The organism is Chitinophaga sp. CB10 (assembly GCA_001870995.2).
In the GTDB taxonomy this organism is placed as follows: Bacteria; Bacteroidota; Bacteroidia; order Chitinophagales; family Chitinophagaceae; genus Chitinophaga.
The window spans coordinates 115,343-173,013 of sequence record MLAV02000014.1; the positions used below are offsets into that span (position 1 = coordinate 115,343).

Annotated in this window: 37 protein-coding genes (2 of these 37 running past the window's edge); 22 read left to right on the top strand and 15 right to left on the bottom strand. The window is 53.4% G+C overall.

Features of this window, described 5'->3' with window-relative positions; translation table 11 throughout:
- The 4 genes in view from BOC67_RS18880 to BOC67_RS18895 are tightly spaced (at most 43 nt apart) and all read right to left on the bottom strand, a layout consistent with a single transcriptional unit that may run on beyond the window.
- A protein-coding gene (locus tag BOC67_RS18880) for an arylsulfatase (RefSeq protein ID WP_291912411.1) crosses the window boundary here: on the bottom strand, nt 1-264 show its beginning. 1,368 nt of this gene lie to the left of the window's left edge; only the first 264 of its 1,632 coding nucleotides appear in the window; its start codon is at nt 262-264; its stop codon lies beyond the left edge, outside the window.
- A gap of 16 nt (nt 265-280) precedes the next feature.
- Nucleotides 281-1,936 (bottom strand): arylsulfatase, encoded by a 1,656-nt coding sequence (locus BOC67_RS18885; protein WP_291912412.1) that lies wholly within the window; start codon nt 1,934-1,936, stop codon nt 281-283.
- 19 nt (nt 1,937-1,955) lie between these two features.
- Nucleotides 1,956-3,413, bottom strand: coding sequence for a RagB/SusD family nutrient uptake outer membrane protein (locus BOC67_RS18890; protein WP_291912413.1), 1,458 nt, complete (start codon nt 3,411-3,413; stop codon nt 1,956-1,958).
- A 43-nt stretch (nt 3,414-3,456) separates the two neighbouring features.
- Nucleotides 3,457-6,510: a TonB-dependent receptor gene (locus tag BOC67_RS18895; RefSeq protein WP_291912414.1), complete on the bottom strand. Its 3,054-nt coding sequence runs from the start codon at nt 6,508-6,510 to the stop codon at nt 3,457-3,459.
- A gap of 637 nt (nt 6,511-7,147) precedes the next feature.
- On the opposite strand from BOC67_RS18895, the gene BOC67_RS18900 reads away from it, so the two are divergent.
- From BOC67_RS18900 to BOC67_RS18920, 5 genes are all read left to right on the top strand, one after another.
- The gene (locus BOC67_RS18900) at nt 7,148-18,034 is read left to right on the top strand and encodes a gliding motility-associated C-terminal domain-containing protein (RefSeq protein ID WP_291912415.1); all 10,887 of its coding nucleotides are present in this window, start codon (nt 7,148-7,150) and stop codon (nt 18,032-18,034) included.
- Nucleotides 18,035-18,065: 31 nt separating this feature from the next.
- Nucleotides 18,066-19,085, top strand: coding sequence for a type IX secretion system membrane protein PorP/SprF (locus tag BOC67_RS18905; protein WP_291912416.1), 1,020 nt, complete (start codon nt 18,066-18,068; stop codon nt 19,083-19,085).
- Between the two features lie 24 nt (nt 19,086-19,109).
- On the top strand, nt 19,110-21,083 hold the full coding sequence (locus tag BOC67_RS18910; RefSeq protein WP_291912417.1) for an OmpA family protein: 1,974 nt from the start codon (nt 19,110-19,112) through the stop codon (nt 21,081-21,083).
- 192 nt (nt 21,084-21,275) lie between these two features.
- Nucleotides 21,276-22,601, top strand: a complete 1,326-nt coding sequence (locus BOC67_RS18915) for a sulfatase (protein WP_291912418.1) — start codon at nt 21,276-21,278, stop codon at nt 22,599-22,601.
- A 156-nt stretch (nt 22,602-22,757) separates the two neighbouring features.
- The gene (locus tag BOC67_RS18920; protein WP_291912419.1) at nt 22,758-23,903 is read left to right on the top strand and encodes a TlpA disulfide reductase family protein; all 1,146 of its coding nucleotides are present in this window, start codon (nt 22,758-22,760) and stop codon (nt 23,901-23,903) included.
- 49 nt (nt 23,904-23,952) lie between these two features.
- Here the strand turns inward: BOC67_RS18920 and BOC67_RS18925 are convergent, their stop codons facing one another.
- Nucleotides 23,953-24,657 (bottom strand): 2OG-Fe(II) oxygenase, encoded by a 705-nt coding sequence (locus BOC67_RS18925; protein WP_291912421.1) that lies wholly within the window; start codon nt 24,655-24,657, stop codon nt 23,953-23,955.
- Between the two features lie 204 nt (nt 24,658-24,861).
- Between BOC67_RS18925 and BOC67_RS18930 the strand changes: the two genes are divergently transcribed.
- The 12 genes from BOC67_RS18930 (at nt 24,862) to BOC67_RS18985 (ending at nt 42,151) form a co-directional block, all read left to right on the top strand.
- On the top strand, nt 24,862-25,770 hold the full coding sequence (locus tag BOC67_RS18930; RefSeq protein WP_291912422.1) for a helix-turn-helix domain-containing protein: 909 nt from the start codon (nt 24,862-24,864) through the stop codon (nt 25,768-25,770).
- A gap of 70 nt (nt 25,771-25,840) precedes the next feature.
- Nucleotides 25,841-28,132 (top strand): histidine kinase dimerization/phosphoacceptor domain -containing protein, encoded by a 2,292-nt coding sequence (locus BOC67_RS18935; protein ID WP_291912424.1) that lies wholly within the window; start codon nt 25,841-25,843, stop codon nt 28,130-28,132.
- A complete protein-coding gene (locus BOC67_RS18940) occupies nt 28,129-29,496 on the top strand; it encodes a sigma-54 dependent transcriptional regulator (protein WP_291912426.1) in 1,368 nt (455 codons plus the stop codon). The genes BOC67_RS18935 and BOC67_RS18940 overlap by 4 nt, the downstream gene beginning before the upstream one ends.
- A gap of 88 nt (nt 29,497-29,584) precedes the next feature.
- On the top strand, nt 29,585-30,364 hold the full coding sequence (locus BOC67_RS18945; RefSeq protein WP_291912427.1) for an alpha/beta hydrolase: 780 nt from the start codon (nt 29,585-29,587) through the stop codon (nt 30,362-30,364).
- 88 nt (nt 30,365-30,452) lie between these two features.
- Nucleotides 30,453-30,833, top strand: coding sequence for a hypothetical protein (locus tag BOC67_RS18950; RefSeq protein WP_291912428.1), 381 nt, complete (start codon nt 30,453-30,455; stop codon nt 30,831-30,833).
- Between the two features lie 69 nt (nt 30,834-30,902).
- Nucleotides 30,903-35,264, top strand: a complete 4,362-nt coding sequence (locus tag BOC67_RS18955) for a CusA/CzcA family heavy metal efflux RND transporter (protein ID WP_291912430.1) — start codon at nt 30,903-30,905, stop codon at nt 35,262-35,264.
- Nucleotides 35,265-35,274: 10 nt separating this feature from the next.
- On the top strand, nt 35,275-36,414 hold the full coding sequence (locus BOC67_RS18960; RefSeq protein WP_291912432.1) for an efflux RND transporter periplasmic adaptor subunit: 1,140 nt from the start codon (nt 35,275-35,277) through the stop codon (nt 36,412-36,414).
- A gap of 292 nt (nt 36,415-36,706) precedes the next feature.
- Nucleotides 36,707-37,687 carry a glycosyltransferase gene (locus BOC67_RS18965; protein ID WP_291912433.1) on the top strand — a complete coding sequence of 327 codons (981 nt, stop codon included), beginning with the start codon at nt 36,707-36,709 and terminating at the stop codon, nt 37,685-37,687.
- A 33-nt stretch (nt 37,688-37,720) separates the two neighbouring features.
- Nucleotides 37,721-38,992 carry a glycosyltransferase family 1 protein gene (locus tag BOC67_RS18970; protein ID WP_291912435.1) on the top strand — a complete coding sequence of 424 codons (1,272 nt, stop codon included), beginning with the start codon at nt 37,721-37,723 and terminating at the stop codon, nt 38,990-38,992.
- Nucleotides 38,989-39,546: an HAD family hydrolase gene (locus tag BOC67_RS18975; RefSeq protein WP_291912436.1), complete on the top strand. Its 558-nt coding sequence runs from the start codon at nt 38,989-38,991 to the stop codon at nt 39,544-39,546. Before BOC67_RS18970 ends, BOC67_RS18975 begins: the two co-directional genes overlap by 4 nt.
- 11 nt (nt 39,547-39,557) lie before the next feature.
- Nucleotides 39,558-41,039: a D-glycero-beta-D-manno-heptose 1-phosphate adenylyltransferase gene (rfaE2, locus tag BOC67_RS18980; protein WP_291912437.1), complete on the top strand. Its 1,482-nt coding sequence runs from the start codon at nt 39,558-39,560 to the stop codon at nt 41,037-41,039.
- A gap of 5 nt (nt 41,040-41,044) precedes the next feature.
- Nucleotides 41,045-42,151 carry a glycosyltransferase family 9 protein gene (locus tag BOC67_RS18985; protein WP_291912438.1) on the top strand — a complete coding sequence of 369 codons (1,107 nt, stop codon included), beginning with the start codon at nt 41,045-41,047 and terminating at the stop codon, nt 42,149-42,151.
- On the opposite strand, the gene BOC67_RS18990 is transcribed toward BOC67_RS18985, so the two are convergent.
- The 4 genes from BOC67_RS18990 to BOC67_RS19005 are packed head-to-tail and all read right to left on the bottom strand — an operon-like array spanning nt 42,113 to nt 46,233.
- Nucleotides 42,113-43,117, bottom strand: coding sequence for a glycosyltransferase family 9 protein (locus tag BOC67_RS18990; protein ID WP_291912439.1), 1,005 nt, complete (start codon nt 43,115-43,117; stop codon nt 42,113-42,115). The genes BOC67_RS18985 and BOC67_RS18990 overlap by 39 nt on opposite strands.
- A gap of 6 nt (nt 43,118-43,123) precedes the next feature.
- Entirely contained in the window at nt 43,124-44,107 is a 984-nt protein-coding gene (locus tag BOC67_RS18995) for a glycosyltransferase (protein ID WP_291912440.1), read from the bottom strand.
- A gap of 10 nt (nt 44,108-44,117) precedes the next feature.
- On the bottom strand, nt 44,118-45,824 hold the full coding sequence (locus BOC67_RS19000; protein ID WP_291912441.1) for a carbamoyltransferase C-terminal domain-containing protein: 1,707 nt from the start codon (nt 45,822-45,824) through the stop codon (nt 44,118-44,120).
- Between the two features lie 43 nt (nt 45,825-45,867).
- Nucleotides 45,868-46,233: a hypothetical protein gene (locus BOC67_RS19005; protein WP_291912443.1), complete on the bottom strand. Its 366-nt coding sequence runs from the start codon at nt 46,231-46,233 to the stop codon at nt 45,868-45,870.
- A gap of 109 nt (nt 46,234-46,342) precedes the next feature.
- Between BOC67_RS19005 and BOC67_RS19010 the strand changes: the two genes are divergently transcribed.
- Nucleotides 46,343-47,260: an SDR family oxidoreductase gene (locus BOC67_RS19010; RefSeq protein WP_291912445.1), complete on the top strand. Its 918-nt coding sequence runs from the start codon at nt 46,343-46,345 to the stop codon at nt 47,258-47,260.
- A gap of 130 nt (nt 47,261-47,390) precedes the next feature.
- Here BOC67_RS19010 and BOC67_RS19015 read toward each other — a convergent pair whose 3' ends face one another.
- From BOC67_RS19015 to BOC67_RS19025, 3 genes are all read right to left on the bottom strand, one after another.
- Nucleotides 47,391-47,681 carry a hypothetical protein gene (locus BOC67_RS19015; protein ID WP_291912446.1) on the bottom strand — a complete coding sequence of 97 codons (291 nt, stop codon included), beginning with the start codon at nt 47,679-47,681 and terminating at the stop codon, nt 47,391-47,393.
- A 47-nt stretch (nt 47,682-47,728) separates the two neighbouring features.
- Nucleotides 47,729-47,938 carry a helix-turn-helix transcriptional regulator gene (locus BOC67_RS19020; RefSeq protein WP_291912448.1) on the bottom strand — a complete coding sequence of 70 codons (210 nt, stop codon included), beginning with the start codon at nt 47,936-47,938 and terminating at the stop codon, nt 47,729-47,731.
- Nucleotides 47,939-48,112: 174 nt separating this feature from the next.
- Nucleotides 48,113-48,718, bottom strand: a complete 606-nt coding sequence (locus BOC67_RS19025) for a DUF2975 domain-containing protein (protein WP_291912450.1) — start codon at nt 48,716-48,718, stop codon at nt 48,113-48,115.
- 243 nt (nt 48,719-48,961) lie between these two features.
- Here BOC67_RS19025 and BOC67_RS19030 point away from each other — a divergent pair, with 243 nt between their 5' ends.
- From BOC67_RS19030 to BOC67_RS19040, 3 genes are all read left to right on the top strand, one after another.
- Entirely contained in the window at nt 48,962-49,621 is a 660-nt protein-coding gene (locus tag BOC67_RS19030; protein ID WP_291912451.1) for a ferritin-like domain-containing protein, read from the top strand.
- Nucleotides 49,622-49,886: 265 nt separating this feature from the next.
- Nucleotides 49,887-51,401: a glycoside hydrolase gene (locus BOC67_RS19035; RefSeq protein WP_291912452.1), complete on the top strand. Its 1,515-nt coding sequence runs from the start codon at nt 49,887-49,889 to the stop codon at nt 51,399-51,401.
- A 360-nt stretch (nt 51,402-51,761) separates the two neighbouring features.
- Nucleotides 51,762-52,919: a zinc-dependent alcohol dehydrogenase gene (locus tag BOC67_RS19040; protein ID WP_291912453.1), complete on the top strand. Its 1,158-nt coding sequence runs from the start codon at nt 51,762-51,764 to the stop codon at nt 52,917-52,919.
- A gap of 34 nt (nt 52,920-52,953) precedes the next feature.
- Here the strand turns inward: BOC67_RS19040 and BOC67_RS19045 are convergent, their stop codons facing one another.
- The 3 genes from BOC67_RS19045 to BOC67_RS19055 form a co-directional block, all read right to left on the bottom strand.
- Nucleotides 52,954-54,414: an MFS transporter gene (locus BOC67_RS19045; protein WP_291912454.1), complete on the bottom strand. Its 1,461-nt coding sequence runs from the start codon at nt 54,412-54,414 to the stop codon at nt 52,954-52,956.
- An 84-nt stretch (nt 54,415-54,498) separates the two neighbouring features.
- Complete coding sequence (locus BOC67_RS19050) at nt 54,499-54,957, bottom strand: nuclear transport factor 2 family protein (RefSeq protein WP_291912455.1); 459 nt, start codon at nt 54,955-54,957, stop codon at nt 54,499-54,501.
- A gap of 125 nt (nt 54,958-55,082) precedes the next feature.
- A complete protein-coding gene (locus tag BOC67_RS19055; protein WP_291912456.1) occupies nt 55,083-57,200 on the bottom strand; it encodes a glycoside hydrolase family 97 protein in 2,118 nt (705 codons plus the stop codon).
- A 398-nt stretch (nt 57,201-57,598) separates the two neighbouring features.
- On the opposite strand from BOC67_RS19055, the gene BOC67_RS19060 reads away from it, so the two are divergent.
- A protein-coding gene (locus BOC67_RS19060; RefSeq protein WP_291912458.1) for a chondroitinase-B domain-containing protein crosses the window boundary here: on the top strand, nt 57,599-57,671 show its 5' portion. It continues 2,393 nt past the right edge of the window; the window shows 73 of its 2,466 coding nt (coding positions 1-73); its start codon is at nt 57,599-57,601; its stop codon lies beyond the right edge, outside the window.

Here is a 57,671-nt window from a genome sequence, read left to right on the forward strand (position 1 = left end):
TGCCTTGTGCTGGTATTGCCCGCTGAGCAGGGATGCCCGCGTAGGCGCGCAGATGGAGTTGTTGTAAAATTCCTTCAGCCGCAAACCCTCGCTGGCAAGGCGGTCCAGGTTGGGCGTATGGATTTCGGAGCCGTAGCAGCCGAGGTCGGAATACCCCATGTCATCCACCATAATCAAAATGATATTCGGCTTTTTTTGTTGGGCGGCCAGGTAGGCGGGAGTAGCCAGCATCCCTGCCATGGCCAGTATGATCCATTGTTTCATGTCGTTGTGTTGATGGTTATCTGTTTTCTCTTCGTCTGTTTTGCGGCGCAGCAGTGGTATTGGCGCCGGTAGGCGCGGCAAATCCCTGGTTGCCCTGCGGTTTGATTTTTTCGTAGTCTACCACATCGTTGGCTTTAGCCCATTTTGCATAATCGGCCGCCAGTTCCTTCACTACTTCCGGATGCGCGCCTGCCAGGTCCCGGGTTTCGGCGCGGTCCGCCGCAATGTCGAACAGCTCCCATTCCCTGGAAGGATAGGAGGATACAATCTTCCACTTACCCTTGCGTACGGCCCGGTTGCCGGCACGTTCCCAGCAAAGCGGCTGCGGGCGGCTGATCGCGGTTCCTTCCCTGAAAAGTCCGGCCAGGCTTACGCCCTGCAGCGGGTTGGTTTTTACCTGCTGATAGGTAGCCGGGTACTGCGCGCCGGCAAACTCATAAAAAGTAGGCGCCAGGTCAATCAGGTGAGCCGTACCGGTTGCAATACTGCCGGCCTTGATCGTACCCGGGAACCAGGCAATGAGGGGCGAGCTGATGCCGCCTTCATAAGCGCTGGCTTTATACGAACGGAATGGCGTGTTGGAAACATGCGCCCAGCTTTGCTCCTGGTAGTCGTAGGAGCCGGCGGTGCCGATGGGGCCGGAGCTGCGCGGTCGTTTGCGGCCGGTGGGGATAAAGCCGCCCTGGGCGCCGTTATCGGAAATAAATACGATCAGCGTATTATCGTCTTTTTGCAGGGCCTTCAACGTTTGCAGTATCTTCCCAACGCCCTGGTCCATCCGGTCGATCATGGCCGCATATACCTCCATTTTCCTTTGCCATAATTGTTGCTCATCCCAGGTAAGGCTCTCCCATGCCGGCACTTCAGGGTCCGGCGCGATGGTGCTGTTAGCGGGGATCAGCCCCAGCTCCTTTTGCCTCGCAAAGCGCTCGCTCCGTAAGGAATCCCAACCGATGCTGTATCGCCCCCTGTAACGGGCGATGTCCTCCGGTTGCGCCTGCAGCGGCCAGTGGGGCGCGTTGTAGGCCACGTACAGGAAAAAGGGTTTGTTCGTTTTACTTTGCTCTTCGAGGAACTGTACGGCATGGCCGGCAATTTCATCTGTGAGGTACTTGCCCGGCGCCAGGTTGATGCGCTGATTGTTTTCTACCAGCGGCACAGGCGGCGCCTTGTCCGTATAGCCGTGGATGTCATAGTAGTTGCTCGCGCCCCCGATAAAACCGAAGAAGCGGTCAAACCCGCGTTGATTGGGCCAGGCAATACTATCATCGCCCACATGCCATTTGCCGGACATCAGCGTGCTGTAACCCGCCTGTTTCAATACTTCCGCCAGCGTCAGGGATTCCCGGTTCAGGTAGCCCTGGTAGGCCGGCAGGCCGAGGTTGACGTTGAAGTAACCTACGCCTGCCTTATGGTTACTCTGCCCTGTGAGCAGGGAGGCGCGGGTGGGCGCGCAGATGGAGTTGTTGTAGAATTCTCTCAGCCGCAGCCCTTCAGCCGCCAGGCGGTCGAGGTTGGGCGTATGGATTTCAGAACCATATGCCCCGATGTCCGAGTAACCCATATCATCCACCATGATGAGGATGATGTTGGGCTGCTTTTGTTTTTGTTTTTGCGCAAAACTGACAACACTGCATCCGAGTAGTGCCAGCGACAGGATTTTTATTTTCATATCAGGCGAATTGGCAAGGTTAGTAATTGATCCAAAGCGAGTCCTGTTTCAGGTTCGGGTTGAGGTTCAGCTCCCGCTGCGGCGTCGGGAAATGTATATGCCGCGGAGCTGCCAGCGTTTTACCGGCGGCCTTTAATACTTTCACGTAATAGTCCGGCCCCCGCCGCACCAGGTCAAACCAGCGCTGGTACTCATACACAAACTCCTTTCTTCTCTCCTGGAAAATGGAATCGCGGAAGGCGTCCGCGCTGAGGCCCGGCGCCACATCCTGCAGTTTGGGAATGCCGGCGCGGGTGCGTACCTGGTCGATATACGTATAGGCTTCCGCGTTAGGGCCATGATTGATTTCATTCAGCGCTTCCGCATAAATGAGTAATACATCCGCATAACGCAGTATCGGCAGGTTAACGGAGGATTGCCCCTGGTTGCCTACCACCGCCGGATCATAGTATTTGTTGAAATGCGGTTCAAACGTATAGGTTTTGCCATCCAGCGGGCTCGTCATCTGCGTTACAAACGTCACCGCTTTGCGGGCGTCCGTATTGCTAAAGGATTCGTATAGCCCTCCCTGTTTGTGCAGCGCGTCGGCGTAATCCCCGTTGATGCCCGGCACTTCGTTGGCGGCGGAGCGGCTGGCAAGGCTGTTGCCCTGGTAGCCGGCGTTGCCCTGGAACTGCGCGGAAAAGATGTGCTCTTTGCCGTTTTTCTTATTCACTGCAAATACATCCGCAAAGTTGTCAAACAACGCATACCAGTTTTTATCGATCACTTCTTTACTTTTAGCGGCAGCCTGTGGCCAGTTTTTTTGCGTGAGATACACCTTCGCAAGCAAGCTTTTCGCAGCGCCGCTGTTGGCGCGGCCTACCCCTGTCGCAGCCGGAGCGGGGAGGCGCTCCGCGTCCTGCAGGTCTTTGATGATCTGCGCATATACTTCCGCTTCGGAAGATTTTGCTACGTATAACGCCGCAGGGTCCAGCGATGCCGGCGTATGCAACACCAGCGGCACGCCGCCAAACCAGCGTACGAGGTTGAAGTAATGCAACGCCCGCAGGAACTTCGCTTCATTGATCAGCCGGGTCCGCGCATCTTCGGTAATGTTCTCCTTTGCAATCGCCGTGATTTTATCGATGGCCAGGTTGGAGGTATTGATCCCATCATAACTCTGCTTCCAGAGTTGTTCCATACGATCGTTGGAGGCGTCATGCGTAAGCCCTGAAATAGCGCGTACGTGGGCGTTCCGGGCACGCGGCCCGGCTTCGTAATCGTCCGTTGCCATTTCTACGCCAATCTGGAAAAGGCTGTTGTACAGGGATTGCCCGGTTTCGTATAGTTTGCGGTAAGCGGCTACCACTGCGGCATCCGCCTGCGCTTCGTTCTTGTAAAAGTTGTCGGATGAAATGATTGCTTTCGGATGTTCATCCAGGCTGGAGCAGGCCGTGAGCGCGAGCGCCAGCAGGGGGATATATGTTAGTTTCATGATGTCGGAATTGATGAATAATAAAAGTCTGCCAGCAGGTTTTCTACAGCGTCACCCGTATGCCCGCGCTCAGCGTGCGGGATACAGGATATATCCCCGCATCCGTACCCGGCGATACATTGCTGCCGCTGGTGATCTCGGGATCAAAGCCGGAATAGCTCGTCCAGGTGAGCAGGTTTTGCGCCGTCACATAGAGGTTCACGGCCGATATCTTGCCCGTCCATGCCTTGGGCAGGGTATATCCTAACGTTACGTTGCGCACCCGCAGGAAAGAACCGTCTTCGATGAACCGGTCGGAGAAGACGGGCGCAGGGTCCAGCTTAGCGCGGGGAATCGTTTGGCTGGGATGCGTGGGCGTCCACCGGTCCAGTGCGGATGCGGCCGCGTTTTGCTGGCCGGTAAAGAGTTCCAGGTTCTGGCGGTTCGTGTTCAATACCTGGTTACCATAGGAGCCTTGCAGGAATATGGAGAGGTGAAAGCCCCGCCAGGTAAAATTATTCGTCAGGCCGAATATAAAATCCGGTTGCGCATTGCCGATAATCGTACGGTCGTTGGCGGTAGTAAAGACGCCGTCCCCGCTGATGTCTTTGTACAGCCTGTCGCCCGGCTTAGGCGCTGCGTTGCCGGTAAATTTCCCCTTCTCTTTTTCTTCGCCCGTTTGCAGGATGCCGTCGGTCACGGTGCCATAAAAACTACCCAGCGGCTCGCCTACTTTGATGATGTAATTTCCGCTGATATAGGAGGCCGCGCCGTTGCCGATGGTAATCACTTTATTGCGGTTGAAGGAAATATTAAAGTCCGTATTCCAGCCCAATTCGCCCACCAGGTTTTTACTGTTCACGGTTACTTCAAACCCTTTATTGGCCACGGTTCCAAAGTTTTGCAGTCCGCTCGCAAAGCCTGACGTCCAGGGGATCTCCACATTCAGGAGCAGGTTGGAAGTCCGTTTGTAATAAGCGTCCAGTGAGAGGTTCAGGCGACTATCGAACAGGCCGATGTCTATACCGCCGTTGTATTGGTACGTGGTTTCCCAGCCCAGTTGATCGTTCGGAATGCGGGAAGGCGCAAACCCGGTTACGATGGTATTGCCAAATAAATATCCAAGGGAATATAGGGTGGAGAGAGATTGATATTCGCCGATTTCGAGGTTGCCCGTAGAACCAAAGCTCGCGCGTAATTTAAATTCCGGGATCTCACGTGCCAGGGATTTGAAAAATGGTTCATTACTAATCCTCCAAGATATGGCCGCGGAAGGGAAGCGGCCCCATTTGTTGCCTTTTCCAAACCTGGAAGAACCATCCGCGCGGATGCTGGCCGTAATGTAATAACGGTTGTTGAAGTTATAGTTAACGCGGGCCAGGTAGGAGTGCAGTACCCATGCGGAAGCGTCGGAGCCGGGCCTGTCGATAGTGGCGCCGCTTTGCAGGCTGTTGTAGCTGAGGTCATCGGTTACGAACTGCCGCGCGCCCGCCGTTACCAGCTCCATGTTAAATTCCTGCTGGGTAAAACCTGCCAGTACATCCACGTTGTGTTTGCCGAAGGAGCGGTTGTAATTCACTGTATTTTCATTCAGCCAGGAATAGGCGTTATAGGAGCCTCTCGCGGCAATGCCTTTTGTTTGTGAGCCTTCGTAGATATAGGAAGGGATGTAACTTTTTTCCACCGTGTTATTCACATCTGCGCCAAGCAATACTTTAATACGCAAACCTTCTGTGAGGTTGTACTCAGCAAAGCCCGTTGCCAGCAGGCGGTTGGCGGTGGACTTATTCTGCGTTTCGTTCAGCGTGGCAATGGGATTGGCGAAAATATTTTCGAACGGATTACGCAGTGTGTAACTGCCATCCGGTTCGTATATGGTGGCAGTAGGCGGCATGATGAGCAGGGAGTTGATAATACCGGCTGGCGCCACGTTCGCATCGGATTTGCTGGCAGTGAAGCTGGCGCTTACTTTCAGCCTGTCTAACGGATTCGCATCTACGTTGGCGCGGAGGGAAATACGGTCAAAGTCCGTATGACGGATAATCCCGTCCTGCTTAAAATAGTTGCCGCTCAGCAGGTACCTTGTTTTGGCATTGCCGCCGCTGATGCTCAGCTGATGGTTTTGCGAGCCCGCCGTGCGGAAGGCGGCATCCTGCCAGTCGGTGCCTGCCCCCAGTTTATCTATCTGCTCCTGGGATAGGTATTGGTATTTTCCTTTGGATGGATCGGTATCATACAACGCGTCGTTGCGGAGGATGGCAAAGTCATGCGCATTGAGTACATCCACTTTTTTGCGCAGCGTCTGCGAGGCATAGCTGCCTTCGTACACGATATTATTCCTGTCTGCCTTCCCTTTTTTGGTAGTGATGATCACCACCCCGTTAGCGCCACGGGAGCCATAGATGGCAGTAGCGGAAGCGTCTTTAAGGATGTCGATGCTTTCGATGTCTGACGGGTTGATACTGGCAAGCGGGTTTGCCGGCACGCCGCTGATCACGCCGGCGGAAATGCTGTTGTTATACACGGGGAAGCCGTCTATCACATACAGCGGTTCGTTGCCGCCCTGTATGGAGCTGCCGCCGCGGATGCGGATACTCACGCCGCCGCCGGGCTGCCCGGAAGTTTGCGTTACCTGTACGCCGGATACGGCGCCTTTCAGCGCCTGGTCAATAGAGCTAACGGGTTGTTTGAGTTGCGCATTGCCTACGCTGGAAATAGCGCCGGTAAGGTCGCTCTTCTTTTGTACGCCATATCCTACCACTACCACATCGTTGAGCTGGGCCTGCGCGCTTTCCAGCGCGATGGTGATATTCCCGGTGTTGGCGATGATTTCCGCTTTTTTGTAACCGATATAACTGACGATGAGCGTGTAGGGGAATTTTTGCCCGGTAACAAAAGCGAAGCGTCCTTCCGCATCGGTGGCTACGCCGTGCGTAGTGCCTTTGATGTTGACTGCAGCGCCCGGCAGCGGCTCTCTCGTTTTGGCATCCACCACGATGCCGCTTAAATGTGAATTGATCAGCGGCGTAGTACCCTGCGCCAGCAAAAGGGCAGGCAATAGCAATAGTAGAGATAACCCGGTCAGTACCAGGTTACCGCCATGTATATATTTTTTCATGACAGACAATAGTTAGGCGCATGCGGATGCAGTTCCGCAAAAAAAGCAGGGGATAAGCCGTTGTTTTAAGCAAAACAACCCCGGGTTACCCGGTAAGGTAACCTAACATTATCCATTGCCCCTGGCAACTGATGCTCCTTTGCGAGCTACCATCCGCTACAGGCGCGTGAGAAAGTAAATAGTTTACGGGAAGCAATTACATCTTACAACAACATACAGAACAGCACCTGGCTCCGTAAAAATGGATAGAGAATAGACTGGTTGACATCTTTTCAGTTTTATAATTGATAAATCCTGTTGGGGAAATAAGGCGCTGCCATAACGCATTTTATTGGGTGGTGCTAAAAATGTGCTATCGTTCCGGCTGTAAATTGGTACAGTGCCTCTACCTTACAACAGCGCAAAAATAGCAATATTTTTATTAGTTCACAATATTTGTAGACTAATGCTGAAAAAATTTACTGAACCTTCTTGCTGATCTGTTGTTGTAATGCTATTGATATTGAACGATGTATGTGTGAAAGGCCGCGCTGGCGCGGTCCTGAAGCCCCTTTTCCTGTTGTCCCCCTGCCGTTGAAATGCTGAAAACAGCGTCTATGTTGACCACAAATGTTATATCAGCCGTAAATGTAACGCTATGAAAAAATGCTACCCGGCTACGCTTTACTTATTGCTTTTTGTCCTGCTACTTGGTACTGTGCAAACCTCCGTCGCCCAATCCTGTACCGGTTCTTTGGGCGATCCCGTGTTCCGGGAAACCTTCGGCGATGCCGGCACCACTGTCAAGCCTACACTGGGCGGGCCATTGCCTAACGGTATCACGAACTATACGTATTACAGCCCCGGCACCGGTGGCCGCCCCGTAGGGCCGTACCCCGGGCAATACACTATCTCCAACACTACCCGTGGTTATAATAACACCTTCTTTGTGGATCGCCCGGATCATACTACGGGGACGGGTACAGGTTATTGTATGGTAGTAGATGCAAATGCCACCCCGGGCCAGTTTTACCAACGTACCATCACAGGGCTTTGCGCGGGTACTACCTTTGAGTTTTCAGCCTGGCTGATGAATATCAATCCCAATACCGCATCCAGCGTTGCCAATCCCAGTTTACGTTTTGATATCCTTGACGCTAATAACCCAAACGGGGCGCCTATTGCGCAAGTTTCAACCGGTAACGTACCATATCGTGCGCCGGGAACCTGGGTGCGCCTGGCAGGTATTTTTCAGATGCCCAGCACCACCAGCTCCGTCATCCTGCGCATCATCAGTAATACGCCCAACAGCAATGGTAATGACCTCGCGCTGGACGATATTGCCTTTGCCGCATGCGGCCCTCCCATCACCTTTACCCAGGCGCCGGGAGTTGTTTGTGCCAGCGGTACAACCAGTATGACCGTGAGCCTGCCTGCCGGCAGCTATTCCACTTATTTCTTCCAGCTCCAAAGCCGGGCCACCGGCACAACGGACTGGACAAACGTAGGCAGTATTGTAAATAACGGCGCGTCCAATAGCCGCACCTTTACCATTACCAATGCGCAATCCGGTGTGGAATATCGTGTACTCGCTGCCGGTGGCACGGATGAAATCAACAGCTCTACCTGCCGCGTTACCTCCAATCCTGTACCGCTTAACGTTATTGATTATACGACCACGATTACCGGTCCTGCCAATGTATGTTATAACACGCCTGCGACATTGAATGCAGTGGTTACTGCGCGAAACGGCAGTAACATTCCTGCTTCCGGCTATACTTATGTCTGGGAAACCAGCACCAATGGCGCCACCTGGAACGTAGTGCCGGGGCAAACTACCGCTACGCTCACTACGCCTCCGCTGACCTCAAACGTTTATTACAGGGTTACAGCAAGTGTTTCCGGCTGTTCCGGTACAGGAGTATCGCAGGCGTTTCCTATCAACGTATATCCGCAGATGAGCGTGTCCGTGGCGCCGGCGCCGCCTGTATGCCAGGGATCGACCACCGCCAGCGTCGCTTACGCCGTTAACTCCGGCGCCGTAAACAGGTACACCGTCACCAGCAACATGCCGGGCTTTACGCCGGTAAACGCCACACTGGGCGCTTCGCCCATCACCCTCGCATTGCCGTCAGGGGCTGCGCCGGGTACCTATCAGTTCACCTTTACCTTCAGCAACAGTAATATTAATTGCGCCGCGCCGCCGGTAACGACAGATATAACGGTCGCGCCGCTCCCCAACGCGCCCAACGCAGGTAACGATACTACCATATGCGGCGCTTCCAGCATGGCCCTGAACGGTAATATAGCCATCAACGGAACCGGCCGGTGGGCGGAGGTTTCCGGGCCAAGTACCGTTACTTTTTCCAGCGACACGGACCCGCATGCCATCGTATCCAACCTCGTGCCGGGTACCTATAACCTGCTCTGGACCATCGGTAACCAAAACTGTCCGAGTCAGTCAAATGAAGTAGTAGTCACCGTCCTGGCAACGCCTACTACCGCCAATGCCGGCCCTGATCAAACGCAGTATAATTCCGGGGTATTCCCCATGAACGCCAATACGCCGGTAAACGGTACCGGCAGCTGGTCAGTTATTTCCGGCAACGCCACCGTAGCTAACCCAGCTTCCCCTACTACCAGCGTCACCATTGCTCCTAACAGCAGCGCTACCTTAGTATGGAGTATCACGAACGGTATCTGCCCGCCCAGCAGGGATACCGTAGTGATTAACTATATCAGCAAAGCGGATGTGCAGATCGTAAAAACAGTGCTGCAAAACGGGCCTTATCTCGCAGGGCAGGAGTTTGACTACCAGATCGTCGTAACGAATGCCGGACCAAGCAACGCCACCAACGTGCATATTACGGATGCCCTGCCAGCTACATTTATCGCTACGCGGGTGAATGCAAGCGTGACCGGTGCAGCAAGGATTATCACGAATAATTCAACCCTTACCAATATTGACATTACCGCCGATGTGCCTACACAGGGCGCCAGCGTGGTGATTGTCGTGGAAGGCCGCCTCTCTTCCGCACTGAATGGCAATATCACCAATACGGCAGTAGCGGTATCGCCGGACGTGCCGGACGATAACGGGGCCACCAGCACCGTAACGGTACCGGTAGCGCGCCACCCCTTCCTCAATAATGTCAAAACCGCGCCTGCTACCGTCGTTGCGGGCGAGGCCATCACCTTCGGCGTAACGGTGAATAACGCCAGCATGGGTGATGCGGTCAATACCGTCATCACGGATGCCGTTTCCTCTAAAGTCACCAACGTTACCTGGTCCGCCGTTGCCACAGGGCGCGCCACCATCAGCGCAGGCGCCACCGGTAGCGGCAGCAATATCAGCGTAACGGCCAGCATGCCGGCAGGGGATACGGGTAAGGTATATATCACGATCAAAGGTACCGTGACGGCCGGTGCAACAGGCAATATCCTGAATGAAGCAGTGGCAACGCTCAGTGAAGCGGGTACAAGCCCCATTACCTCCAATACTACCAATACCCTTATCACCAGCACCCCGGGTATCCTCATCTATAAATCCCACGTCGGCGATCCGGTACTCATTGCCGGCAAGCCGGTGGAATATACCATACAGGTAAATAACAACGGGCCAAGTAATGCCGTGGGCACAGTCATTACAGACGCCATCCCCGCTGCGGTGCTGAACCCTGTGTGGACCGCCGAAGCGCATGGCGGCGCCACCATTGCCAGCGGCGCAACAGGCAGCGGCAGCAACCTGCAGCTGACTGCCAACATCCCCGCAGGCAGCAGCAATTATATATTGATACACGTAACAGGTACCATCAGCCCGGATTATAGCGGCAGGCTCATCAACACCGCCGTAGCCACTCCTGCAGAAGCGGGCGTGGGCCCTGTTAACAGCAGCGATAATGCAGAGGTAAGGAAGGACGTTAACTTCACCGCAGTGAAAAGCGGCCCTGCCACCGCCATAGCCGGCGGGCAGATTGCCTATGTGCTGGACGTTACCAACAACGGCCCGTCCAATGCCAGCGCGGCGCAGATTACCGACATGACGCCGTCCGCACTGTATAACGTTACCTGGTCAGCCTCTGTAGTTAATGGCACTGGCAGTATAGTAAGCGGCGCTACCGGTTCCGGTAACAACGTGGCCGTAGTGGCCAATATCAACGCCGGCGCAACAGTCAGAATACTGATCAATGGTTATATTGAACCTACACGGTTAACGCCTGTCGTAAACGGGGCAGAGGTAACGCCTTCAGAACCGGGCGAACAGCCGGTGCCATCCAACGAGGTGACGACCACCCTTTCCGCACAGGCCCGCCTGCGAATCAGTAAAACAGCGGTAGATACCATACAGGCAGGTAACGCTATTACCTATACGCTCACCGCTACCAACGAAGGGCCCAGTAACTCCCGTGGCATCGCCATCACGGATGTGGTGCCTGCCAACATTCAGCAAGTAAGCTGGGTAGCCACCGCCAGGGGCAACGCGAGCCTGATCAGCGGCGCTACCGGTACTGGCAATAATGTAAGCGTAACGGCGGACCTGGGCGCGGGCTCCGGTAATGAAATCAGGATCATCGTTACCGGAACGGTCTCCGCCTCCTTCAACGGTAATCTAACCAATACGGCTATCGTTAAGCCATCCGAACCAGGCAGCACCGGCGATACCGCCACCAAAGTGACAGTGGTGCAACGGCAGCCGGAACTCTCCATTACCAAATCCGCAGTGGACGTGGTGCTGGCGGGCGATAGCCTTACCTACACCATAGCAGTAACTAACCAGGGCGTAAGTAATGCCCTGGGAACAGTGATCACTGATACCATTCCTGTCCCCATCCTGAATCCTTCCTGGACCAGCAGCGTACAGGGAGCGGCAGCAGTGCTGACCGGTGGCAGCGGTACCGGCAGCATCGTACGCCTCACCGCAAATATTCCTGCCGGCGCAGCAAACATGGTTACCATTACCGTGAAAGGTAAGACCAACCCTGCGCTGGATACCATTACCGTCAACACGGCGCATGCTACGCCAGTCGAGCAGGTACCACCGGTGAGCGCTTCCAAAGTAGTGCGGATCCGTAAAGTCCCGGCCCTGGCTATCACCAAATCCGGCCCGGCTACGCTGGCTGCGGGCGAAAAGATCGTATATACGGTAACGGTAACCAATACCGGTGTTTCCAATGCGGACAATGTCCTGATCTCGGATGCGATCCCAACGCCGGTGATCAATGCGCAGTGGCAGGCAGTAGCCAACGGCGCGGCGCAGGTCACCAACGGTGCTACCGGTACCGGTAACAGCCTGAATATAACAGGTAATATCCCTGCCGGCGCCGGCAATAATATTGTGATCACCATCGTAGGCCAGGTAAATCCTGCCTTCGCCGGATCGTTTACCAACAGCGCACAAGCCGTACCGTCCGAACCGGGCGCTCCTACGGCCACAGCGCCGCCGGTAACGACAACCGTTACACAGGAACCTGCCATCAGGATAAGGAAATCCGGTCCGGCTACGGCCAATGCCGGTCAAACCATTACGTATAACCTCACCGTTACGAACCTGGGTCCATCCAACGCAACCAATACAGAAATCAAGGATGCCATCCCGGCTGAACTGACCAATGTATCGTGGACGGCTACCGCCACCTCGCCGGCCCTCATTATCTCCGGCGCTACCGGCTCCGGCAATGCGCTGCAGCTGCTGGCCAACATACCGGCTGACAGCGGCGCAGTCAATATCGTTGTAACGGGAACCATTCCTGCAGGCAGCACGGCCACTTCCATCAGCAACACGGCGGTGGCTGCGCCATCGGAACCTGGCATCCCTCCGGTGAATGCGGATACGGTGGTAACTGCCATCCAACGCAAACCAGGGCTGCTCATCACCAAGTCAGCTCCAGCGAATGCTTATGCAGGCGGCCAGATCGTGTACAGCTTCCGCGCGGTAAACATCGGCCCGAGCGACGCCAGGAACGCGGTGATCCGCGATACCGTGCCGGCTAACATCATCGTCAGCCAATGGGGCGCGGTAGCTTCCGGCGCTGCAACGGTAAACAGTGGCGCCAGCGGCACAGGCAATATCATCGAGGTTACGGCGGACATCCCGGCAGGTAGTCCGAATGGAGTCGTGGTATTGGTAAACGGTAGGATCAATCCGGACTTTGAAGGTACCATCTCCAACACCGCCTGGGTATTCCCGTCAGAAGCAGGTGCAGACAGTGCGCGGTCTACAGCCGCCACCAGCGTCAGCAAGCTGGCGGTGCTGGACATCCGCAAAACAGGCCCTGCTACCATTGTAGCGGGTAACCCGATCCAATACACAATCGAAGCAGTCAACAACGGCCCCAGCAATGCAAAAAATGTAACGATTACAGATATTATCCCTGCGGGCATTATTAACGCTACCTGGACCGCCACCGGCGTAAACGGCGCCGTGATCCGCAGTGGCGATACCGGTACGGTAAATATTAACCTGACCGCGGATATTCCGGACAGCGCAGGCGCTAAAGTGGTCATCGTGGTGAATGGTACGGTAGATCCGTCCTTCACAGGCAGTACCATCGTCAATACGGCAACGGTAATGAACCCTGCCGGCATCAACCCATCCGGGGATACCGCCACTGTAACTACTACGGTTACACGGCAGGCGGACCTGCGCATCGTCAAATCCGGACCTTCCGCAGCCGGCGCCGGGGAGCCCATCCAATACACCCTGAAGGTGCAGAACTTCGGGCCAAGTAATGTTCCGGGAGCGCGCATCACGGATGTGCTTTCCAACCTGATCATTAACGCCACCTGGACGGCTACCGCTGTAGGAAATATCGCCAATCTCTCTCCAACAACAGGAACCGGCAATGTGGATATTACGGCAGATATGCCGGCAGATGGCAGCTATATCCTCGTTACGGTCAACGGTATTGTATCTCCGGCCGTCATCAATGGCGCCAACCTGACCAACACAGCCACCGTAAGCCTGCCGCCAGGCAGCAGTATAACGGATCCGATCCTGCAGAATAATACCAGCACAGTAACAGGCATCGTCAATAATGATCCGGTTGTGCGTATTGCGAAGTCAGGCCCGGCCGTCACCAGCATAGGCGATACCATTCATTATACGATTGTAGTGGCCAATGGCGGCTCCGGTAACATTACCAACGCGGTGATTACCGATAATGTGCCGGCTGTTGTAAGAGTCATAGGCTGGACGGCCACCGGCACAGGTACCGCTACCATTACCGGCCCTACATCCGGCAACACCAATAACATCAGCACTACCGGTAATATCCCGATCGGGTCAGCGAATAGCCTGGTGATACAAATCGATGGGGAAGTACTAAACACAGCAGGTGCTACCATTGTGAATACCGCCGCAGTAACAGCCGGTCCGAACAGGGAAACCTCCGTGGTAACGGCGGTGAACAATTCCGCGGACCTGCGCATCGTGAAAGGCGGGCCGGCTACCGTTGTAGCGGGTCAGGGTATTCACTATACTTTGCAGGTGTACAATAACGGTCCGCGCGATGCGGATCAGATCAGGATCACTGACCTGATTCCCCCAGTGATCACCAAAGTTACCTGGACGGCTATTGCCACCGGCAACGCCAGCATAATGGGCAGTGCGCGTGTGGATAGCAACGGTAATGCCATCAACCTGCCGGCCAGGATCGCCGCAGGCGCGGGCAACTATATCACGATCAATATCGACGGAACGGTAGATGGCGCAACGACCCTCACCAGCGTGGTGAACACCGCCATTGTAACGCCGGATTCTACCCGGGTAGACCCGAATGTGGCGAATAATACCAGCAGTACTACCACCGCTATCACAAAAGGTTACGGCCTTACCGTTACCAAAGGAGGCCCGCAGAACGCGGTAGCAGGTAACACTATCAGCTATACGCTGACCATTGGCAACCAGGGTCCGTCTGATGCCCTCGGCGTCAACATCAGTGATATTATACCGGTCATGATCAGCAATGCCAGCTGGAATGTGCTGGTACAAGGCGCCGCCAGCATTACCGGCGATTTGTCCGGTACCGGCGATGTCAATACCACTGTTGATATCCCTGCGGGAGATCAGAACTTCGCGGTGATCGCCGTAACGGGAAATATAGATCCTGCCTTTAACGGGGACATCGTCAACGTGGTATCCGCAGGCAACAACAGCATCCCTGCCGTTACGGATACGCTCCTTACGCACGTTCGCCGCCTCACCGTGCTGGATGTGAATAAGAGCGGCCCTGCCAAAGTAACCGCGGGCGAAACCATGACCTACACCATACGCGTGACCAACAACGGCCCAAGTAATGCTGCCGGCGTTACGATTACAGATACGATTGACAATCGCCTCGAAAACCTGAGCTGGACAGCCGTTGCCTCCAACGGGGCAGTCATCAGCGGCAGCGCTGCCGGCAATACTGCTCAAATACTCGTACTGGCTGATATCCCGGCCGGCGGCAGCGCCGATGTGGTGATCACTGTTACAGGCACTGTTGCGCCGGCGGCTACCGGCACTATCCGCAACATTGCAGTAGCAATGCCTGCGGCAGACGGTATCAATGTGCCGGCGGTATCTCCGGAAGTAATTACCGTGATTGAAAACAAACCAATGCTCACCATACGCAAGAGCGGCCCGACCCTGGCGGATGCCGGTCAAACCATCAACTACCAGCTGGTGGTGACCAACCAGGGTATCAGCGATGCCCTGAATGCCTCCATCACGGATGCGGTACCTGCCTCCCTCAGTGGCGTAACGTGGACCACCCAGGTGGTGAACAGCGGGCTTGCCTCCATCGTAAGCGGCGGCAGCGGCGCAGGTAATAATGTAGCCATCACCGCTAACCTGAAAGCGAAAGGCAGCATCATCGTGAGCATCAGCGGTAAGATAGATTCGACCTTTGCAGGCACTGTAACCAACATCGCGCGGGTAATGCCTGCCGAGCCTGCAGGCACGGGCGATACCGCTACCGTGAATACGCTGGTGGTACTCAACCCTGGACTGGATATCATGAAGTCCGGCCCGTCCACCGCGCAATCCGGCCAGCCGATCAGCTACACCATCACCGCGGTGAACTCCGGCCCAAGTAATGCGCAAAATGCGCTGATAATGGACCGCGTGCCGGTGGCCTTGCAGAACGTGACCTGGACAGCCACAGCCGGTGGCGCAGCCAGCATTGTGGATGGCGCTAACGGTACCGGCAATACGGTTACCCTGCATGTGAACCTCCCGCCGGGCGCCGGAAATAATATAGTCGTTACCGTGAATGGAACCATCAACCCTGCCTTCCGGGATACGATCCGCAACGTGGCTACCATCACCCCTGTGGAAACCGGTAAAGCGGATTCCTCACAGGTGGTACAAACGGTGGTGGATGCCATACCGGTGCTGACTATCGCCAAGGTAGGTCCTGCAAGGGCTATTGCGGGCCAGCCGGTTGCCTACACCATCACCGTCGGCAACAGCAGCACAAGCGATGCACGCAACCTCGTTATTACGGATGCGGTACCGTCTGCCATCACCAACGTCACCTGGCAGGCAACTGCCACCGGCAAAGCCGATATTATAGGTGCAGCGCAGGGCAGCGGCAACAACGTCAGCCTGAATGGCGACATCCCGGCAGGCAGCGGCAATACCATCGTGATCAATGTAGCAGGTACGCTGAGCGCAACCGCTACGGGCAATATCATCAATACCGCTACGGTGACGCCATCCGAGCCGAAGGCTGCGCGCAAAGCGTCTTCCGTCAACAGCATCATCGTGGTGGATCAGCAGCTGCATATCTCCAAAACAGGACCGGCTACCATGGTAAGAGGCAACCAGGTTTCCTACGTGGTAACGGTTAACAATACCGGATTGAGTCCTGCGCTCAGCGCGACCATTACGGACTCCATCCCGTCCGTACTCACCAATGTAACGTGGACGGCTACGCCAAGCCGCTCCGCCACCATTACCAGTGGCGCCACCGGCAGCGGCAACCAGGTGCGCATAGTGGGTACCATCCCGGGTACGGATTCCAGCAGCATACAGGTAGTGATCCGCGGCACGGTAAGGCAGGATGCGCCTTCCGGCACGGTGGTCAACGTAGCGCAGGTAAGCACTGCCAGCAGCACGGTTGAATCCAACCCGGTACTGAGCGCCATCGGCAGCCGTGCGGACCTCGCCATTACCAAAACAGGTACGGCGCAGGTGTACGTGAACCAAACCATCACCTATCAACTCACGGTGACCAACAACGGGCCTTCCGCCGCGGATGGCGCCGTAGTGCAGGACCCGCTTCCAGCTGGCCTGCTGCAACCGGCTATTACAGTAGTAAGTATCAACGGCGGCACGGCCAACGTACAGCCGGGTATCATCAATGGTACTGCGGGCGCTATCCTCGGCGCCTTCCCACCGGGAGCCCAGGCAGTACTCCGTATTACCGGCGTAGCGCAGCAACCGGGCACCTTGAGCAATACCGCTATCGTGAATACGCCTACCGGCGTGCCCGATGCGGACAGCAGCAACAACCGGAGCAGGACCGTTATTACTACCGTGCTGCCAAGAGCGCAGCTGGATGTGAATAAGACAATCAGTCCTGCAGGGCCGTACAAAGCGGGCGACCAGGTTACCTACACCTTATCCGCCACCAACCACGGCCTGGCAGGTGTGAACCCGGTAGTGATCGTAGATACCTTACCGCCGTCCTCCTTACTCGGCAGCCCTGTTTACAGCAATCCGCCTCGCGGCACGGCCACCATCAGCAACGGCATACTCACCTGGAACATTGGTATGCTCAATGCAAACGAAACGTTGAGTTGGAGTTACAAAGCCACTATCGCCGGCTCCGGCGTCATCAGGAACGTAGCGGTGATCACCGGCCCGCCGGATGTAACTATTCCGGATACCTCCGTGTCCATCATCGACAGCGACCGTTACGCGAACCTGAAAGTGGTAAAAACCTTCAATACGCCGTTGCCGCTGAAAGTGGGCCAAACCCTGGAATTTACGGTGAAGGTGACCAACAACGGGCCTGATACGGCGCACAACGTAATCATGACGGATCACCTGGAAAGCATGCTGGGCGCGCCGCTGAGCTTTACCGCCAGCAAAGGCGCCGCTACCTTCGACAATGGTTCCGGTAATATTACCTGGGCTATCCCGGTGATGCCTTCCGGCAGTACGGAAACCCTTACGTTCACCGTGAAGCTGATCAACGGCGGGGATGTAGGTAATACTGCCACCGTATCCGGCGACGAAACCGATATCGACCTGTCCGACAATACCTTTACCATTGCCCGCGTACCGATTACCGGCGAGGACATCTTCATACCGAACGTGGTGACGCCAAACGGAGATGGTAAGAATGATACCTGGTATATTCCGGGGCTCAGCAGGTATCCGGGATCGGCCGTGTATATCTACAACAGATGGGGTAACCAGGTGTATCAGAGCAAGGACTATGATAACAAGTGGAATGGTAAGGACCTCAACGAAGGCACCTATTACTATATTCTGAAGCTGAATTCACCAACAACAGGCGTACGTGAATACAAAGGTTGGATTGAACTCATACGCTAACGATAACTATTGGCATAAAAATGATTTTCCAATGAGCAGAAGTCTAATTAAAGGACTGAGTATAGTGGCGCTATCAGCAACAGCGTACCTGTTGCCGGGTAGCGCTGCTGCCCAGCAAAATCTTCAGTTTAGTCAATATATATTCAACATGCTGGCCGTTAACCCCGCATACGCAGGCTATAAGGAAGATCTGTTTGCGAATGCTATCTACCGCAAACAATGGGTCAGCTTCCCGGGCGGCCCGCAAACCGGCGGCGTATCCATCGACGGGGCGCTGAACTCCTCCCGGGATGCCAGAGTAGGGCTGGGCGCGCAGATCATGTATGATAAGCTGGGTCCGCAGGATGCCACATCCATTTACGGGATGTATTCCTACCGCATCCCTGTGAATGAGGATGGGGATAAACGACTGTGTTTGGGTATAGGCGCCGGCGTTACGCAATACGCTATTGATGGCTCGGCGCTGGTTTATAATGATGACAATGACCCCAGCATTCCTATGGGGCGGGCTTCCACCTGGATACCGGATGCCCGGTTCGGAGTGTACTACTACACGCCTACCTGGTACGTTGGCGCGTCCGTAATGGACCTCTTTTCTCTCTATACAGATGCATCCCGTTACTACTGGAAAGGGTATCAGTATAAAACTATTCGCAAAACCCAGCACCTCTATGTGAATGCCGGCGTGATGTTTAACTTTTCGGACAACCTGAAGCTGAAACCTTCCATCCTTATCAAAGAAGATTTCAAAGGGCCTACCAATGTGGACCTCACAGCGCTGTTCCTCATTGCGGACAGGCTTTGGGTGGGAGGATCGTACCGGACGGGCGTGAAGCTGTGGAGCAAACCCGCGCTGGACAAGAACCTCGAGCAGCTGGATGCTGCCAGCGCCCTGGTGCAGTTCAATATAAACCAGCAGCTGCGGATCGGTTATGCATATGATCTTACCATCAGCAAGATGGCTTCTTACCAGAGCGGTTCGCATGAATTGTCCATCGGTTATTTATTCACCGGCAAACGGCCAAGGGTGACCAGCCCCCGTTACTTCTAATGGCGCTTACTATAATTAATTTCTATGAGAAGGATTACAGTTTTACTCATCATATTTTTTGCCAGTCAGGTAGCGCGGGCCCAGGAGCAGCAACCCTTGCTAAAGCAGGCGGATATATTGTACGATAAATATGAATACGCCCACGCAGCGTCCATGTACAAACGCGTTGCGATGAAGAAGAAGGATAAAGTCAGCACAGCGCTGCTGGTAAAACTGGCGGATTGTTACCGGCAAACCAATAATTATCCCGAAGCCGTAGAATGGTACTCCCGGCTGCTGACCCGCAGCGATGCGCCGCCTGAAAGCAGGCTGTTTTATGCGGACGCGCTCAAAAGCCTGGGCCGCTATGTGGAAGCCAAAGCCGCTTATACGCAATATTTGCAGAGCAACCCGCAGGCGCCCCTGGTGCAGCAGCGGATCGCCGGTTGCGATTCAGCGGTGATATGGATACAGGAGCCGGTAGATGTAAGTATCAGTAATCTGCAACGGCTCAATACTTCGCATTCCGACTGGGGAGCTACCCGCATCCCCGGCGGTATTGTGTACATGTCGGACACGCTGATGAAAAATAAGCTGAAGCCGGGGAGCCGTTTCAACCGTAACGATTACGGGCGTACGAACCGGCCTTACTATACCTTGTATGTGGCGGATACGGGCAGTTATGGCAATGTGTTCATCGATGATCTTTCACCGGCGTTTAATAAGTCCCGTTACCACGTAGGCCCCGTTGCTTTTGATAAAACCTTTAACACGGCTTATGTAACCTTCACCTTCCCGGACAAGAAAATGCCGGCTCAGCAGTCGGCCACCCGCCCGAGAATTAAATATGGTTACCGCAGGTTGGAATTATTTACTTCGCAGAGAGATGCAAGCGGCAACTGGAGCGAGCCAAAGCCATTTCAATACAACAGGCCGGATCAGTATTCCATGGGCCACGCCGCGCTTAGTACTGATGGCAGCCTCCTGTATTTTGCGTCGGATATGCCGGGTGGTAGTGGCGGAACGGATATCTGGTATTGCGAAAAATTATCCGACGGCAACTGGGCGGCTCCGGTCAACTGCGGCCCTGTGATTAATACGGCGGACGATGAGGAGTTTCCCACCATTGGCCCGGATGGGGTTTTATATTTCAGCAGTAAAGGCCATACCGGCATGGGCGGCTTCGATATGTTCCGCAGCGATGGAGGCAAAGCGCAGTGGAGCGTGCCGCAAAACCTGCGCTATCCGTACAACTCTCCCGCCGATGATTTTTATTACATGAATTATGGCGACACCGGCGGCTACTTTGCTTCCAACAGGGGTGGCGGTTACGGCAGCGATGATATTTATGCCGTCTATGAAATGGAAACCGTACACCGTTACGTACCGCCTGCGCTGACGATCCCATTCACCGGCAAGGTGTGCCCACCGCTGAGCGGCGCCTGTATCTATATCTACAACCGGCAGCGGGATATGGGTTGGTGTTTCAACGGGGATCCTAACAACGACATACATCTTACCCTGGAAAAAGAAACCGATTACGTGATACGCATCGTGGTAAATGGCGCGCGGGTGGATTCCATCGAGTTTAACACCCGCGGCATGCGCGACGGGGAAACCATTGAAAAAATTATTTGCAGGGATAAACCGCTGAAAGCCGGCACCAAATTCGTGCTGCAAAATTTCAACTACGATTTCAATAAATGGAATATCCGCCCGGATGCGGCGCTGGTACTGGATAGCCTGGCCAACATCCTGCGGGCGCATCCGACTATGCAGGTGCGGTTAGTGGCCTACACGGACAGCCGCGGCTCTTCCGCCTACAACCTGCAACTCTCCAGGAAGCGCGCTGCCGCTGCGGTAGCATACCTGGTGCGTCATGGTATCAGCAAGCAGCGCATCAGCTCCGCCGGCAGGGGAGATGCGAACCTGCTCAATCACTGCAAAAAAGGCGTGAGCTGCACGGATGCGGAACATGAAGTGAACAGACGTACGGAAGTAGAAATACTCAAAGAATAGTGATGATCCCCTACGGAGACTACATGCTGAAGCACTAAAATCCAACTGGCTCCTTCGGGAGCCTTTTGTTATTTAAGGGAGCGCCTCCAGTGAATCGCCGCCGAATGCAAAACAACCTTCCCCCTGCAATAAAAATCCGGATTTGCGATTATCTTTATCCTCCATCCACTAAATTGGTAAAACGTTGAACATATGAAAAAAAGACTGCTGGGTTTGTTGCTGTTGGCAGGTATGCTGCACAGCGCAACCGCGCAAAAGCGGCCCAATGTGATCCTGGTACTGACGGATGATATGGGTTACAGCGACCTGGGTTGTTACGGCAACCCGCTGATCCGCACCCCTTTCCTGGACGGTATGGCCCGTAAGGGCGTGAAGTCCACCGGCTACATGGTATCCTCGCCTACGTGTACCCCCAGCCGTGTGTCCCTGATGACGGGCCGGTACCCCACCAGGTCGCAGCTAAACTTTCCCATCCCTCCGGGTTATAAGATCGGCTTGCCGGATGAAGACGTCACTATTGCAGAGATGCTGAAAGCGGTGGGTTATCGCACGGCTATGATCGGGAAGTGGCATATGGGAGATATCCAACCCTACAACCTCCCCAATGCACAGGGTTTTGAACAATATTTCGGGATGCTGTACAGCCATGACTACCGTCCTCCCTATGTGGCAACGGATACCACCATTAAGATTTTCCGGAACAGGACGCCGGAGGTGATCAGGCCGCAGGATACCAGTTTGACCGGCCTTTACACCAAAGAGGCGATCAAATACATCCAGCAGCAGAAAAAGGACCAACCGTTTTTCCTGTACCTGGCGCATAACATGCCGCATTTGCCGGTAGATGCTTCCAGTAAATACAAAGGCCATTCCCCGGGAGGTTTGTACGGGGATGTGATTGAAGAGATTGACGGCGGCCTCGCACAAATCTGGCAGGCGTTGGAAAAACAAGGCCTGGCGGATAATACCATCTTCATCTTTACGAGCGATAATGGCCCCTGGATTGATTTCCCGGACCGGATGTCAAAGGATAATCATACCAAGCCATGGCATGTGGGTAGCCAGGGTATTTTCAGGGGTAAAAAAGGAGATACCTACGAAGGTGGCCACCGCGTGCCTTTCATTCTCTACTGGAAAAATCATGCGCCGGCAGGTAAGGAAATACCGGATGTTTTCACCAGTATGGACATACTGCCCACGCTGGCAAAATGGACGAACGCGCCGCTGCCCGCCGGCCGCAAGCTGGACGGCGAGCCCGTGGATGCCCTGCTGACCGGTAAGGCAGCGCATTACCAGCATTCCCCGATTTATTATGTGAACTACGGCGTGGCGGAAGCCATCCGCGTGGGCGACTGGAAGTTCCGCCGGGGAGGCAGCAAGGTAGCGGACAGCACTATTGAACTGTTTAACCTGAAAGAGGATGTGCGTGAACGTTATAACGTGGCCGCGCAGTATCCGGAGAAGGTGAAGGAGCTGCAGGCCCTGCTGGACCAATACGACGGTAACACCCCCAATTAATAACCGGTGCGGGCATCCCCTTTGCTGCTTTGGCAGGCGGGATGCCCGGTTTCCGCTGAACTGGTAAAACTTGCCACTTATACAGACCTGCATCACCGTTACTCCAAATACGTTAGATTTGTTACCTTATAACTAACCAACCAAATGAAATCAAACATGAAACCAGCCTTATTCCTGACGGCGTCCCTGCTGTCGTCCATTACTTTAATGGCTCAGGATTACACTATTTCCGGTAAAGTTCCTGCTGCATTGAACGGGCAGAAAGTATTCCTCTATAAAGGCGAAGGCTCTGCCATGGCCCGCATGCCTTTTGACTCCGCCGTGGTGGCCGATGGCGCCTTTTCATTCAAAGGCGAAACGGAAGAGCCTAAATTTGTGATCATCAGCGTAATGAAACGCGCAGAAGGCAATAACCTGGGCGGCACAAAAGGACTGATGCTGGATAAAAAAGACAAGCTGAAAATTGAAGTGCCGGCCAACGCAACGGGAACGGCTATCTTCGACGGCGCTAAGATCAGCGGCTCCAAACTGCAGAAAGAATACGAAGCGTACCAGGCTATGCTGGCGCCGGCCAATAAAGGCATGGATTCCCTCCGCAACATTGCCATGACTACCATGCAAAATGATACTACCGGCATGTATGCACTGCGCAGCAAATGGGAAGTACTGTATGAGCAAAATGAAAAGATCAAGAACAACTTCATTAAGAAAAATACCAACAGCTACGTTACCCTGTACCTGCTGAGTGGCATGGCTACCCGCAGGATTGAGAACGTGGAGGAATTCCAGCAGTCGTTCAACGCGTTGAACGCGAAATTACGCGGCACTGAGCTGGGGAAACAGGTGGCTACACAGATTGAAAAATCTGCCAAATTCGCTAAAGGCCAGGTAGCACCAGACTTTTCCGCTGAAACGCCGGATGGTAAAACCCTGAAGCTCTCTGACCTGCGTGGTAAGTATGTACTGCTTGATTTCTGGGCCAGCTGGTGCGGACCCTGCCGCGCGGAAAACCCGAATGTGGTAAGCGCCTACAACGCGTTTAAGGATAAAGGGTTCGACATTCTCGGCGTATCCCTGGATCGCCCGGGCGCTAAGGACGCATGGGTAGAAGCCATCGAGAAAGACGGCCTGGCATGGCATCATGTGAGCGAGCTGAAATGGTGGAATGGCGATATATCCAAAATGTATATGATCTCCGGTATTCCGGCTAACTTCCTGATCGATCCGAATGGTAAGATCGTGGCTTCCAACCTCCGTGGCGAGAAGCTGCACGAAGTGCTGGCAAAGGAGCTGAATAAATAATTGATTGCTTGCCGGGTGGGGCCTTACCCCACCTGGCAAGCAACAGCGCTTACGTCAGCGCATCATGAAAGATCACTCCCAGCGAAAACCGCTCCCCTCCGTGTACCGTGCTGACCCCATGTTTCATATTCACCCGGTAATAACCCTGTGTGCCTCTCACCGGCCGGTAGTTGGTGGCAAATATCAATACGCTTCCCTTTTTGGGTTTTAATACGTTCGCTTTCGATTGCGCCCGTGGTATCTGTTCCGTAATCACAAACTCTCCGCCGCTGTAATCCTTATCCGGCTCGGACAGCATGAACACCATCTGCAAGGGAAAGAATACATCCCCATATAAATCCTGGTGCAGGGTGTTGAACCCGTTTTGCTGATACTTCAATATCAATACCGTTGGCAATACCTGTTGATGCGCTGCGCACATTTTGTGTAATTCCGCAAGTTGAGGTGGATACCTTACATCGGATTTTACTGCCTGCATCCATTGATTGGCCAGTCCTGCTATCTGTTCGTACACCGCTTCCCGTAAGGATTGCAGCAGGGGAGGCAACGGGTACCTGAAATATTTGTATTCGCCTTTTCCAAAACGATAGCGTTCCATGTTGATGGTTTTGCGATAGCGTTCCGGTTCCTCATAACCCGCTTTCAAGGCATCGCATTGCTCGTGGGTGAGAAAGTTATCAATGATCACAAACCCTTTTTCGTGCAGCGTTTCCCGGTACTCGTCCCAGGGCAGCCGCTTTATTTGTTCCAGCATTTTTTTATGTAAAAGTAGGAGAGCGGGGATGGCCGGTAAACCCGGTTCTTGCGGAAATGGTGAAATATCACCAAAATACCTGTGCGATTAGCGAAATATCGCTAATTATTTTTATTGATCCTCTTATAATCGTTTGGTTATCAAATATTTATTGCTGTGGCACGCGCCTTGACTACTACCCCCATCATTCTAAATCATTAGACGATGGCACCCTCATACTACGCAACACCACATCTGACACCTGCCAATGGCGGGAAGTACCGGGGCAACACGATTGCTATTACCATTAATGGAGGCATAAGCATAGAACCATTATCCTGGCTGGTGCAACAAAACCGGACCGCGGCCACACAACTGCACTGTTACGAAATCATCTGGCTGAAAGCCGGCAACGGTACACTGATAGCCGACCTGGGCGACTGGAGCCTGGTTGCCAACACCGTGCATATCCTCAAGCCCGGTCAGTTCCGCAAACTCCTCCTGGACGATGGCTGTGAAGGGTTTTGCATTCATGTGACGCGGGAATTCCTGGAACAGCATGAAATGCATGGCATGGAGCAATTCCTGCGGGCGCATCCCGCCTTATCCGTTACCGGTGAACTGCTGGCGGATACGGAGGAGATACTGCTGCAACTCCGCCGGGAATATATGTTACACGCTGCCGTGAGGCTACCCATTATCAGCCGGTTTTTCCAGCTATTCCTCCTGTACCTGGCGGAGCAACCGGCGCCGGAAGTGGTGCACACCAGCATCAGCGCGGAACAGGTGCTGGCCGAAAAATTCTTACAGGCGGTGCGGTCGGAATTCCGCACCCGCAAGATGGTAGCCGATTACGCGGCCATACTCTGGGTAACGCCAGGCCATCTCAACAGAACTGTAAAACATGTCACCGGGTTTCCGGCGAGTTATCACATCCAGCAACAAATCATCCTGGAAGCCAAAAGAAAAGCCCGCTATTCAGAAATGAGTATGAAAGAAATTGCCTATGACCTGGGGTTCGAAGATGCGTCCCATTTCAGTAAGTTCTTCCGGAATAATTCAGGCGTCAACTTCACGGACTTTCGCCGCCAGGTATTGAAGGACCAGCTGGTTTGCCAGGAAGCGATGGCGTAACGGAAAAACCCGCTATATTTGGGGATCAATACTGCACCCGGCGGGATTGGACTGTTCACAACCAACGCATATGAAGTTGTACCGCGCGCCAATATTACTACTCACCTGTTTCCTTTTAACATGCTCCTTTGTAAAGGCACAAAACATTAACCGGCAAATGGTGCTGTTGCTGCAAAAGGAGTTGCGCAACAGTCGCCCGGATACCGCACGCATACGCATACTGGTGGAACTGGGCAAATACCAGCTGTACAAAGCCGGCGAAGCCAAAGCCGACCTGGACAGCTCCGCGCAGTTCCTCGCCGCCGCTGCGCGCCTGAGCGACTCCCTGGGCCAACAGGTATGGCAGCACGAAATAAAGAGCCTGACGATGGTGCTGACGATGGAGCGGGGCGACTCCACCGGGGGCAAAAAGATTTACCAACAACTGCTGGCGGAATGCCGGCGCACTAACGATAAAGCAACGGAAGCCGCCACCCTCTTCAGGATGGGAGTATGGCAGCGGGTGCGCTTCGGGGCGTACACGCCCGTTTTACAGGACTATGCCCGGGCCATGCAGCTCTACAGGGAACTGCATGATACCCTCAACGAAATCAGGATGCAAAGGGAAATCGCCTGGATGCATCTCACAGAAGGGAAAAATCAACTGGCGGAAGACATGCTGTTGAATGTTTTGGAGAGATACAAATCCATCGGGTACAAAAAACTGCACTACACTTATAATCTGCTCTCGGTAGCCAGCCGTGTGAAAGGAGATAACGATAAGGCGTTATTGTACGCGATTGCCACTGTTGAAAGCATGCAGGCCACACAGGATACCCTGAGCGCCGCTAATTTCTACGGGGACCTCGCCAAGATATACGAAGATGTGGGCAATCATAAGGAGAGCATCCGGTATTACCAGCGCTCCCTTGACACCTGGAAGCAGGAAGGGTTGCCCAACTTCGCCATGTTCTTTGCGGCCAGCAAAGTGGTGCGGGAAATTATCCGTGAAGGGCGGCCGAAGGAAGCCCTGGGCCTGATCAACAACCTGGAAAGGCAGGTGCCGCCCATCACGCTGATTCAAAAAGCCATTATTGCGCAAACGAGGGCCCACTGCTATGATGCCTTGCAGCAATACGACCTGGCGGAAAAATATTTCCTGGAAGCGCTGAGCAAGTTCCAGGAAGCGAAAATGGATTTCGAAGGCTCGCAACAACTGCAGCAGCACATCGGGCGGTTTTACCTTTCCCGGGGCGATTTCCAGCGGGCGGGCACTTTTCTGCGCCGGGCCCTCAGTTATTATCCGCAAAAGAATGCGGTGACCAGCCTGATGGACATTCATTACATGCTCTATAAGGTAGACAGCGCGCAAAGGGATTTTAAGTCCGCCCTGGATCACCTGCGGATCAACAAGGAATTGTCCGATTCCGTATTCAACGAAAACAAAAGCAGGCAGATATCGGAGCTGGAAGTACGGTACCAGACGGTGCAAAAGGAAAAGGACATCCAGCTGCTGAACAACTATACTTCCCTGCAGGCCGCCAGGCTGAAACAGGCGGATATGCGGCAGCAGGTTACTTTGGCGGGCATCGTGGTGCTGGTGATCATCCTGGCGTTACTGTATTTCCTCTACGTACTGAAAAACCGCCATAACCGGGAGCTGGAAGTCCAGCAAAAGAAGATCAGCAGTAAAAATGCTTCCCTGCAGCAACTGTTGGGGGAAAAGGAATGGTTGCTGAAGGAGCTGCACCACCGGGTGAAAAACAATTTGCATACGGTGATGAGCCTGTTGGAATCGCAGTCCGCCTTCCAGCGCAACGACGACGCCGTGCAGGCCATCCGCCAGAGCCGGGACCGCGTGTATGCGATGTCGTTAATCCATCAGAAGCTGTACCAGACGGACAATGTATCGTCCGTGGACGTATCGGAGTACCTGCGCGAGTTAGTGGCGCATTTGAAAGACAGCTTTGACAATTGCAGCAATATCCGCTTTGACGTGCAGGCGGAGCGGCTGGAGATTGACATCTCCCAGGCAGTCCCTTTGGGGTTGATACTCAATGAAGCGATTACCAACTGTATCAAATATGCCTTCCCGGAAGGCAGAAAAGATAATGTAATTTTAATTCGCATGGAATATGCGCCGGACGGGCGGGTGAAGCTCCTCGTGGCGGACAACGGCGTCGGGCTGCCGGCTGATTTTGACCGGAAAAGAAGCGAAAGCCTGGGGATGCGATTAATGGCAGGGCTAACTGATGATTTAAATGGTATCTTTACGGTAGATTCCGGTAACGGAACGATGATTACCGTGGTGTTTGCCCGTATGGAAATAGCGGACATGCCTGGAGCAAGTACAGATTTAAATACGATGTCGCTTTCAGCATGAAAGAAAAAATTCTGATAGTAGAAGACCAATTTATTGAAGCCAACAACCTCGAAATGATATTAACCCGCGCAGGATATGCCGTAAGCGGGATTGCAAGATCGGTGAAGGCTGCGTTGCAGTTAATAGAGCAGGACAGACCGGATATGGTGATGTTGGATATTTTTTTGCAGGGGCCAGCTACTGGTATTGACCTTGCAAAGATCCTGCGCGAAAAGCAGATCGCGTTTATTTACCTCTCTGCCAATTCTAATAAGGAAATACTGGATGCGGCTAAGGCTACATATCCCTATGGGTTTTTAGTGAAGCCCTTTCGCGAAAAAGACGTACTGGTAACGTTGGAAGTGGCCAGGTACTTGCATTTGAACAGTCTCGATACCATGATCCGCAATGCGGTTTCTTCTCCCCAACCCCCTGTAATAACAACAGAGAGTAATTTCCACGGGATCATAGGCAATAGTGCCGCGCTGAAAAAGATGCTGGAACATTTGCAGATAGTGGCCCCGGTGGATACCTCCGTGCTGATACTGGGGGAAAGCGGTACGGGGAAGGAGAAAGTAGCGGAGCTGATTCACGAATTATCCGGCCGCAGCAAACAGCCGCTGGTGAAGGTCAACTGCGCCGCGCTGCCGGCCACGCTGATAGAATCCGTGCTGTTTGGGCATGAGAGAGGCGCTTTTACCGGCGCTACCGAACGCCGCACCGGTAAGTTTGAGCAGGCGAACAAAGGCACTATTTTCCTGGACGAAATAGGAGAGATGCCGCTGGACCTGCAAACCAAACTGTTGCGGGTATTACAGGAGCGGGAGATAGAGCGGATCGGGGGCAGCAGCACCCTGAAAATTGATGTGCGGGTGATTGCCGCTACCAACAGGAACCTGGAACAGGAAGTGGCGGATGGCCGCTTCCGGATGGACCTCTACTACCGCCTCCGGGTATTCCCCCTGATCCTGCCGCCATTGCGGGAAAGGAAGGAGGATATCCATTTGCTCGCCTATCACTTCCTGCAGATTTACAACGCGAAGGCAGGGCGGCAGATAAAATCCATCTCTCCCAAAATCATGGATATGTTCATGAGCTACGACTGGCCGGGCAATATCCGGGAGCTGGAAAATATGATGGAAACGGCCGTGTTGCTCAGCGATGGCAAAACCATCAACCAGGTGCACCTCTCTTCCGCAAAAGCGATGGAACCACCTAAAATCAAGACCATTGAAGAAAACGAGCGGGAACACATTATTTCCGTGCTGATCAGGTGCAAGGGTAAGATATTCGGTAAGAACGGCGCCGCGGAACTGCTGGGGATGAATGTATCCACGCTGAACTCCCGCATCAAGAAGCTGGGCATCGATAAATCCCGCTACTGATATTTGAAATATACATATACATGCCCAATCCGTCCGTTGAAAGCGGATATTTAGCCAGCTAACTTTGTCCAACAAACTATGCTGCTTTATGACCCAAATCACCTCTAAAACCATTCTGTTCATTACAGGGGCATTTATAGACCACAGCTGTTGGGATAATTGGAAGCAGTTTTTTCAGCAAAGGGGTTACAAAGCAATCGTGGCGCCATGGCCGGCCAAAGGAGCAGACGCGGCTACTTTGCGCAGCCGGCATCCGGACCCGGCGCTGGCCGCAGTTACCCTGCAGGAATTGCTCGCGTATTATACGGCCATCATCCAGGGTTTACCGGAAGCGCCGATCCTCATCGGGCATTCGTACGGAGGGCTCCTTACCCAGTTGCTCCTGAACCGCGACCTGGCGGCTGCCGGCATAGCTATCCACTCCGTGCCGCCCCAGGGAATTATTCCCCTGGAACCCAGGTTCTACCTCAGTAATACGCCGGCACTGGGCTTTTTTACGGATATCAATAAGACCTACCTGATGCCGTTTAAAACCTGGCAGCGGGTGTTTACCAACGGCATGGCGTTTACGGAGCAGCAAACTTCCTACTACGCGCATTGCATCCCGGAATCCAAAAGGGCCTTGCGGGGAGGGCTGGGAAGCGCCGCCCGCGTGCAATTCAAAAAGCCTCACCGGCCGTTATTGATGGTGGCCGGCAGGAATGACCACTGCATGCCGTGGACGCTCAACCGCCGCAACTACAAGGCGTACCAGCATAAAGATTCCGTGACGGATTTTATGGTTAAACCGCGTAATCATTATGTACTCGGACTCCCCACCTGGGAGGAAGATGCATCGGACATACTGGACTGGATTAAGCAACATTAGCCCGGCATAAGGGACGTGAATTTTGTAAAGAAGGGGCCAATGGCCCTTTCTTTCGTTATAAAGGGTATTTTTATATCTTTGTGCCCTTGTGAAACGTATCATCGCATACATATTACTGAGTATTTTCCTGTTGCACAACACAACGGTGGATCAGTTGTTGAAGCTGCCTACCCTGGTTATTCATTACCAGGAGCATCACCTGCTGAACCAGGACCTGACTGTGGCGGACTTCCTCTGTATGCATTATATCGGCGATGATGATAAGGATGATGACTACGACCGGGATATGCAGCTGCCTTACAAGAGCGTAAACGTACAGGTATTGCAGCACGCCTATGTGCCGCTGGCAAAGGTGATGGCGGAAAGGCCGCAGTTCAGCAGCATCATCGCTATCCATTATCCCGTACTGAAGCAGTTCCATCTCCCGGAACCTGCCCTGACCTCCCTGTTCCGCCCTCCGCAGGCATAAACATTATAGTTTTTCCGCTGTTATCCATGCGTGGCATGGAGCAATTATTAATGCCAATCCTTTATTATCATGCTTAATAAGATTATTAGCTTTTCCGTAAGGAACAAGCTGATCGTTGGGCTGTTTGTACTTGCATTGATCGGCTGGGGCGCCTTTGAAGTAACCCGCCTGCCCATTGATGCCGTGCCCGACATTACCGATAACCAGGTACAGGTGATTACTGTATCGCCAGCTTTGGGCGCGCCGGATGTGGAGCGGCTCATTACCTTCCCGATAGAACAGTCGTGCAGCAATATTCCCGGACTGAAACAGATCCGCAGCTTTTCCCGCTTCGGGTTAAGCCTTGTTACCATTGTGTTTGACGATGCGACCGACGTGTACTGGGCCCGCCAGCAGATTGCAGAGCGGCTCCAACAGGTGCAACAGGAAATCCCCGCAGGCGTGGGCTCCCCGGAAATGGCCCCGGTGACAACCGGTTTAGGAGAGATTTATCAATATGTAATACGGCCTAAACCCGGCTATGAAAGCAAGTACGGCCCTATGGAACTGCGCACCATCCAGGATTGGATCGTACGCAGGCAATTGTTGGGAACGCCCGGGATTGCGGATGTGAGCAGCTTCGGGGGAAGACTCAAGCAATATGAGATCGCCGTAAGGCCCGGCCAGCTGCAAGCCAACAACGTGACCATTGCCGATATTTTTGACGCGCTGGAAAAAAATAATGAGAATACCGGTGGCGCCTATATTGAGAAAGGCCCAACGGTGTTGTATATACGAAGCGAAGGGCTTACCCAGAGCATCGATGATATTGAGAAGATCGTGGTGAAGACGCTGCCAGGCGGTATGCCGGTGCTGATCCGCGATGTAGCCACCGTACAGCTGGGCTCCGCCACCCGCTACGGGGCCATGACCTTCAACGATAAAGGAGAAGTAGCCGGCGCGGTGGTGATGATGCTGAAAGGCGAAAACTCTTCCGCCGTAATCAAACGGGTAAAACAGAAAGTAGCGGAAATCCAGAAATCCCTGCCGGAAGGCGTGGTGATAGAGCCTTTCCTGGACCGTACCAAGATGGTGAACAACGCCATCAAAACCGTGGAAACAAACCTGATAGAAGGCGCGCTGATCGTGGTATTTGTACTGGTGTTCTTCCTCGGCAACCTGCGGGCAGGGCTGATCGTATCCTCTGTCATCCCGCTGTCGATGCTGTTTGCCATCATTTTGATGAACAAGTTTGGCGTGGGCGGTAACCTGATGAGCCTTGGCGCCATCGACTTCGGACTAATCGTGGATGGAACGGTGATCGTGGTGGAAGCCATCCTGCACCGGTTCAGCCACTCCAAAAAGTTCAAGACCCTGATGAAGGTAGACCAGGCCACCATGGACGAAGAAGTGAATTCCAGTACGGGGCATATGATCAAATCCGCTGTGTTCAGCCAGATTATTATCCTCATCGTGTATATTCCTATCCTCACGCTGCAAGGTATTGAAGGAAAGATGTTCAAGCCCATGGCCTTTACCGTAGGCTTCGCGATCTTAGGCGCCTTCCTCCTTTCCATTACCTACGTGCCGATGATGAGCGCTCTCTTCCTCAGTAAGAAGATCAGTCATAAGCAGTCGTTGGCGGACAAGATGATGATTTGGCTGGAAAGGCGTTACCAGCCGCTGTTAGGCAGGGTGATGTATTATCCGAAAACCATCATTGCCGGCGTGCTGGCATTGCTGGCTGCAGCCGTTATCATTCTCGGCGGGATGGGAGGTGAATTTATCCCGCAGCTGGAAGAGGGCGACTTTGCCGTTGAAACCAGGCTGCTGACCGGGAGCAATTTGAATACCACCATCCAGGCCACCCAGCAGGCTTCCGGCATTTTGCTGAAAAAATTTCCGGAGGTGGAGAAGGTAGTGACGAAGATTGGCAGCGCGGAGATACCTACAGACCCCATGCCGCTGGAAGCCAGTGATATGATGATCATCCTGAAGGATAAGAAACAATGGACGTCCGCAAAGAGCTTCCCCGAACTGGCGGAGAAGATGACCAAAGAGCTGGGCGCCGTTCCCGGCATCAGCGTAGGCTTCCAGTTTCCCGTACAGATGCGCTTCAACGAGCTGATGACGGGGGCCAGGCAGGATGTGGTGTGTAAGATCTTTGGGGAAGATTTGGATTCCCTTGCATTATATGCCAATCATTTGGGAGAAATCATTAAAACAGTGGACGGCGCCGTGAACCTCTACGTGGAAACCGTAACAGGTATGCCGCAGTTGGTCATTGCGTACAACCGCGATGCGATGGCGCAGTTTGGCCTCAACGTGGCGGACATCAACCGGGTGGTCAACACCGCTTTTGCAGGCCAGGCTTCCGGCGTGGTGTATGAAGGCGAAAAGCGGTTTGATATGGTAGTGCGCCTCGCTGCGGATGCACGCACCAACATCAGCGATGTGCAAAACCTGCTGGTGCCAACGCCTGCCGGCAACCAGGTGCCTTTGCAGCAGGTAGCGAAGGTGGAAGAGATAGAGGGCCCTAACCAGATACAGCGGGAAAACACCCGCCGCCGTATCATCGTGGGCTTCAACGTAAGCGGCCGCGACGTGCAGACCATCGTACACGAGCTGCAGCAAAAAGTGGAAGCAAAGCTGAAGCTGCCTGCCGGCTACTCCATCGTTTACGGCGGGGCTTTCGATAACCTGACCGCCGCCAAACAACGTTTGTCCATTGTAGTGCCGGTGGCGCTGCTCATGATATTCCTGTTATTATATATGGCGTTTAACTCGGTAAAGCAGGGACTGCTGATCTATACGGCCATCCCGTTGTCCGCCATCGGCGGCATACTCGCCCTCCGGGTGCGGGATATGCCTTTCAGTATATCCGCCGGCGTTGGGTTCATCGCCCTCTTTGGGGTGGCGGTACTCAACGGGATATTGCTGGTAACGGAATTTAACCGCCTTCGTAAGGAAGGCTGGACGGATGTGCGAAGGATCGTCATCCATGCGACTAAAACGAAACTCCGCGCCGTGCTGATGACCGCGCTGGTGCCTTCGCTCGGCTTTATCCCCATGGCGGTGAGCCAGGGCGCCGGCGCCGAAGTGCAGAAGCCGCTGGCCACGGTGGTGATCGGAGGTTTAATCATATCTACCATGCTTACACTTTTTGTACTGCCTGTTTTCTATATCCTTTTTGAAAAAGGATTCGGATTTTTCAGGACAAGGAAGGCACTCACGGTTATGGCTATACTCTGCCTGTCGTTGCCGTTTGCAGCCCGCGCCCAACAGCCGGTATCGCTGGACAGCGCCCTGCAGAAGGCCCTGCGCAACAACCTGCAGGTACAGGCGTCCCGGCTGGGAGAGCAGTATTACCAGGCGCTCAAACGCAGCAACCTTGAATTTGATAAAACCAATGTAGGGGTGGAGTACGGCAGGATCAACAGCGTAGCCAATGATAATCGCTTTACGGTTTCGCAGGGCATACAGTTTCCAACGGTGTACTCCCGCCAGCGGGCAGTGAACAATACAAATATCCTCCTCAGTAAGCTGAATACTTTACAGAAGGAGCAGGAAATAAAAGCCGCCGTAAAAGAGCTGTATTATGCGCTGCTGGTGATGCAGCAGCGGGAGCGGCTGCTGTTGGAGGCGGACAGTATGTACAGCATATTCCTGCAAAAGGCGTCCCTCCGTTTTAAAGTAGGGGATACGGACGTGCTGGAAAAATCCACCGCGGAAAACCAGCGTCAGCAGATTGCCAACCAGCTGGCCACGTTGCGTACGGATTACCAGGTGGCGCTGCAGCAGTTCAGGGTATTGTTGAACGAGCCGGAAGTTGTGACGCCGCAGCAGGAGCAGCTGGTGTACCATTTACCGCTGCTGCCCGATACAACGGCCATTGACAGTACGCCCCTGGTGAGCCTGCAGCAGCAACTGGTAAACAGGAGCCGGCAGGAGTACCGGCTGGAAAAAAGTAAGTTGCTGCCTACGCTTAACCTCGGCTATAATAACATGAGCATCATCGGCTACCAGCGGGTAGGGAATGAGGAGCAGTATTTCGGTAGCGGGGATCGCTTTTCCTCTGTCAGTGTAGGCGTTGGCGTGCCTATTTTCAACACCGGTCAGCGCGCCCGCATCAAAGCCGGTAATGTACAGGTAATGCAGCAGCAGCGCGAGTTGGAAGCCACCCGGCAGCAGCTGGGCAATGCGCTGGAAAATGCCCTGGCCGTGTATAACCGTAACCTGAGCCTGTTACAGAATTATGAAACCCTTACCCTGCGCAATGCAAAGCTCGTGATCGACGCGGCGAACAAACGCATGGTGAGCGGTGAAATCGGCTACCTGGACTGGGTGATCCTCGTTAACCAGGCGCTGGAAATGAGGAGCAGCTATTACAGCACCATTGAGCAGCTAAACAACGCTGCTTTTACAGTAGAAAAATTGAGCGGTAACATTTAATATACAATTGATGAAAAAGATTATTCCTATCATATGCGCAACGTCCATACTCTTTGCCTGTAAGAATGGCGAAAAGCCGGCGCAGGAAGCCGTTGCGGACACCGCCGCGGTGGTGGACGCTACCACCGTTGAGCTCACGCCTGTACAATTGAAGAACGGCCATATCGAAGTTGGCGCTCCCGTTACCCGTACCATGGCGGCGCTGCTGCGGGTAAACGGCGTGGTGGACGTACCGCCGCAAAACGTCGTATCCGTCAGCATGCCGCTGGGGGGCTACCTCAAAACCATGAAACTATTGCCGGGCATGCCTGTCAGCCGGGGTCAGGTGTTGGCCACCCTCGAAGACCCGCAGTACATCCAGCTGCAGCAGGATTACCTGATGGCGAAAAGTAAACTGCGCTACCTCGAGGCGGACTACCTGCGGCAAAAAGAACTCAACGAATCCAAAGCCAACAGCGATAAAGTATTCCAACAGGCTAAAGCAGAATACGAAGGGCAGCGGGTAACTGCCGGCGCCCTGCGGGAAAAGCTGCTGCTGATCAACATCAACCCCGATAAACTGTCGGACGGCAATATTACCCGCTCAGCCAGCATCTATGCCCCCATATCCGGGTACGTTACAAAAGTGAATGTAAACGCAGGCAGGTATGTAAGTCCGACGGACGTGTTGTTTGAGCTCATTAACCCTGCGGACCTGCACCTGAGCCTGACAGTTTTTGAAAAGGATATTGATAACATCTCCGAAGGACAAAAAATTACCTGCTATGCAGTAAACAACCCGGGTGAAAAATACAGCGCCACCGTGCACCTGATTAACCGGAATGTGGATGAAAGCCGCAGCAGTGAAGTGCATTGCCACTTTGATAAGTATGATAAAAAGCTGGTGCCCGGCATGTTCATGAATGCGGAAATTGCCCTGAACAATGCACAGGTACAGGCTGTGCCGGATGATGCCGTGGTGAAGTGGGGTAACAAACCTTATGTATTCATTGCGGATGGCGCCAATAAATTTACCATGCTGCCGGTGGAAACAGGGACCCAGTTCGATGGCTTCACCGCCATTAAAACAGACCTCAGCGGCAAACAGATTGTAACGAAGAACGCCTATACGTTGCTGATGAAACTCAAGAATACCGGGGAAGACGAATAGTGCGCACTTTCCTCTATGCGGGAGGACGCGAGCGTGCCCGGGCCACCATGGCTCCGGCACGCTCGTTGTATTTTTGTGGAGATTCCTTCATGTAATGTCCATTAACCGCTCACTACACATTCCACATATGCCCGCACTTGTTATCTCATTTTAGTTAGTAACCCAAACAAACGAACGACTTGTTTGCACAAGCGTTTGCATCGGGCTCATGGAGAGCCTTTCCCTGCGCTTTATGGTGCTGTATTTCAGAGTGGACCGCTAATTGACTGAATGTTAATTAAAGACACGAAGTATGCACCATTTCTCCAATCGCCCGAAAGTATTCACCTGGCATATCCATGGAAGCTACCTGTACTACCTGTCGCAGGCTAACCTGGACATTTATATACCGGTAACCCATTCCCGCCACGAAGGCTACTATGGCCGTGGCAATACTTTCCCGTTTGGCGACAACGTGCATGAAATTCCCGCGCATGCCATTAAGCAGATGGAGTTTGACTGTATCCTCTTCCAATCCGAAAAGAATTACCTCATTGACCAGTACGAAGTGCTGAGTGCCGCCCAGCGCAGGCTGCCAAGGATTTACCTGGAACATAACTCGCCCGTGAGCGACCCGGTAAACCAGCGCCATGTGATGGACGATCCGGATATCACGCTGGTACACGTAACCCATTACAACAAACTGATGTGGCATTGCGTAGTGCCGGATATCGTGGTGATACCCCATGGCGTAACGGAAAGTTCCGTGCCTTATGCAGGCAATGTAGCCAGGGGATGCACCTGCATTAACCATATCGAGCAACGGGGCCGTGCGCTGGGCTGGGATATTTTCAAAGCAGTGTCCAAAGTGATTCCGCTGGAGCTGGCCGGAATGGGCAACAAGGCGGGTATCGGCGAGGTGCTGCACCCGCAGCTGCCGGAGTTCAGGAGCCGCTTCCGATTTTACTTTCACCCGGTGCGCAATACCAGCCTGGCGCTGGCGGTATGCGAAGCTATGATGCAGGGCCTGCCGGTGGTGGGGCTTGCTACCACGGAGTTGTCGACCGTTATACAAAACGGCGTAAACGGGTATGTACATACGGACATTGATTTCCTCATCGAAAAGATGCAGCTGTTGCTGAATGATATGGCACACGCCACTTTGCTGGGGGCGGGCGCAAAGGAAACGGCGATGAAGCTGTTTAATATCAAAAGGTTCACGGACGACTGGGAGCGGCTGGTATCCAGGGTGGTAGCGCAGGGGCCGGCTATTCATAGCCCCCTCCGGTTTTGAAATAACGTTGTTGTATAAACGAAAACTGATGATATGAAAAGAATTGCATTTATAAGCGAGCATGCGTCCCCATTCGCCATATTGGGTGGCGTAGATGCCGGCGGGCAGAACGTATATGTAAGCGAGCTGGCCAAACAGCTGGCTGCTGGCGGCTACCTCGTGGATATTTTCACGAGGCGGGAGAGCCCGGATGTACCGCGTTGCGTACAATGGGAGGAGGGCGTACGTGTGATTCATGTGGATGCGGGCCCGCCCGAGGTGGTGAATAAGGAAAAGCTGCTGCCGTATATGGCGGCCTTCCGGAACGATATGCTGGCCTTCATTAAAAGCAGCGGTATCCGGTACGACCTGATGCATGCCAATTTCTTTATGTCCGCCCTGGTGGCCATGGAAATAAAGGCTATCCTCAACATTCCTTATGTGGTTACTTTTCACGCGCTGGGGCATATCCGCAAGCTGCACCAGGGCGAGCAGGATCAGTTTCCGGCAGAGCGGGTCCATATTGAAGAACAGGCCATGCATACCGCGGATGCGATTATAGCGGAGTGCCCGCAGGACCAGGAGGACCTGCTGCGGTATTATCATCCGGCGGCGGAAAAAATAAAAATTGTGCCTTGCGGCGTAAACCTGGACGAATTATACCGCATCGAAAAACAGGCGGCCAGGGAGCGTTTGAGTTTACCGCAGGACGAGATCATATTATTGCAGCTGGGCCGCATGGTGCCGCGCAAGGGTATAGATAACGTGATACGCTCCCTGGCGTCCCTGGATTGCCAGCGCAGGCATATCCGTTTGTTGGTGGTGGGGGGAGATGCCAATCTCGCCGAGCAAAAAGGTACCGAGCTATTCAGGCTGCGTCAGGTGGCCATAGAGGCGGGGGTACAGGCCGCCGTTACTTTCACCGGCCAACGTAAACGCGATGAGTTAAAGTATTACTATTCCGCGGCGGACCTCTTCATCACTACGCCGTGGTATGAGCCTTTCGGCATTACGCCGCTGGAAGCCATGGCCTGCGGCACGCCGGTGATAGGGGCCGATGTGGGCGGTATCAAATACAGTGTAGCCGACGGCGTTACCGGCAGGCTCGTGCCGCCGAACGACCCCGATGCGCTGGCAGGCGCAGTAGATAGTCTGCTGGCCAATCCGCAGGCGCTGACAGCCATGGGCGCTCAGGCCATCTCCCGGGTAAAACGCTTATTTACCTGGAATAAGGTAGCTAGCCAGCTGGATGGCATCTATTCCAATATTATTTCCAGGTATAAAACCGCGACCAAAGAGTTGTCGGAATTCAGGAGGGCGGTATGAGGCAGGCCATATTTATAGACAAGGACGGTACGCTTATTACAGACGTTCCCTACAATGCCGACCTGGAAAAGATCAGGCTGGAACATGCTGCAGGAGCTGCTTTGAAGCGGTTGCACGATGCGGGCTATTACCTGATACTGGTTACCAACCAGGCAGGCATCGCGCATGGCAAATTCCCGGAAGGCATGCTCTGCGGGGTGTTTAAACGAATCAACCAGTTGTTACTGGAAGAGGGACAGGTGGAGATTGACCGGTTTTATTACTGTCCGCACCATCCGGAAGCGAAGCTGAAAAAATACCGCAAGCCCTGCGACTGCCGCAAGCCTTTGCCGGGTATGCTGCAGCAGGCTGCGCTGGAAAACAATATCGACCTCGCCAATTCCTGGATGATAGGCGATATACTGGACGACGTTGAAGCGGGCAACCGCGCGGGATGCCATACCATCCTGATTGATAACGGAAACGAAACAAAGTGGGAGCCGGGCGCATACCGCAATCCCACGCTGGTAGCCAACGGGCTGCTGACCGCTGCTGAAATGATTCTTCACGATTAATACCATTGTTTATGTACGATACCGATTTTGAACAACTGTATGCGGCCTTCAAAGGCAAGAAAGTGCTGGTGCTGGGCGATGTGATGCTGGATGTGTACATGAAGGGAGTAAGCACCCGCCTCTGTCCGGATGCTACGGCGCCGGTACTGGAAGTGGAAAATTGTGAGTACGCCCCGGGCGGCGGCGCCAACACGGCCATCAACCTGGCTGCGCTGGGCGCAAACGTTACCTGTGTAGGCATTGCAGGGGAGGATGAAGATGCGGCCAGGCTCCGGGAAATCCTTTTTACCAAGGAGGTAAACGCTTTCTTTTTTACGCCGGAGAACCGCCGTACCATTTGTAAAACCCGGCTGATGGCCGGCGGGCAGCTGATTGCCCGGTTTGATACCGGCACGGAAGAATTAATCTCTCCCGCAACAGCCCGGCAGATCATCCAGCAGCTGGAAATGTTATACCCCCAATTTGATGCTATTGTAGTAGCGGATTACCGCAAAGGGCTTTTTACCTCCGGCGTGATTGCCGCGTTGCAGCGCCTGCAACGCCAGCATCAGCGGTTGCTGGTGGTAGATGCCAAGAATCTCTCTTTATATAAAAAACTACATCCTACACTGGTTAAACCCAACAGCAAAGAAATTGCAGCCCTGCTCAACGTTTCGCTGAAACCGGGCGACCGGCTCAGGAAACTGCGCGAAATGGGCAGCGAGATACACGCAGTCACCAATGCTTCCATCACCGCGGTAACGCTGGATGAAGACGGTGCGTTGATATTTCTCGGCGATCAGCTGGTATCCTACACCCCGGCTGAAAAAGTACATCACCCGCATGTATCTGGCGCCGGAGATACCTACATCAGTGCGTTTACCCTCGCCTTGCTGGGCAATGCAACTGCGGAAACCGCTGCCGCCTTCGCCTGCAGGGCTGCTGCTATTGCTGTTTCCAGGCCGGGTACCGCCACCTGCGCGATCGATGATATACTGGCCTCTACTGTGGCCCATGGCAAGCTGATAACGGGCATGGATACACTGGAAAAGCTAGCTGCGCTTTACCACAGCAGCGGACAGCGCATCGTGTTCACCAACGGCTGCTTCGATATCCTACACAGCGGGCATGTGAATTACCTGCGCCGCGCAGCCGCCCTGGGGGATGTGCTCATTGTGGGGATTAATACGGACGACAGCATCCGCCGCATCAAAGGCAGTGAAAGACCGGTGAACAGCCTGGCCGAGCGTATGCAGGTGCTGGCCGGCCTCAGCGTAGTGCAACACGTGATACCTTTCGGCAGCGAAGAAGACGATACGCCGGTTAACCTCATCCGCGCCGTCAGGCCGCACCTCTTCGTTAAAGGCGGAGATTATAATATGAAAGACCTCCCGGAAGCCCCGGTGGTAGAAGCCCTCGGCGGAAGCGTAATGCTGCTGCCGCTGACAGCCGGCAGATCCACCAGCGCTATCATCCGGAAAATCAATGAAACCAAGTTGTCGAACCACGCATAACGGAAATGGATAAACGCTGGAAGTCCTGTAAGAAAATACTTTGCGTACGCCTCGATAATATGGGCGACCTGTTGATGACCTCGCCCGCGCTCATGGCGCTTTCGGCCACGCTGGACTGCCACCTGACGGTGCTGTGCTCTTCCATGGCGGCAGGCATTGCGGCGGATATCCCCGGGATTGATGAAGTGATTGTATTCAATGCCCCCTGGATGAAGCTGGAAGCTACGGCGGACTGGGCAGCTTACCAGCGGCTAGTGGAATTGCTTGCCGGCAAGCAGTTTGATGCCGCTATAATTTTTACCGTATTTAGTCAAAACCCTTTACCTGCAGCGATGCTGGCCATGCATGCCGGCATTCCGCTGCGTTTGGCTTATTGCCGTGAAAACCCTTACCAGTTGCTTACGGACTGGTTACCGGACAAAGAGCCGATTGAATACATCCGGCACCAGGTAGAGCGGGATCTCTACCTGGTGCAATCTATCAGCATGGATACAGGCGATACGCACCTGCAGTTACATGTACACGAGGAGTTATGGGCTCACCTTTCCGGCCGGCTCGCCGGGATGGGGGTAGACCTGCAGCGGCCGTGGATAGTAGTGCATCCTTCCGTCAGCGATAAAAAGCGGCGCTATGATAAAGAGAAGTGGATGGTGGTGTGCCGGGAGTTACGTAAACGTACCGGTTGCCAGTTGCTGATTACCGGCGGGGATGAGGAAGAAGCGTTTTGTGCAGAGCTGGCAAAGCTGACGGGCGGCATCAGCCTGGGCGGCGCGCTCAGCCTGCGGGAGCTGGTATTGCTGGTTGCCAGGAGTCCGCTCTTATTATCCGTCAATACCGGGGCCGTACATATTGCAGCGGCCACCCAAACGCCGGTAGTGGTGCTGTATGCCCTTACGAATCCCCAGCATACGCCCTGGAAGGTGATGCATGAAGTGCTGGTGTTTGACGTACCAGAACATATGCAGAGTCATAACCAGTTGTTGGTATATGCCGCCGCCCGGTCCCAGGCGGTGAGTTATAAATTTGCTACTCCCGCCAATGTGATCAACACGGTATGCCGCCTCTGGCAACAGTTACCTGTTGCCGGCGAGTACGGGCATCGTGCGCAATAGCAGTGAATCCGTTTTATGTAATATCCGGTCGTAATTTTTGCTGGTGGTCCAGTCGTGCGTATAATGCAGATTATCATCCAGCGCGCCCCAGCGGTGCGGCTCTCCGTCCATGCTGATCACGATGGAGGGCGTTTGCAGTGCGGAAGCGATATGCGCCACCCCGGTGCAGTTGCTGATCAGCAGCCTGGATTTCTGCAACAGTACCGCCATGGAGCCGAGGCTGGTTTTACCGCATAGGTTGACCGCCGGGTAGCGCATATAACTGATTACTTCCTGTACAATATCCTCTTCCCCGGCAACGCCGGTAATGATCACCTTGAAACCGGTATCCGCTACATAGTCCGCCAGCGCTGCGAAGTAAGGGGCCGGCCACCTGCGCCAGCTGCCTTTACTGCCGGGATGCACTACAATAAACCTTTTTTCCCCGTAAGGAATATGCAGTTTATTGTACTCGTCCTGGTCCTTATCGGTGACGGGGAATTCAATCATGCGGTTGGGCGTGGCAATGCCCAGCTGTTGCAGTAAAGCCAGGTGCCGGTCTATTTCATGCAGCGTTTCCGGGTAATGGATGAAGAGGTTGTTGTCATCCGCATAATCGCCGTCCGGCCGGAAGCCGGCTGTGAATCCCGCTTTCATGCCGCTGAGCAGTTCATTGACGATGGTGCCGTTACCCTGCATTTGCAGGAGCAGATCAAATTGCCGGCGGCGCATATTTTCCATGAAGACCGGGAACTGCTCTTCGTCCGGGATCTGCTCCGGCAGGCCGGGATAGCCGGGGAACAGGATGAGCTCATCAATATACTTCGCGAAGCGGCTCTGGAAGGCGCTGGCCCAGGGCAGGCCTATGAGCGAAATGTGAGCGTCAGGATAGTGTTGACGCAGGGCCCTGAATGCAGGCGTGGTGCATAGCAGGTCTCCCAGGTGTAACGCCCTGAATACGGCAATTTTTTTGAAATCTCTTTTCATTGTCGACTAAACAAAAAAGGTTTTGTACCGGATATTTCCATAAAAGTGCCAGTAGATAGACAGGAAGGGAATGGCCGCTGAAGTGACCAGCATTTCCAGTACATGACTGGCGCTGCGGCTTGTTTTTTCCAGCCTTTGCATGGTGAACGACAGCCAGCAGATTACCCAGATGAGGAACAGCAGCGCGGACTGTTGCGGATGGAACGGCAGCAGTACGAGCGCGCCCAGCAGGGAGAGGCACATCAGGTAATAGAGCGGCCGCGGCTTCTGGCGTACGCGCACCTTGTAGAGGTCCGGGTATTTGCTGTAAAGGAGTGCATTGTACACGCCTTTGCGCTGGTCCCGCATGCTCACTCCCCAGGGCGCTTTGTTTACCGGGTGTTCTACCATGGCGCGTGGTACGTATTTAATCTGGATGTTTGCTTTGAGGAGTTTGAATTCCAGGTCGCTATCCTCCCGCCAGGCCATGCGGAAGCGCTCATCGAATCCGCCGCAAAGCTCCATGGCCGTGGCATTGCAGGCGCAGTTGGCGGTGATGAATTCCGCAGTGGATAGATGGGAGAGGTTCAGCGCATGGTCCGTACACTGTTCCCGCTGCGGCAGCGGCACAACTACTTTACCGGTGAATGCCTGCGCCGTATCATCGTTCTTGAATGCTGTCCAATAGTGCAACAGCCATTGTGAATCCGGGATGCAATCATCGTCGGTAAAAGCGATCAGCTTCGCGTTTGCATGTTTCCATCCCAGATTCCTCGCGGCTGCGGGCCCTTTTTTTTCCGGCAGTTCGTAATAGCGCAATTGCATGTTGGTGAGTTGCTGCCAGTTTTCTGTAACCTTGCGGGTGACGTCGTCAGGTCCGTCACTGACAACGATCACCTCGTATTCATTTTCCTTGAACTCCTGGAATGCCAGGGCTTGCAGGCATCTGGACAGTAACTCCGGGCGTTTGTAACTGGGTACTACTACCGAAATCTTCAAAGGGTTTTCCATAGTTATTTAATTATTTAGAGATCAGGAATGAGCCCATTACGAGTGCATCGAAAGGAGAGGAGATAAAGCATTCCAGCGCATCTCTCGGCGTGCAAACGATGGGTTTACCAAGCGTATTAAAGGAGGTGTTGATCAGTACCGGTACGCCTGTTTTTTTATGGAACTCCGTCAGCAGGCTATGGTACAGCGGATGCTGCTCCTTATTCACTGTTTGTATGCGGGCGCTGTTATCGATATGGCAGGCCGCGGGGATGAACGATTTTTTATCTTCCTTCACCGGGTACACAAACAACATGAAGGGTGAGTAGCGGGCGCCTTCAAACCATTCGGCCGCATACTCTTCCAGTACCACCGGCGCAACGGGCCGGAAGTCCTCCCTGTCCTTCACTTCGTTGAGCCTGGCCTGCATATCCGCATGGATGGGCGACGCCAGGATAGACCTGCTGCCCAGCGCGCGGGGGCCAAACTCCATCCTTCCCTGGAACCAGCCGATGATTTTATCCTGCGCAAGCAGTTCGGCGGTTTCTGCGGCCACGTTATCCATTTTGCGGTAGGTGGCATGCGTCCATTTCAGGAAGCGTTCTATTTCATCGTCCGGGAAGGAAGGGCCCCAATAGGCATGATCCATTACAAACGATTTGCTGGTGGTGTTGCGGGTGCGGTTATCGGCCCAGAGGGCTGCGCCAAGCGCGGTGCCGGCATCGCCGGCGGCGGGCTGCACCCAGATATTTTCGAAATGGCCTGCTTCCTTGATCACGCTGTTTAACACGCAGTTCAGGGCTACCCCGCCGGCGAAGCAGAGATTTTTGCTGCCGCTTTCCTTGCGCAGCCAGGAGCTGAGGGCGAGCACGCTTTCCTCGAGTACCTGTTGCATGGAGGAGGCCACGTTGAAATGGTGGGCGGTGAAAGGCTCGTGTTTTTGCCGGGCCGGCCCCAGGACTTGTTCCAGGTCGGTATCCTGAATTTCGTACGTGCCGTTGTCCAGCAGCTTTATCATCTCCCTGAAAACCCCTGCATACACCGGCTTACCGAACGACGCGAGGGCCATTACCTTGTATTCATCGGAGGAATGCAGGAAGCCGAGATAGGAAGTCATTTTTTCGTATAGGAGTCCCAGTGAGTGCGGCATATCCACCTGGGAGATGCGGTGCAGCTGGTTGCCGCTGCCGACGCTGAAAGTGGTGGTCGCTGTTTCCCCGCGCCCGTCGATGGTGAGCACTGCCGCATCGTCGAAAGGAGAAGGGAGGAACGCGCTGGCTGCATGGCAGAGGTGGTGGTCCAGGAACTGCCATTTGCTCACGGTATCGCCTGCGTGCATAAAGCGGGATTGCAGGTGATGCGGAAAGCCGTCCCGCAGCTGTTGCGGCGCATTGAGGATGGCCTGCAGGAACAGCGGGTCCCAGGGCGACTGCCACTTTTTTGGCGGCGGCGTATTGCCCGGGTAGAGCGGCATGGTAATGTTGTCGGATATTTCCATGAGTTGCAGCGGATCGAAGGAGTAGGCAATCTGATCCACGTCTTTGAGTTGAATGCCGGCGGTTTGCAGGCAGTAATCAATTGCATGGAAGGGCAGTTCATAGGCCGAAAACGGAATGGGCCTTTTCCCGTGTTTGATATGTGTGAAACGCTCGTCTTCCACGGCGGCCACGAGCTGTCCATCTTTTACGAGGCAGGCTGCGGAGTCGTGGAAGGCGGCGTTAATTCCCAATGTGTACATCTTTCTGGTTTATGGGTGAGATAATTAATGGGTTTTGGCAACATCATTTTTGAGGCGAACCGCTTTCTGGGTCCCATTCGATGTTGTCTGCTTCTTCGTCAGAAAGATTGTTCTCTTCCAGGTCTTCTTCATCCAGTACCGGATCGGTGTCTTCGATTTCGGCAGTATCCTGCTCTTCGGCATCGTCCGCATCCTGGTTTTGCTGTCCGGTTTTAGGACCGTTTTGGGGCGCGTTGGCTTTGGCTGCCAGCTCGTCGTCCGTTTGGTCCTTGCCTTTCAGCGGGCCTCTGGTGAGTCCGTCCTCCGGTTTCTGCATCGGGTTCTTATTTGCCTGTTGATAATCGGCCGTATTCGGCTGTACTTTTTCCTGCATGGTGTCCTGTTTTGGAGCATTTGTTTGTTTTGTCATAACTGTTTTTTTAAAAACCAGGTTCCAAAGAACGAGCCACTTGTAGCCGCGTCAGCGCTAGGAAAGCCGATGGCGCTGGTTTTGTAATACTGGTAGAAAACTAGCAACTATGGAAAAAGTACATGTAGAGAACCGCAATAAATACGCGCTGATCACGGGCGCTACGAGTGGCATCGGGTATGAGCTGGCGAAGTTATTTGCTGCGGACAGTTACAACCTGATCCTTGTGGCCCGTAATGAAACGCGCCTGCAGGAAATTACCGACCAGCTGAAGCTGGCGTATGCCGTGGAGGTAACGCCTGTGGCCAAAGACCTGTTTACCGTGGCTGCGGCGGAGGAGATATATGGCCTGACGCAGAAAATGAACATCCAGGTGGACGTGCTGGTCAACAATGCCGGGCAGGGGGAATGGGGCCCCTTTGTAGAAACGCCGCTGGAGCGGGAGATAGACATCATACAGTTGAATATTATTTCCCTGCTGTCGCTGACGAAATTTTATTTGCAGGAAATGGTCAGGCGTAACACGGGTAAAATTTTATTGTTGGGTTCGGAGGCTGGCGCGACGCCAATGCCGCTGTTGTCAGTATATGCCGCAACAAAGGCTTTCGTGATTTCCTTTGGCGCCGCCCTGGCGGAAGAGCTGCGGGATACGGACATTACGGTAACCGTGCTGATGCCCGGTGCTACGGATACGGACTTCTTTCACAAAGCTCACCAGGAGGATACGGTTACCTACCGGGAATCGGAACTGGCCCCGCCGGAAGAAGTGGCCAGGGATGGTTACGATGCGCTGATGAAAGGGGAGCGTAAAATTATTTCCGGCGCTAAAACAAAAATGCACGTCTGGATGAGCGATCTGTTGGGAACCACTGCTGCCGCGAAGAATGCGAGAAGGCTCAATGAGATCAGCAGTAAGGCGGAGGGCGAAAAGTTCCCGGAGCATGGCGCCAGCAGGCAGGAGCGGGAGTTTATCAATGAAGAAACAAATAAGCTTGATGGTGACCTGCACCAGGACACCAATGAATGATGGGTAGCAAATTGCCCGGTTGGTGGAGCTCTTCAGTGAGGGAATTCCTCACTTGAATTTTTCTTTGCATAAAGACAAAAGGGGAAAGGCCTCAGGCGCTTTCCCCTTTTGCATTCCGTGTGCGGGAAGGTTACTTCTTGTCGCTATCTTCTTCATAAATCAATTTGTTGAAGTAGCTGGTTTCGCCTTCCGATGTTTCGTCCTGGTAAAGGAACACGAGATTTTCGTTGTCGAATTTTTCGAAAAATTTTTCCCAGGATATTTCTTCCAGGTTATCATTGCCGGGAGGGAAGTCGATGCGCAATACGCCGGCTTCTCCTTTTTCGCCGGTGCCCTGAACCTGTGTGGGCTTGCCGTTGCGGGCTTCGGCCCATTGGCGGATGGTGTCGTGATCTGTAGTCGTTTTAGATAGCTTTTCCATGAGTTTTTTTAAAAGCCATCGCGCAGGAATTATACCACGTGTAGGTATTACTCATCAGGTTGCCAGGCGAGGATGTCGCCGGGCTGGCAGTTGAGTTCGCGGCAGATGGCGTCCAGTGTTTCGAAGCGGATAGCCTTTGCCCTGCCGGTTTTGAGGATGGAGAGATTGGAAATGGTGATGCCTACTCTTTCGCTCAATTCGGTGAGCGACATTTTCCGCATTGCGAGCATGACATCCAGGTGTACTATAATGGCCATAGCAAGTTGTTAATGTTGTTTGGGTGGAAGTGATGGGCTTCATTGCAGTTATTTACTGCGCTGCTGCATGAAAGGATTAGGTCCAGTGGTTGCCTGGTGGCGTCAACTGAGGCTGGCAGGTTGGAATGGTCATATCCGGTGCTGGCCTGGTGGACTCAATTAATCCTGGCAATTTTAAATAGTTAAATCCTGCTCGGACTGCAACTGCACGCCGCGCTGGTAAACCACTGCCAGCAGGAAGGTAATAATCCCGGTGATGGTGCTGCTGCCAAGTTCCTTCAGGTAGGAGAGGTAGGGCGTCTGTACGGCATTGCGGACGATGCTGTTCACTATATTGTATTCTATGATGTTGAAAACATCCGTTAAAATAAACAGTCCTGCCGCTATTTTAGCAAAGCGCACAATCCGCGGATGGAATGGCTTGCTGAGGTCCAGCTCCTTCAGAATACGCAGAAATATCCACATAATGGCCAATGCTGTCAACAGTCTGCAAACGGTGATGATCAACGGCAGGCTGTTACCGGCATTCTTTTTTTCCAATACCACCAGGTAGCGGTCATTCAGCTGTGTGTACGACAACGAAGAATCGGCGCTGAAAGTTTTTGCAGGCTCGCTTTTCGCGCCAAAGGACTGCATTTCCCAGGATGGGTTTGCAAAGTAACGGTGGTTGATCTTTCCTGTAAACAGGTTGATAAAAAGCAACAGGAGGGACACACTCACGAGGATGATTCCCAATGTGAGTATGAATTTCAGGGTAGTGATCAGATATTTTACTTTCATTTTTATCAGGGTTTGTTACCACGAAGGTATTTATTATTTATTAAAATGCAATATAAATTTATCGAAATTCGATAAATAATTGTTGAATTGCGGTTTGTGGTTTGGAAATGAATGTTTGCAGTCCGGATAATGATTGATGATTTTTGCCGGTAAGGAATCCTTTCTAATTAAGTATATTATACAAGGGCATGCAATTTGGTTTTCATTTCAAAAAAATATTGAGAACCTAAAAAACATTTTTTTATGGCTACATCACAAACTGCAACAAAAACTGCCTCTCGTTCAAAATCCGGTGCGAACTCCCGCTCTGCTGCTTCAGGCAAAACCTCCGGTAGATCTAACTCCAATTCCAATGGTACCGCCAAACGTGCTTCCTCTTCCCGTTCTAACGCCCGTTCCGAACAGATGGAAAACTCTGAATTCCACCAAATGTTTGTTGATGAGCTGAAGGATATTTACTGGGCAGAAAAAGCATTGACCAAAGCCTTGCCTAAGCTGAAGAAAGCGGCTACCAGCGAGGAGCTGCAGGAAGCTTTCGAAAAGCATGCGGAAGAAACCCAGGGCCATGTGGAAACCCTGGAACAAATCTTCCAGCTGCTGGGCCAGAAAGCGCAGGCAAAGAAGTGCGATGCCATGGAAGGCCTGATCTCCGAGGCGCAAAGCATCATCGAGGATACCGAAGAAGGTTCCATGGTACGTGATGCGGCGCTGATCCTGGCGGCTCAAAAAGTGGAGCATTATGAAATTGCGACTTATGGCACCTTACGCGTTTTCGCAGAAAACATGGGCCATACAGAAGTAATGGAACTGCTGGAACAAACACTTGAAAATGAGAAAGCCACCGATGAGGCATTGACAGAGATCGCTACCAATACCATCAACGAAGAAGCCAGCGAAGAATAGTACTTCCCGGAGCTTCTTTTGCAGAAGGGACAAGGCCCCAGGCCTTGTCCCTTCTGCTTTTTAGGGAAACCTGCCCGGGCTTCATGATTTATTAATGATACTTTTTTATCCAAACTTTTGCAGCCATTTCCCTGAATGATTATTCATACGTTTTTCCGGTTAAATTTATTTCCGAAAAGAGCTGTGCTGTCCGCGTTATAAATAGAGCATAATATAGGGAGTATCCCTTCGCAATATCCTTTTTCTCTAAACCCAATATTGAATAATGAAAAACAACTCCGTAAGGCAGCTTGCGCTGCCGGCAATGATTGCTCTTTTCGGCATCAGCTGCTCTAAAGATGCCAGCCAGGCCAGCCTGGAAAAAATCACGGGCGTGAAAGCTCAGATCGCTTCTTCCACGCCGGGTACCGACAGTGCGAACATCACCCTCAACTGGGCGCAGGGCTACCAGCGTATTGAGGGCTTTGGCGCATTTGCAGGCCGGGTAACGCCTTTCTTTGAATCGCCTAAGCGCGACAGCATCCTGGACCTGCTCTGGGGCAACAGCGGTCTGCAGCTGAATATGATCCGCGGCGAAGTATTATACACTTATCCTTTCAATTCTTCCACCGGGGTAGTTACCATTAAACCGCCTACCGTGGATATTGATGTGGCGCCTACCTCCGCCGCCTACACGGGGCTTACAGCGGACCAGAAAACGCATATTTCCCAGCTGTGGATTATGAAATCGGTGAAGCAGCGTTATAATACGCCGATAGCCTTCGCCAGTACCTGGACGCCGCCGCTCAGCATGAAAACTAATACCAGCGTGGTAAGCGCCAAATGGTTCAATGGGTTGAACTACAGCTGCTGCTCTACCTCCTTCGCCAACTATGTAGCGGGCTTTGTTAAAGGCTACCAGAACGAAGGGGTTAGTTTGTACGGTGTATCGCCCAGCAACGAGCCGGAAAACGTGTTCTCCGACTGGCCTGCCAGCTACTGGACCGCTTCCCATCTGGGAGAGTTCATTTCCAACAACCTCCGCCCTGCATTAAACGCCCAGGGGCTCAACAACGTAAAAATCATCTCTTCTGAAAACGCGGCCTGGGGCACGGCCAACTCTTTTCTCTCTTCCATGGATAAAAGCAACGTGGATATCCTCGCCGGTCATGGCTATGTGGAAGTCGGCGACCTGATCGTGGGCAACCGCGGACTGAATCAAAACCCTACCATCTGGAACTACGCTACCGGCAACAAACCGGTATGGGTAACGGAGGCCTCTGATGATGCGGGCACCTACGATGCCAGCATGACCATGGGCTTGAAACTGGCTACCAGCATGCACAAATTCCTCGCTGAATGTAACGTGAACGCTTATGTGTACTGGCTGGGCATGCTCGCCTTCCAGAACAATGAAGCGCTCATTTGCACCAGGGCGGACGGTACGCTGGAATTCCCCAAGACCTACGACGTTATGGGGCAGTTCTCCAAATTTGTACGCCCGGGTTATTTCCGCTTTGGCGCCAGCGTATCCAATAATGGCAACCTGAAGGTATCTGCGTATAAAGATCCGGCTACCGGCAAATTCAGCGTGGTGGTGATTAATACGGGTGCGGCGCCGGTGAAATGCGCGGTGGCCTTGAGCGGCTTTGCTGCAAGCACGCTTACCGGTTATGTTACATCGGCAGCTAGTTCAGCGCATTGGGCGGCAACAGCGCCGGTGAGCGCGAATGCCGGTGGCGGGTTCGTGGTGAATGTGCCCGCAACGAGCGTAGTGACGTTTACGGGTACGAGTATATAAGCATGTGCTTTTTTCTCGCAGAGGGGCATAAGGAGGGAGAGGACGCAAAGGATGGAGGTTTGTTGTTTTTTTTGTGGGTGAGAAAAATGGTAAGGGTTTGGGCCGCATGCCGCTGCGAGGTTGTCCTTTTGCGGATTTGCGAGAAAAACAAACTCCCTCTGCGAGCTTTGCCCCCTTATGCCCCTCTGCGAGAAAAAAAACAAACTCCCTCTGCGAGCTTTGCCCCCTCATGCCCCTTTGCGAGAAAAAAAACAAACTCCCTCTGCGAGCTTTGCCCCCTTATGCCCCTTTGCGAGCAAAACTCCCCGGGCATGTTTATTGACCTTTTACCTGCTATCATTCACTTCTAAAAACAATCTTATGAAAGCAGCCGTATTTCATCGCCCGGGGAAAATCACCATGGACAATGTGCCCGATCCCAAGCTGGAACAGGATACCGATATCATCCTCAAAGTCACCTCCACCGCTATCTGCGGCTCCGACCTCCATATCTACGATGGATTCTTTCCCCAGACTCATCCGCTGGTCATGGGGCATGAGTTCATGGGAATTGTGGAGGAAACAGCCAGCGGTATTAAAAATCTGCGTCCGGGCGACCGCGTAGTAGTGCCATTCCCCATCTCCTGTGGGCATTGTTACTTCTGCAAACACGACCTTCCTGTAGCATGCGAGCATAGCAACCCCGAATTCTATGGCCCCGAAGGGGACCTGATGAAAGGCAAAGGGGGCGGCCTGTTTGGCTATACGGACCTGTACGGCGGGTATGACGGCGGACAGGCAGAGTACGTCCGCGTGCCGTATGCCAACGTAAGCCCGCGCATTGTACCGGAAGGTTTCTCCGATGAGCAGGTTCTTTTCCTCACGGATATTTTTCCTACCGGATGGGCCGCTATCGACTGGGCGCGGCTGCAAGGCGGGGAAACCGTTGCCATCTTTGGCGCAGGGCCGGTAGGACTGATGGCGCAAAAAGCCGCATGGCTACAAGGCGCAGGCCGCGTGATCGCCATCGATCCGCTGGATTACCGCCTCGCGACCGCCGCTGCCGCCAACAAAGTGGAAACGATCAATCCTACCCGCGTAGATCCCGTGCAGGCCATCAGGGATATGACCGATGGCCGCGGCGCCGATGTATGCGTGGATGCCGTAGGCATGGAAGCCGACAGATCGGCATTTGAAAAACTCAAAGCGGTGATCAATGTGGAAAAAGGAACGCCCAAGGTAATGGAACTTTGTTTTGAAGCAGTGCGTAGAGGCGGTACCGTTACCGTAGTTGGCGTGTATGGCAGTCCGTACGACAACTTCCCGATCCACCGCATTTTTGACAAAGGAATCATACTGCAGTTTGGCCAGGCGCCCGTGCAGAAGTATATCGATCACCTGATCACGCTGATTACGAGCGGCAAAGTAGTGCTGAACGATATTATTACGCACCAGCTCCCGCTGTCGGAAGTGGCGCATGCCTACGAAATTTTTAAGAAGAAGGAAGACGACTGTGTGAAAGTGATCCTCAAACCTTAACATATCCAGCCCGGGAACAACGTGGTTTGCCGGGCTATCCTCTCCGCCGGATCAGCCCCCAGAACTGCCGGTGCCAGGTCATAATATTACCGATGATAAAGGCATCCTTCAGGCTGCTTTTGATCGAACTCCGCATGATCCTCACAACGATATTCTTGTCCACTTCCCCGGTTTCCTTGATGAGGAACAGCAATTCCAGCGCTACTATCGCCAGCCCTGCGCCAATCAGGAACAGGAAATTCCACTGATGCAGGGCAATCAGGTGTAATGTTTTGGTGCTGTGCGGCCCGGTGAAAATCGCGTTTACCTGCAGGTTCCGCTCCCCGAAGAAGTCCGCCAGGATACCACCCACCAGCGGCGCCAGTGCCGAGAACACCGCGGTGATCATATTGCGGGTGGAAAGATAAACCACCGCATCCCTGTTGGGCGCGAGCTTCAGCCCGATGTTAGTGATGGAGAGGTTAATGCCGGCATTGGAAACCCCCATGCATATATAAATGCAACCCAGCAGGATCAGGTTGGCGTAGAGATGTGAATAAATCCCTACAAAGCACCAGGCTATCAGGCAAAGGATGTTTAACGGCGCGCCAATGGCAATGATGGTCTTATTGCTGTACCTGTCCGCAAACACGCCCCAGATGCGTATGGTAAGGATGCTGGCAAGCTGGCTGAGTATATTCAATACCGTTATCTGTGACAGGGTGAGCAGCATGCCTTTCATGAGGAATACCGTAAAGAACGGCGTAGCCAGGTTCACGGCAAATACCCATGCGCAGTTGAAAAACAGCAATCTCACAAAGTTGTTATCCTTAAATGGCCGCAGCAGCAGCCGGAAAATATTCTCCTTATCCATATACGTCTGCATTTCGCAGGCGCCGGCCAGCGCAATCGCCCCAACGATACCCGTGATGCCTGCAAGCAGGAACATGCCATAATACATATACAGTTCATATTGCGGATACGAGGTGCGTATATGGTCTACAGTTAGTGCGGTAACAAGGCTGAGCACCACGTTGAGCCCCTGGGTATAACTGCTGCGCCGGGCGAAGTATTTGCCCATAATGGACTCGGGAATCAGGTCCTTCATCCAGGCGTTCCAGCTGGGGCCGGCAAGGGAGCCGAAGAAATAAAAGAAGAACAGGAAGGTGATCAGGAATTTAATATTGCCGATACCTGGTACCAGCAATGGCAGCGCGCCGATAATGATCAGCGGCGTACGCGCCAGCAGAGAGCAGACGAAGGTGACCGCCTTCCGGTTGTTGGTGCGCCGTACCAGCCATACGGAAATCAGCTGGAATACATTCGTAAACGTGGGCAGTGCAGCCAGTATCCCGATCTCTATGTTGGTGGCGCCCCAAAGCAGCGCCAGCGCTACCAGGAAGGTACCGCCGGTGAGGGTAGTCATGACTTCAGCGGCCAGTCCGTCAGCAATGACCAGCTTCATGCTACGCTCCACATCGTGGGTGGATAGTTTTTGAATGGGTTGCAGGCGCATACCAGTTCCCTTGTCAACGATTATACCAGCCTTGCTTTGCCGGGCGCTGGAATAAAGGGAAGCTGGCTGTCCCGTAGGAGCAGGCTACGCCTGGTTTTGGCGGCCCTGTTTATTTTTTACTATGTCGATGGCTTTTGCCGGAAGTGCGGTATTGCCGTACTGCTTTTCAAAATGGAACGTTTGCCGGGTGATCTTCCAGCCGTTATCTTTCTTTAGCAGGATAGTGTCATATCCGCCCGTGACCGTCCAACAATCATTGCCCAGGAAGTGGTCTGCTTTACCATAGTATTGCGCCTGCGCCTCATCACCGTTGATGGTTACGGCGAAGCCCAAAAGTTGGTGATGCGTTTTGTCGAACCCCGGCAGCACGCCGGCCCATGCCGTGGTGATCTCCCTGGGGGATAGCCACGTAGCCGCATTCCCGGTCATGGAGGAATAGTCGAGCAGGAGGCTGTCCGCCATCGTGTTTTCTACTTTTGTCCAGTTGCGTTCGTCCGTGCCTTCAAAGAGGTGACGTATGGTTTCAATAATCTGCTGTTCCATTTTTTAATTTGGGAAGAAGTAAGGGTTATTTCCTGATAAATGTACATAAAACGGAGGTAGTCACAAAAAAGCGGGTACCTCTGTCAGAGGTACCCGCGTCTGCTTTCCTAAAACTTAAACCTATATCATTTCTTCTCCTCCGCAAAACTAATAGCATACCCGCCGCCCGGCGCCACATAAGTTGATAATTTCGACTTATTCGTCACCGTTACCTTCTTAATCGTATATGCCTGCGGGTTAGTCTTATAATGCGCGTCCTTTGCATCCGCATAAATAGTAGCCGTATATTTCTTACCCGGCTCCAGGAAGCTCAGGCTGATGTTGGAAGTACGCGGCTGCTCGCCCTGCACGCTGCCGAGGAACCATTGGCCTGTGCCTTTGGCTTTGCGCGCTACTGTGATGTACTGGCCTGGTTCTGCTTCCAGGTATTGACTGTCGTCCCAGTCTACCGCAACGTCTTTAATGAACTGGAATGCATCTTTAAAGCGCATATAATGCTCCGGTAAGTCGGCCGCCATTTGCAGCGGACTGTACATCGTCAGGTACAGCGCCAGCTGATTGGTCAGCGTACTGTTCACATGGGAATGGTTGTCAGGATTGATCTTGGAGATATCCATTTCAAAGATACCCGGCGTATAATCCATCGGGCCGCCTACCAGCCGGGTAAATGGCAGGATGGTCACATGGTTGGGTTTATTGCCGCCAAATGCCTGGTATTCCGTGCCTCTCGCAGCTTCGTTGCCAATCAGGTTTGGCCAGGTGCGGGCAATACCGGTAGGGCGCACCGCTTCGTGGGCGTTCACCATAATGCCGTAATCCGCCGCTTTTTCAATAGCGGTTTGGTAATGGTTCAGGATCCATTGGCTGTAATGATGTTCGCCGCGGGGCAGGATGTTGCCCACGTAACCGCTCTTAACGGCGTTGTAGCCATTTTCCCGCATAAACTTGTACGCCGTATCCATATGGCGTTCGTAGTTGCGTACGGAGCCGGAAGTTTCGTGGTGCATGATGATCTTCACCCCTTTGGCAGCAGCATACGCTTGAAGGCCCTTCACATCAAAATCCGGATAAGGCGTCACAAAGTCGAACACATAATCTTTCGAATTGCCGAACCAATCTTCCCAGCCTACATTCCAGCCTTCCACCAACACCGCGTCGAAACCGTTTTCAGCGGCAAAGTCAATATACTTTTTCACATTGGCAGTATTGGCGCCGTGCGTGCCATTCGGTTTCGCATGTACGAAATCCGTTACGCCCAGTTGTACGGTCGGGTATTCATTCGTGTAGGACCAGGTGGATTTACCGGTGATCATCTCCCACCATACGCCAACGTATTTCACGGGTTTGATCCAATCGGTATTTTTGATTTTCGTAGGCTCGTTGAGGTTATACGTCATTTTGCTGGCCAGGATGTCGCGGGCATCATCGCTCACGATGATGGTGCGCCATGGGCTCTGGCAGGGCGCCTGCATGTAGCCTTTGTTGCCCTGTGCGTCGGGCGTGAGCCACGACTGGAAGATGAAGCGCTTGTCGTCCAGGTTCAGGTGCATGCAGGAATAGTTGATCAGCGCTGCTTCGTGCAGGTTGATGTAAATACCATCGGCCGTTTTCATCATCAGGGATGTTTGCACGCCGGTGGGCGAGAAGGTGGTCTGTGAAACGTTCGGCGTCACCGCTTTATTCATCAGCCCCCTGATCTCGGAGAGCCTGGAAGTGGTATAGTCGTACTCCTGGGTGTCGTAATCCCCGGGAATCCAGAATGCGGTATGATCGCCCGTCATGGCAAACTGCGTTTTCTCCTCCGCAATCACAAAGTAGGTCAGGTTCTTCTGCGCGGGGAACTCGTAGCGGAATGCGAGCCCGTCGTCGAAAAGGCGGAAACGGATAATGAGCTGGCGGCTGGTTTCCTGCTGGGTGAGGGTAACGGCCATTTCATTATAGTGGTTACGGATCGTTTTCACTTCACCCCATACCGGGTTCCAGCTTTCGTCCACCTGCTTGTTGGCAGTGTTGGTAATGGTAAAGCCGTGGAGGAGCGACTGCTTGTCGTTTTTCAGTTCCAACCCCAGCGTACTCTCTTTGATCACTGGCTTTCCCTTGTAGCTCAGCTGGTAGGCAGGACTGCCATCGGGGAGCAGCCGGAAGCTCATCGTAAAACGGTCGTTAGGTGATTTTAATTCCTGTGCATAGGTGATACAGCAACATAGCAACCACGTGGAAATCAATAAAATGTACTTCTTCATATTGATACTTGGATATTTGTCTTTTTTCTCAGTTTCTCAAACCTGAAAACTACTATAACTTAAGGTGACCGCCATTTGTGTGTGTATAAGGAAGGATGCTGTTTGTATAAGAAAAGATGTCGTTGGTACCGGGCGAAATTGCCGGCTGCCGGCAGTGGTTAAAAAAATACCGTAAACAGCGAAGGAAGTATCAGTGGTGTTTTTTGGGCTGAAACGCTTATCAGTAGGGGATTGCATCCAATAAACCTGTATTTTTGCAATCGTTTGCAATTTTCCTGATTTTTACTAATTTTAGTTATACAAAATTTTGTTCCACTTTATGAGAATAGTGTGTGAGACCCGTCACACAAATGCGCTGTTGTGTAAACCAAAATCTATCATTCTTTAAAATCACCCAAATGATTCCCGTTCTCTACTCACGGTCATGCCGTCGTACCTACACGTGGCTGTTGTTGCTCCTATCCGTATGCG

Bases quoted from the DNA above. Each gene is read 5' to 3' on its own strand.
- BOC67_RS18885 (WP_291912412.1), bottom strand. From the start codon at position 1,936: ATGAAAATAAAAATCCTGTCGCTGGCACTACTCGGATGCAGTGTTGTC.
- BOC67_RS18890 (WP_291912413.1), bottom strand. From the start codon at position 3,413: ATGAAACTAACATATATCCCCCTGCTGGCGCTCGCGCTCACGGCCTGC.
- BOC67_RS18895 (WP_291912414.1), bottom strand. From the start codon at position 6,510: ATGAAAAAATATATACATGGCGGTAACCTGGTACTGACCGGGTTATCT.
- BOC67_RS18900 (WP_291912415.1), top strand. From the start codon at position 7,148: ATGAAAAAATGCTACCCGGCTACGCTTTACTTATTGCTTTTTGTCCTG.
- BOC67_RS18905 (WP_291912416.1), top strand. From the start codon at position 18,066: ATGAGCAGAAGTCTAATTAAAGGACTGAGTATAGTGGCGCTATCAGCA.
- BOC67_RS18910 (WP_291912417.1), top strand. From the start codon at position 19,110: ATGAGAAGGATTACAGTTTTACTCATCATATTTTTTGCCAGTCAGGTA.
- BOC67_RS18915 (WP_291912418.1), top strand. From the start codon at position 21,276: ATGAAAAAAAGACTGCTGGGTTTGTTGCTGTTGGCAGGTATGCTGCAC.
- BOC67_RS18920 (WP_291912419.1), top strand. From the start codon at position 22,758: ATGAAACCAGCCTTATTCCTGACGGCGTCCCTGCTGTCGTCCATTACT.
- BOC67_RS18925 (WP_291912421.1), bottom strand. From the start codon at position 24,657: ATGCTGGAACAAATAAAGCGGCTGCCCTGGGACGAGTACCGGGAAACG.
- BOC67_RS18930 (WP_291912422.1), top strand. From the start codon at position 24,862: ATGGCACCCTCATACTACGCAACACCACATCTGACACCTGCCAATGGC.
- BOC67_RS18935 (WP_291912424.1), top strand. From the start codon at position 25,841: ATGAAGTTGTACCGCGCGCCAATATTACTACTCACCTGTTTCCTTTTA.
- BOC67_RS18940 (WP_291912426.1), top strand. From the start codon at position 28,129: ATGAAAGAAAAAATTCTGATAGTAGAAGACCAATTTATTGAAGCCAAC.
- BOC67_RS18945 (WP_291912427.1), top strand. From the start codon at position 29,585: ATGACCCAAATCACCTCTAAAACCATTCTGTTCATTACAGGGGCATTT.
- BOC67_RS18955 (WP_291912430.1), top strand. From the start codon at position 30,903: ATGCTTAATAAGATTATTAGCTTTTCCGTAAGGAACAAGCTGATCGTT.
- BOC67_RS18960 (WP_291912432.1), top strand. From the start codon at position 35,275: ATGAAAAAGATTATTCCTATCATATGCGCAACGTCCATACTCTTTGCC.
- BOC67_RS18965 (WP_291912433.1), top strand. From the start codon at position 36,707: ATGCACCATTTCTCCAATCGCCCGAAAGTATTCACCTGGCATATCCAT.
- BOC67_RS18970 (WP_291912435.1), top strand. From the start codon at position 37,721: ATGAAAAGAATTGCATTTATAAGCGAGCATGCGTCCCCATTCGCCATA.
- BOC67_RS18975 (WP_291912436.1), top strand. From the start codon at position 38,989: ATGAGGCAGGCCATATTTATAGACAAGGACGGTACGCTTATTACAGAC.
- rfaE2 (WP_291912437.1), top strand. From the start codon at position 39,558: ATGTACGATACCGATTTTGAACAACTGTATGCGGCCTTCAAAGGCAAG.
- BOC67_RS18985 (WP_291912438.1), top strand. From the start codon at position 41,045: ATGGATAAACGCTGGAAGTCCTGTAAGAAAATACTTTGCGTACGCCTC.
- BOC67_RS18990 (WP_291912439.1), bottom strand. From the start codon at position 43,117: ATGAAAAGAGATTTCAAAAAAATTGCCGTATTCAGGGCGTTACACCTG.
- BOC67_RS18995 (WP_291912440.1), bottom strand. From the start codon at position 44,107: ATGGAAAACCCTTTGAAGATTTCGGTAGTAGTACCCAGTTACAAACGC.
- BOC67_RS19000 (WP_291912441.1), bottom strand. From the start codon at position 45,824: ATGTACACATTGGGAATTAACGCCGCCTTCCACGACTCCGCAGCCTGC.
- BOC67_RS19005 (WP_291912443.1), bottom strand. From the start codon at position 46,233: ATGACAAAACAAACAAATGCTCCAAAACAGGACACCATGCAGGAAAAA.
- BOC67_RS19010 (WP_291912445.1), top strand. From the start codon at position 46,343: ATGGAAAAAGTACATGTAGAGAACCGCAATAAATACGCGCTGATCACG.
- BOC67_RS19015 (WP_291912446.1), bottom strand. From the start codon at position 47,681: ATGGAAAAGCTATCTAAAACGACTACAGATCACGACACCATCCGCCAA.
- BOC67_RS19020 (WP_291912448.1), bottom strand. From the start codon at position 47,938: ATGGCCATTATAGTACACCTGGATGTCATGCTCGCAATGCGGAAAATG.
- BOC67_RS19025 (WP_291912450.1), bottom strand. From the start codon at position 48,718: ATGAAAGTAAAATATCTGATCACTACCCTGAAATTCATACTCACATTG.
- BOC67_RS19030 (WP_291912451.1), top strand. From the start codon at position 48,962: ATGGCTACATCACAAACTGCAACAAAAACTGCCTCTCGTTCAAAATCC.
- BOC67_RS19035 (WP_291912452.1), top strand. From the start codon at position 49,887: ATGAAAAACAACTCCGTAAGGCAGCTTGCGCTGCCGGCAATGATTGCT.
- BOC67_RS19040 (WP_291912453.1), top strand. From the start codon at position 51,762: ATGAAAGCAGCCGTATTTCATCGCCCGGGGAAAATCACCATGGACAAT.
- BOC67_RS19045 (WP_291912454.1), bottom strand. From the start codon at position 54,414: ATGCGCCTGCAACCCATTCAAAAACTATCCACCCACGATGTGGAGCGT.
- BOC67_RS19050 (WP_291912455.1), bottom strand. From the start codon at position 54,957: ATGGAACAGCAGATTATTGAAACCATACGTCACCTCTTTGAAGGCACG.
- BOC67_RS19055 (WP_291912456.1), bottom strand. From the start codon at position 57,200: ATGAAGAAGTACATTTTATTGATTTCCACGTGGTTGCTATGTTGCTGT.